Source organism: Bradyrhizobium sp. Kon56, from assembly GCF_055807635.1.
This window is the reverse complement of record NZ_JBVVOU010000006.1, coordinates 169,745-227,415: the sequence shown is the minus strand read 5'-3', so window position 1 is coordinate 227,415 and position 57,671 is coordinate 169,745. Positions and strand designations below refer to the sequence as shown.

General features: G+C 64.2%; 45 protein-coding genes and 1 pseudogene (2 of these 46 running past the window's edge). 23 read left to right on the top strand and 23 right to left on the bottom strand.

The features are described from left to right. Positions 1 to 244, bottom strand: the 5' portion of a protein-coding gene (locus AC0L3B_RS12620) for a LysR family transcriptional regulator (protein WP_473380450.1). The gene continues 641 nt to the left of window position 1, outside the view; only the first 244 of its 885 coding nucleotides appear in the window; it begins with the start codon at positions 242 to 244; the stop codon falls past the left edge of the window. Positions 245 to 364: 120 nt separating this feature from the next. On the opposite strand from AC0L3B_RS12620, the gene AC0L3B_RS12615 reads away from it, so the two are divergent. After that, a complete protein-coding gene (locus tag AC0L3B_RS12615; RefSeq protein WP_473380449.1) occupies positions 365 to 988 on the top strand; it encodes a pyridoxamine 5'-phosphate oxidase family protein in 624 nt (207 codons plus the stop codon). A gap of 181 nt (positions 989 to 1,169) precedes the next feature. On the opposite strand, the gene AC0L3B_RS12610 is transcribed toward AC0L3B_RS12615, so the two are convergent. Genes AC0L3B_RS12610 through AC0L3B_RS12600 form a run of 3 tightly spaced genes read right to left on the bottom strand, consistent with a single transcriptional unit; the run spans position 1,170 to position 4,715 of the window. Then, entirely contained in the window at positions 1,170 to 1,901 is a 732-nt protein-coding gene (locus tag AC0L3B_RS12610; protein ID WP_473380448.1) for an ABC transporter ATP-binding protein, read from the bottom strand. Beyond that, complete coding sequence (locus AC0L3B_RS12605; protein ID WP_473380447.1) at positions 1,898 to 3,667, bottom strand: branched-chain amino acid ABC transporter ATP-binding protein/permease; 1,770 nt, start codon at positions 3,665 to 3,667, stop codon at positions 1,898 to 1,900. The genes AC0L3B_RS12610 and AC0L3B_RS12605 overlap by 4 nt, the downstream gene beginning before the upstream one ends. A 7-nt stretch (positions 3,668 to 3,674) precedes the next feature. Beyond that, positions 3,675 to 4,715, bottom strand: coding sequence for a branched-chain amino acid ABC transporter permease (locus AC0L3B_RS12600; RefSeq protein ID WP_377828378.1), 1,041 nt, complete (start codon positions 4,713 to 4,715; stop codon positions 3,675 to 3,677). Between the two features lie 175 nt (positions 4,716 to 4,890). On the opposite strand from AC0L3B_RS12600, the gene AC0L3B_RS12595 reads away from it, so the two are divergent. Beyond that, positions 4,891 to 5,412, top strand: a complete 522-nt coding sequence (locus AC0L3B_RS12595) for a MarR family winged helix-turn-helix transcriptional regulator (RefSeq protein WP_007605305.1) — start codon at positions 4,891 to 4,893, stop codon at positions 5,410 to 5,412. Positions 5,413 to 5,675: 263 nt separating this feature from the next. On the opposite strand, the pseudogene AC0L3B_RS12590 reads toward AC0L3B_RS12595, so the two are convergent. From AC0L3B_RS12590 to AC0L3B_RS12545, 10 genes and pseudogenes are all read right to left on the bottom strand, one after another. Next, a pseudogene (locus tag AC0L3B_RS12590) lies at positions 5,676 to 7,421 on the bottom strand (putative bifunctional diguanylate cyclase/phosphodiesterase); the annotation flags it as partial. A 186-nt stretch (positions 7,422 to 7,607) separates the two neighbouring features. Further along, the gene (locus AC0L3B_RS12585; protein ID WP_377791468.1) at positions 7,608 to 8,891 is read right to left on the bottom strand and encodes a glycerate kinase type-2 family protein; all 1,284 of its coding nucleotides are present in this window, start codon (positions 8,889 to 8,891) and stop codon (positions 7,608 to 7,610) included. A gap of 193 nt (positions 8,892 to 9,084) precedes the next feature. After that, positions 9,085 to 10,314, bottom strand: a complete 1,230-nt coding sequence (locus AC0L3B_RS12580) for an ABC transporter substrate-binding protein (protein WP_473380446.1) — start codon at positions 10,312 to 10,314, stop codon at positions 9,085 to 9,087. A gap of 238 nt (positions 10,315 to 10,552) precedes the next feature. Then, a complete protein-coding gene (locus AC0L3B_RS12575) occupies positions 10,553 to 11,779 on the bottom strand; it encodes an ABC transporter substrate-binding protein (RefSeq protein ID WP_473380445.1) in 1,227 nt (408 codons plus the stop codon). 121 nt (positions 11,780 to 11,900) lie between these two features. Beyond that, a complete protein-coding gene (locus AC0L3B_RS12570; RefSeq protein WP_026233592.1) occupies positions 11,901 to 13,136 on the bottom strand; it encodes an ABC transporter substrate-binding protein in 1,236 nt (411 codons plus the stop codon). A gap of 31 nt (positions 13,137 to 13,167) precedes the next feature. After that, a complete protein-coding gene (locus AC0L3B_RS12565) occupies positions 13,168 to 14,184 on the bottom strand; it encodes a branched-chain amino acid ABC transporter permease (protein WP_026233593.1) in 1,017 nt (338 codons plus the stop codon). A 2-nt stretch (positions 14,185 to 14,186) separates the two neighbouring features. Then, positions 14,187 to 15,065, bottom strand: a complete 879-nt coding sequence (locus AC0L3B_RS12560; RefSeq protein ID WP_007599708.1) for a branched-chain amino acid ABC transporter permease — start codon at positions 15,063 to 15,065, stop codon at positions 14,187 to 14,189. 12 nt (positions 15,066 to 15,077) lie between these two features. After that, positions 15,078 to 15,791, bottom strand: a complete 714-nt coding sequence (locus AC0L3B_RS12555; RefSeq protein ID WP_007599709.1) for an ABC transporter ATP-binding protein — start codon at positions 15,789 to 15,791, stop codon at positions 15,078 to 15,080. Continuing rightward, positions 15,788 to 16,585: an ABC transporter ATP-binding protein gene (locus tag AC0L3B_RS12550; protein WP_007599710.1), complete on the bottom strand. Its 798-nt coding sequence runs from the start codon at positions 16,583 to 16,585 to the stop codon at positions 15,788 to 15,790. The genes AC0L3B_RS12555 and AC0L3B_RS12550 overlap by 4 nt, the downstream gene beginning before the upstream one ends. Before the next feature lie 66 nt (positions 16,586 to 16,651). Then, positions 16,652 to 17,518, bottom strand: a complete 867-nt coding sequence (locus AC0L3B_RS12545) for an IclR family transcriptional regulator (RefSeq protein ID WP_007599713.1) — start codon at positions 17,516 to 17,518, stop codon at positions 16,652 to 16,654. Positions 17,519 to 17,645: 127 nt separating this feature from the next. On the opposite strand from AC0L3B_RS12545, the gene AC0L3B_RS12540 reads away from it, so the two are divergent. From AC0L3B_RS12540 to AC0L3B_RS12500, 9 genes are all read left to right on the top strand, one after another. Continuing rightward, a complete protein-coding gene (locus AC0L3B_RS12540; protein ID WP_354159505.1) occupies positions 17,646 to 19,742 on the top strand; it encodes a 3-hydroxyacyl-CoA dehydrogenase NAD-binding domain-containing protein in 2,097 nt (698 codons plus the stop codon). Positions 19,743 to 19,959: 217 nt separating this feature from the next. After that, a complete protein-coding gene (gene pimA / locus AC0L3B_RS12535; protein WP_018454714.1) occupies positions 19,960 to 21,654 on the top strand; it encodes a dicarboxylate--CoA ligase PimA in 1,695 nt (564 codons plus the stop codon). Next, positions 21,651 to 22,838 carry an acetyl-CoA C-acyltransferase gene (locus AC0L3B_RS12530; RefSeq protein WP_247294166.1) on the top strand — a complete coding sequence of 396 codons (1,188 nt, stop codon included), beginning with the start codon at positions 21,651 to 21,653 and terminating at the stop codon, positions 22,836 to 22,838. The genes pimA and AC0L3B_RS12530 overlap by 4 nt, the downstream gene beginning before the upstream one ends. A 155-nt stretch (positions 22,839 to 22,993) precedes the next feature. Next, positions 22,994 to 24,184 carry a pimeloyl-CoA dehydrogenase large subunit gene (pimC, locus tag AC0L3B_RS12525; protein ID WP_085351714.1) on the top strand — a complete coding sequence of 397 codons (1,191 nt, stop codon included), beginning with the start codon at positions 22,994 to 22,996 and terminating at the stop codon, positions 24,182 to 24,184. Positions 24,185 to 24,316: 132 nt separating this feature from the next. Continuing rightward, complete coding sequence (gene pimD / locus AC0L3B_RS12520; protein ID WP_085351715.1) at positions 24,317 to 25,459, top strand: pimeloyl-CoA dehydrogenase small subunit; 1,143 nt, start codon at positions 24,317 to 24,319, stop codon at positions 25,457 to 25,459. A 147-nt stretch (positions 25,460 to 25,606) separates the two neighbouring features. Beyond that, positions 25,607 to 26,380 (top strand): SDR family NAD(P)-dependent oxidoreductase, encoded by a 774-nt coding sequence (locus tag AC0L3B_RS12515; RefSeq protein ID WP_085351716.1) that lies wholly within the window; start codon positions 25,607 to 25,609, stop codon positions 26,378 to 26,380. A 357-nt stretch (positions 26,381 to 26,737) separates the two neighbouring features. After that, positions 26,738 to 28,243 carry a glycerol kinase GlpK gene (gene glpK, locus AC0L3B_RS12510; protein ID WP_473380444.1) on the top strand — a complete coding sequence of 502 codons (1,506 nt, stop codon included), beginning with the start codon at positions 26,738 to 26,740 and terminating at the stop codon, positions 28,241 to 28,243. A 118-nt stretch (positions 28,244 to 28,361) separates the two neighbouring features. After that, on the top strand, positions 28,362 to 30,809 hold the full coding sequence (locus tag AC0L3B_RS12505) for a penicillin acylase family protein (protein WP_473380443.1): 2,448 nt from the start codon (positions 28,362 to 28,364) through the stop codon (positions 30,807 to 30,809). A gap of 94 nt (positions 30,810 to 30,903) precedes the next feature. Then, entirely contained in the window at positions 30,904 to 31,509 is a 606-nt protein-coding gene (locus AC0L3B_RS12500) for a GNAT family N-acetyltransferase (RefSeq protein WP_085361676.1), read from the top strand. 166 nt (positions 31,510 to 31,675) lie between these two features. Here AC0L3B_RS12500 and AC0L3B_RS12495 read toward each other — a convergent pair whose 3' ends face one another. Beyond that, entirely contained in the window at positions 31,676 to 32,623 is a 948-nt protein-coding gene (locus tag AC0L3B_RS12495; RefSeq protein WP_085385090.1) for a threonine/serine dehydratase, read from the bottom strand. Positions 32,624 to 32,780: 157 nt separating this feature from the next. Between AC0L3B_RS12495 and AC0L3B_RS12490 the strand changes: the two genes are divergently transcribed. Beyond that, positions 32,781 to 33,410 carry a glutathione S-transferase family protein gene (locus AC0L3B_RS12490; protein WP_473380442.1) on the top strand — a complete coding sequence of 210 codons (630 nt, stop codon included), beginning with the start codon at positions 32,781 to 32,783 and terminating at the stop codon, positions 33,408 to 33,410. A gap of 6 nt (positions 33,411 to 33,416) precedes the next feature. Here the strand turns inward: AC0L3B_RS12490 and AC0L3B_RS12485 are convergent, their stop codons facing one another. From AC0L3B_RS12485 to metF, 3 genes are all read right to left on the bottom strand, one after another. Further along, on the bottom strand, positions 33,417 to 34,424 hold the full coding sequence (locus tag AC0L3B_RS12485) for a DUF3592 domain-containing protein (RefSeq protein WP_368508807.1): 1,008 nt from the start codon (positions 34,422 to 34,424) through the stop codon (positions 33,417 to 33,419). A 448-nt stretch (positions 34,425 to 34,872) separates the two neighbouring features. Continuing rightward, positions 34,873 to 38,736 carry a methionine synthase gene (metH, locus tag AC0L3B_RS12480; RefSeq protein ID WP_473380441.1) on the bottom strand — a complete coding sequence of 1,288 codons (3,864 nt, stop codon included), beginning with the start codon at positions 38,734 to 38,736 and terminating at the stop codon, positions 34,873 to 34,875. Positions 38,737 to 38,742: 6 nt separating this feature from the next. Further along, positions 38,743 to 39,663 carry a methylenetetrahydrofolate reductase [NAD(P)H] gene (metF, locus tag AC0L3B_RS12475; protein WP_473380440.1) on the bottom strand — a complete coding sequence of 307 codons (921 nt, stop codon included), beginning with the start codon at positions 39,661 to 39,663 and terminating at the stop codon, positions 38,743 to 38,745. A gap of 399 nt (positions 39,664 to 40,062) precedes the next feature. Between metF and AC0L3B_RS12470 the strand changes: the two genes are divergently transcribed. Beyond that, positions 40,063 to 41,076 (top strand): LLM class flavin-dependent oxidoreductase, encoded by a 1,014-nt coding sequence (locus AC0L3B_RS12470; protein WP_018454701.1) that lies wholly within the window; start codon positions 40,063 to 40,065, stop codon positions 41,074 to 41,076. A 45-nt stretch (positions 41,077 to 41,121) separates the two neighbouring features. Here the strand turns inward: AC0L3B_RS12470 and AC0L3B_RS12465 are convergent, their stop codons facing one another. Together AC0L3B_RS12465 and AC0L3B_RS12460 are read right to left on the bottom strand one after the other, a co-directional pair. Continuing rightward, a complete protein-coding gene (locus AC0L3B_RS12465) occupies positions 41,122 to 41,967 on the bottom strand; it encodes a prephenate dehydratase (protein ID WP_085351723.1) in 846 nt (281 codons plus the stop codon). 21 nt (positions 41,968 to 41,988) lie between these two features. Further along, entirely contained in the window at positions 41,989 to 42,729 is a 741-nt protein-coding gene (locus AC0L3B_RS12460; protein WP_018454699.1) for a 3-deoxy-manno-octulosonate cytidylyltransferase, read from the bottom strand. A 219-nt stretch (positions 42,730 to 42,948) separates the two neighbouring features. On the opposite strand from AC0L3B_RS12460, the gene AC0L3B_RS12455 reads away from it, so the two are divergent. The 6 genes from AC0L3B_RS12455 (at position 42,949) to AC0L3B_RS12430 (ending at position 51,438) form a co-directional block, all read left to right on the top strand. Continuing rightward, a complete protein-coding gene (locus tag AC0L3B_RS12455; protein WP_018454698.1) occupies positions 42,949 to 43,503 on the top strand; it encodes a c-type cytochrome in 555 nt (184 codons plus the stop codon). Between the two features lie 209 nt (positions 43,504 to 43,712). Beyond that, a complete protein-coding gene (locus AC0L3B_RS12450) occupies positions 43,713 to 45,614 on the top strand; it encodes an extracellular solute-binding protein (RefSeq protein WP_026232797.1) in 1,902 nt (633 codons plus the stop codon). Between the two features lie 14 nt (positions 45,615 to 45,628). Further along, entirely contained in the window at positions 45,629 to 47,509 is a 1,881-nt protein-coding gene (locus tag AC0L3B_RS12445) for an extracellular solute-binding protein (RefSeq protein ID WP_085361625.1), read from the top strand. After that, positions 47,506 to 48,615: a microcin C ABC transporter permease YejB gene (locus AC0L3B_RS12440; protein WP_018454695.1), complete on the top strand. Its 1,110-nt coding sequence runs from the start codon at positions 47,506 to 47,508 to the stop codon at positions 48,613 to 48,615. Before AC0L3B_RS12445 ends, AC0L3B_RS12440 begins: the two co-directional genes overlap by 4 nt. Next, entirely contained in the window at positions 48,615 to 49,796 is a 1,182-nt protein-coding gene (locus AC0L3B_RS12435; RefSeq protein WP_018454694.1) for an ABC transporter permease, read from the top strand. Before AC0L3B_RS12440 ends, AC0L3B_RS12435 begins: the two co-directional genes overlap by 1 nt. Before the next feature lie 4 nt (positions 49,797 to 49,800). Further along, positions 49,801 to 51,438 carry an ABC transporter ATP-binding protein gene (locus tag AC0L3B_RS12430; protein ID WP_473380439.1) on the top strand — a complete coding sequence of 546 codons (1,638 nt, stop codon included), beginning with the start codon at positions 49,801 to 49,803 and terminating at the stop codon, positions 51,436 to 51,438. A gap of 6 nt (positions 51,439 to 51,444) precedes the next feature. On the opposite strand, the gene AC0L3B_RS12425 is transcribed toward AC0L3B_RS12430, so the two are convergent. Beyond that, the gene (locus AC0L3B_RS12425; RefSeq protein WP_473380438.1) at positions 51,445 to 52,335 is read right to left on the bottom strand and encodes a C40 family peptidase; all 891 of its coding nucleotides are present in this window, start codon (positions 52,333 to 52,335) and stop codon (positions 51,445 to 51,447) included. Then, entirely contained in the window at positions 52,328 to 53,701 is a 1,374-nt protein-coding gene (locus tag AC0L3B_RS12420) for a leucyl aminopeptidase family protein (RefSeq protein WP_085351728.1), read from the bottom strand. Before AC0L3B_RS12420 ends, AC0L3B_RS12425 begins: the two co-directional genes overlap by 8 nt. 202 nt (positions 53,702 to 53,903) lie before the next feature. On the opposite strand from AC0L3B_RS12420, the gene AC0L3B_RS12415 reads away from it, so the two are divergent. From AC0L3B_RS12415 to AC0L3B_RS12400, 4 genes are all read left to right on the top strand, one after another. After that, entirely contained in the window at positions 53,904 to 54,107 is a 204-nt protein-coding gene (locus AC0L3B_RS12415) for a hypothetical protein (RefSeq protein ID WP_354209496.1), read from the top strand. 284 nt (positions 54,108 to 54,391) lie between these two features. Continuing rightward, positions 54,392 to 55,594: a metallophosphoesterase family protein gene (locus AC0L3B_RS12410; RefSeq protein WP_473380437.1), complete on the top strand. Its 1,203-nt coding sequence runs from the start codon at positions 54,392 to 54,394 to the stop codon at positions 55,592 to 55,594. Positions 55,595 to 55,607: 13 nt separating this feature from the next. Beyond that, on the top strand, positions 55,608 to 55,874 hold the full coding sequence (locus AC0L3B_RS12405) for a hypothetical protein (protein WP_473380436.1): 267 nt from the start codon (positions 55,608 to 55,610) through the stop codon (positions 55,872 to 55,874). Positions 55,875 to 55,968: 94 nt separating this feature from the next. Continuing rightward, positions 55,969 to 56,796 carry a tetratricopeptide repeat protein gene (locus tag AC0L3B_RS12400; protein WP_026232795.1) on the top strand — a complete coding sequence of 276 codons (828 nt, stop codon included), beginning with the start codon at positions 55,969 to 55,971 and terminating at the stop codon, positions 56,794 to 56,796. A gap of 74 nt (positions 56,797 to 56,870) precedes the next feature. Here the strand turns inward: AC0L3B_RS12400 and AC0L3B_RS12395 are convergent, their stop codons facing one another. Then, positions 56,871 to 57,671, bottom strand: the 3' portion of a protein-coding gene (locus AC0L3B_RS12395) for a type II secretion system F family protein (RefSeq protein WP_473380435.1). 174 nt of this gene lie beyond the right edge of the window; 801 of the gene's 975 nt are visible here — the last part of the coding sequence; its start codon lies off the right edge, out of view; the stop codon is at positions 56,871 to 56,873.

Sequence of the window (57,671 nt, the reverse complement as noted above, 5' to 3'; positions counted from 1 at the left end):
AGCCGTCGGCCTCCTCGACATCGGCCAGGATGCGACGCACGCGCTCCAGATAGCGCGTGCCGACGTCGGTCAGGGTCACTTGACGGGTGGTCCGCTGCAACAGCCGCGCGCCGAGATGCTCCTCCAGCGCCGCGATCAGCCGCGTCACCGCGGAGGGCGACAGCCGCAGTTTTCGCGCCGCCGGCGCGAAGCCGCGCAGGTCGGCGACGGTGACGAAAACATGCATGGCTTCGAGGCGATCCATGGCATTATTGCCTATACCGCAATGATGAAGTGTCAAGCGGGACGATTGTTTTAGCCTGCGAAAAGTCCACTTTAGATCGCGAAGTCGCAGGGATGCGCCGGGATTTCAGGAGACGTTCCGATGACGGCAACTCACACCTACGCCAGCGACGTGGCGTTCACGCCGGCGGTGAAGTCGATCCAGACCCGCAAGGGATCACGCGAAGGCTATGCGCATGCCGAGCAGCGCGGCTGGCGCACCGAGGTCGATGAGAAGCTCGCGGCGTTTCTGGCCGACGCCAACAGCTTTTATCTCGCCACGGCCTCGGCCGACGGCCAGCCCTACATCCAGCATCGTGGCGGCCCGAAGGGCTTCTTGAAGGTGCTGGACAAGCAGACGCTGGCTTTCACGGACTACGCCGGCAATCGGCAATACATCACGCAGGGAAACCTATCCGAAAATCCCAAGGCCTACATCTTCGTGATGGACTACGCCCATCGCCGCCGGGTGAAGATCTGGGGCGAAGCGCGGGTGGTCGAGGACGACGAGGCGCTGACGACATCGCTGATGCCGAAAGGCTATCGGGCTCGGCCCGAGCAGGTGATCCTGTTCAAGATCGAAGCGTGGGACACGAACTGCCCGCAGCACATCCCGCAGAAGTTCGACGCTGGCGATGTGGCAGCGGCGCTGGCGGCAAGGGATGCGAAAATCGCGGAGCTGGAGGCGGAGGTGGCGGCGCTGAAGGGGGAGAAGGGGGCAAGCTAGGCCACGATCTTCGTCTCTCCCTGAATCCTCCGATGTCATGCCCCGCGAAGGCGGGGCATCCAGTACGCCGCGGCGCCTCGGTTCAAGCATAGCGGTCTTTGGAATACTGGATCGTCCGCCCCTGTGCGCAATTGCGCACTAGGCGGACGATGACAGATGAGTTTGAGGAAGCGTCTCGAAACTACAACACACTCGCGCCTTCGTGCTGGAAGCCGAGATAGCTCGCCGCCACGCGCTCGTTCGCCGCGATGTCGCTGGCCTTGCCGCTGAGCACGAACTCGCCGAGCTCCATGACATAGGCCTGATCCGCGATCTTCAATGCCGCCTGCGCGTTCTGCTCGACCAGCAGCACGGAGACGCCGGCGGCGCGCAGTTCGGTGACGATGCGGAAAATGTCGGCGACGATGATCGGGGCGAGGCCGAGGCTCGGCTCGTCCAGCATCAGGAGCTTGGGCTCGCCCATCAGTGCGCGGCCCATCGCGAGCATCTGCTGCTCGCCGCCGGAGAGCGTGCCGGCGAGCTGCTTGCGCCGCTCCTTGAGCCGCGGAAACAGCGTGTAGACCCGCTCCATCGAGGTTTTCGCCTTGCTTCTCTCGATGCGGAAGGCCCCTAACTCGAGATTGTCCTCGACATTCATGGTCACGAACAATTCGCGGTGCTCGGGAACGAGGCCAAGCCCCATGGCGACGCGGTCCTCGATGTCGAGCCGCGACAGATCCTGACCTGCGAATGAAACGCGCCCCTTCAGCGGCAAGATGCCAATGATGGCGGAGAGCAGCGTGGTCTTGCCGGCGCCGTTGGCACCGACGATGGTGACGATCTGGTTCTGGCCGACTTCGAGCGAGACCGAGCGCACGGCCTCGACCTTGCCATAGGCGACATGGGCGTCGGCGACGGACAACAGCGCGCTCATGCCGCCACTCCGAGATAGGCCTTGATCACTTCGGGATTGGTCTTGATCGTGGCCGGCGTTCCTTCCGCGATCTTGGTGCCGAAATCGAGCACCACGATGCGGTCGGCGAGGTTCATGACGAAGCCCATGTCGTGCTCGACCAGCAGCACGCTCATGCCGCCGTCGCGCAGCTCGCGCAGCAGCGCCGCGAGCCGCTCCTTCTCCATGTGGCGCAGGCCGGCGGCCGGCTCGTCGAGCAGCAGCAGCATCGGATCGACGCACAACGCACGGGCGATCTCGACGATCCGTTGCTGTCCCAGTGAGAGCGAGCCTGCGAGCTGATGTATCTGCTCGCCAAGTCCGACGCGCTCGATCTGGCGGGCGGCTTCGGCGAGCAGCTTTGTCTCATCAGTGCGGTCGAGCCGCAGCATCGAGGAGATCGGCCCCGAATGGCCGCGCAGATGGGCACCGATCGCGACGTTTTCCAGCACGGTCATATCAGGCACCAGCTTGACGTGCTGGAAGGTGCGGGAGATGCCGAGCTTGACGATCTCCTGCGGCGGCGCCCTGTCGACCTTGTTGCCGAGCACGGAGATCGAGCCCGAGCTGGCCGACAGCACGCCGGTGATCAGGTTGAAGGTGGTGCTCTTGCCGGCGCCGTTGGGGCCGATCAGCGCGACGATCTCGCGAGCCTGGACGTCGAAGGAGACGTTGTTCACCGCGACCACGCCGCCAAATTGTTTCCGGGCCTTCTCGACCTGGAGCAGGACGCTGGATTGGCCGGGGGAGCGGGTGCGCTGCTCCAATTTCAGCGAGGTGTCCGGCTTTTTGCCACCGGTAGCCTGGGGCAGGAACGACATCAGCCAGGGCCAGACGCCGCCGGGGGCGAGCTGGAGCAACGCCACCAGCATGATGCCGAACACGATGGTTTCAACCTGGCCCGAGCCGGGCAGGATCAACGGCAGGTAGCTCTGCAGCACTTCCTTCAGGACCACGACCAGCGCCGCGCCCAGGACGCCGCCCCAGACATAGCCGGCGCCGCCGACCACGGCGATGAAGAGATACTCGATGCCCGCCTGCGCGCCGAACGGCGTCGGGTTCACCGCGCGCTGAAGATGGGCGTAGAGCCAGCCGGAGAGGCCGGCGAGCACGGCGGCATGGATGAACACCAGCATTTTCGCCCGCGGGGTGTGCACGCCGAACGCCTCGGCCGCGACATGGCCGCGCCGGAGCGCGCGGATGGCGCGGCCGGTGCGGGAGTCCAGCAGGTTCATCGTGAGCAACGCCGAGAGGATCACGGCAACCCAGATCGCGTAGTAGATCGAGCCGGGCGAGAGCATTTTGAACGAGCCGATCGACAGCGGCGGGATCGCCGAGATGCCGTCGTTTCTTCCCAAAAATTCCAGCTTGCTGAAGAGATAGAACAAGCCGAGTCCCCAGGCGAGCGTGCCGAGCGGCAGATAATGGCCGGAGAGACGGACCGTGACGAGGCCGAGCAGCACCGCCAGCAATCCGCTGACCAGCAGCGACAGTGGTAGCGTCAGCCAGGGCGACATGCCGTAGGTTGTCGACAGCACCGCGGTGGTGTAGGCGCCGAAGCCGACGAAGGCCGCTTGTCCAAACGAGGTCAGGCCGCCGACGCCGGTCAGCAGCACGAGGCCCATCGCGACCAGGGCCGCGAGGCCGATATTGTCGAGCAGCACGATCCAGAATGGGGGCATGCCCGGAACAAACGGGATCGCCGCCATGATCAGCGCGAAGATGAGGATGGGGAGCCGGCTCTGCATCTTGGCGTCAGTCCTTCTCTTCCTCGACCGCAGGCGCCGCGAGCGAGCGCAGCAGCAGCACGGGAATCAAGAGCATGAAAACGATCACCTCCTTGTAGTTGGAGGCATAGAAGGACGAGAACGCCTCGACGATGCCGACGACCAGCGCCGCGACGGCGGTGAGGGGGTAGCTGACAAGCCCGCCGATGATCGCGGCGACAAAGCCCTTCAGGCCGATCAGGAAGCCCGAGTCGTAATACAGCGTCGTGATAGGCACGATCATGATGCCCGACAGTGCGCCGATGACGGACGCCAGCAGGAAGGCGATCTGCCCGGACAGCGTGGTGCGGATGCCGACGAGCCGGGCACCGAGCCGGTTCACAGCGGTCGCGCGCAGCGCCTTGCCGTAAAGTGTCAACCCAAAGAACAGCCACAGCCCGACGATGAAGGCGATGGTAATGCCATAGACCGTGATGCTCTGGCCGGTGAAGCGCAGCGCACCGCTGGTGAAGGAGCCGGACAGCACGGCAGGTCCGCGCTGGCCTTCGGCGCCGAAGAACAAAAGGCCCAAACCCTGAAGCGCGAGGTGAACGCCCACCGAGGCGATCAACAGCACCAGCACGGAGGTGTGCGCCAGCGGCTGGAATGCGATGCGGTAGAGAAACAGGCCGATCATCGCCACGATCACCAGCGACAGTGCGATGCAGACCGCAACCGGCGGCTTCTGAGCGGCGTAGTAGACGGTCAGCGCCAGCACGATGGCCGGCAGCACGATATTGGTGATGACGCTGCGCAGGATCAGGCGTCCGTGCAGCGCCTTGCGCGCGGCGAACAGGTCGAACACGAAGGCGCCAATGCCCAGGGCGAGCGCGAGTTTCGCCGTACCCGGCATCTGGCCCGCGGCCAGCGAGGCATAGGTCAGCGCGCCATAGGTGACGAATTCGCCTTGGGGAATGAGGATGACGCGGGTGACGGCGAACACCAGCACCAGCGCCAGGCCGAGCAGCGCATAGATCGCGCCATTGGTGATGCCGTCCTGCAGCAGGAACAGCATGATGGTGGTATTCAAGACCGGACGCTCCCCTCAAAGATTCAGGACCGGTCCCCTGATTGTGGTGGACGGTCCGCTCACAGCCATTGAACAGCGCTGACGATATTTGATATGGTCCATAACAATTATCAAATATAACATCAAGAGTGGCGAACGATCCTCCCGAACTTAACGGGATTGCGAGCATGAGGCGATGACCGTTTCCAAAACCGCTGAAAAGTCCTCTGAAAAACCCGCCGAGACCGCCAAGGGCCGCAAGGACGCGGCCGACGGGCCCGGCGAAGCCCTCCAGCTCGGCGAGCTCTCGGAGCAGCTCGGCTATGTCCTGAAGCGGGCACAGCTCAAGGTGTTCGAGAACTTCCTGCGCTGCATGGCCTCGCTCCAGCTCACGCCGGCGCAGTTCTCCGTGCTGCTGCTGGTCGAGAAAAACCCCGGCCGTAACCAGACCGAGATCGCCTCCACCCTCGGCATCCTGCGCCCGAATTTCGTGGCGATGCTCGACAATCTCGAGAGCCGCGACCTTTGCGCGCGGATCCGCTCCACCAACGACCGCCGCTCGCACATCTTGGTGCTGACCGACAAGGGCAAGGCCGTGCTGGCCCGCGCCAAGAAGCTCGTCGCCACCAAGCACGAGGCCCGGCTGAACGAGCTGCTCGGGCCGTCCAACCGCGAAGCCCTGCTCGGGATGCTCTCGAAGATCGCCAACGAGTTTTGACGGTTGATTGCCCGGCGACCGGGCATCAAACCCGGAAGCGCGGGCGGGCTGGCGGCGGTTATGCCGCAGAGCGAACCGGTCGGGCATGGCAGGTGTTTTCGCGGACAGGAAATGGCGCTCGATTTCCTCGGCGGGCAACGGAGGGCTGAACAAATAGCCCTGCATTTCCGTGCAGCCCTCCGCTGCGATCCGGTCCCGTTGCTCCTGCTCTCCACCCCCTCCGCCGTCGTCGTCATGCCCATCCCGCGCGCCAGTGCCGCCACCGCCCGCACGATGCTGAGGGATGCCGCATTGTTTTCCACGCCGCTGACGAAAGACCGGTCGATCTTGATCTTGTCGAAGGGGAAGCATTGCAGATAGGTCAGTGACGAATAGCCGGTGCCGAAATCGTCCATGGCGACCATGATGCCCAGCGCCCGGAGCTGGTGCAGCGTCGTCAGCGTTCCGTTCCTGTCCTGCAGAAACACGCTTTCCGTGATCTCGATCTCCAGCCGCCGCGGATCGAGGCCGGAGGCCGCCAGCGCGCCGACGATCACCTCCGTCAGGCCCGGCTGGCGGAATTGCACCGCCGAGATGTTGACGGCGACGTGCAGATGGTCCGGCCATCGGCTTGCAGTGGCACAGGCCTGCCGGATCACCCATTCGCCGATCGGCACGATCAGGCCGATCTCTTCCGCAAGCGGGATAAAGCTGTTGGGCGCGACCAGTCCGCGCCGGGGATGTCGCCAGCGGATCAAGGCTTCGAAGCCGCTGATCTCGCCGCCGTCGGTCTTCACGACCGGCTGGTAGTGCAGTTCGAACTGGCCGGCGGCAAGGCCGTTGCGCAGGTCCTGCTCCAGCGCGCGACGGCTTTGCGCCTCTTCGCCCATGGCCGGTTCGAAGAAGCAGTGCATGCCGCGGCCGTCGCTTTTCGCGCGATACAGGGCCAGATCGGCATTGTGCAGGAGTTGCTCGGGCGTCGAGCCGTCGCCAGGCGCAATCGCGATCCCGATGCTCGCGCCCGCAATGGTCTGGTGTCCGTCGAGCCCGAACGGAGCACTCAGCGTCCTGACAACGTCGCGCGCCAGCAGGTCCGCCTCGCTCGAATCGGAAATCGGCGTCTGGAGGATCACGAATTCATCGCCACCCATGCGCGCGACCGTATCGCTGTCGCGCGCGAGCTGCTTGAGGCGGCGGCTGACATCCTGCAGCAGGATGTCGCCGGCCTGGTGGCCCAGGGTGTCGTTGACGGCCTTGAACTTGTCGAGATCGACGTGGTGGATCGCGAACATCCCGCCCTGTTCGAGCGCCTGCTTGAGGCGCTGGCCGAGCAGGGCGCGATTGGCGAGGTCCGTCAGCGCGTCGTGGTGCGCCATATGCGCGATCTGCAATTCCGCTTTGCGCTGCTCGGTGATGTCTTCGTGGGTCGCGACCCACCTGAGATCGGGCATCGGTCGGTGCCTGATCTTGAAGGTTCGCCCGTTCTGCATCTCGACGATGCTGTCCATGGCCTCGGCTGACATGGCGACATCGGTCCGCCATTTGGCGTATTCCTCCCGCGTCATCGCCGGCACGCTGCCGACCTCGTAGCGTAGGTCGAGGATCTCCTGGAGCGGCGTGCCCGGACGAACGCGGTCGGGCGGCAGGCCGTACATCTCGATAAAGTGCGTGTTGCAGACCACCAGCCGATGGTCGGCGCTGAAGAAGCAGAGTCCGTGCGACATGTTGTTGATCGCGATGTCGAACTGGAAGTTGCGCTCCTGCAACCGCCGACTGAGCTCTTCGCGCTCTGTAATGTCCTCGTGCGTCGCCATGCCGCCGCCGTCGGGCAGGGGATGAATGGTGTAGGCGATGATTCGTCCGTCGGCGAATTGCTGGACCGTCTGCTCACTGACGACCGAACCCTCGGTGCGGGCACGGACATAGGCGCCGGCTTCTCCGCCGATGCTCAGGCCCAGTTTGAGCCGATGCTCGATCAGGTCCTTGATCGGCGTGCCCGGGTGCACCTGGTCGGGCGAGAGCGCGTACATCTCGCGGTAGATCAGCCCGACAATTCGCCCAATTTCGGGACATGTTCCTGAAACTGCGGCGAACGCGAGGTTAAGGGCGGCGATGCCGCGCCCTGGAAAAGAGGACACCGACGAGAATTCAGAGATCGTTAACCATGTCGTCCCGCCGAACGCGCGCGGCGCCGGCGGGATGGCGATGCCGCCGTGTCAGTCGACGAGGATTACCCTGATGTCGTTCACATTGGTCAGCGTAGGCCCCGGCAGCAACAGATCGCCCGTCGCCTCGAAGAACGTGGTCGCGTCGTTGTTGTCGAGATAGGCCTGCGGCTGCAGCCCCTGCGCCGCCATCTTCGCGAACGTCGCCGCGTCGATAAGCGCGCCGGCGGGATCAGTGGGATTGCCGGCACCGCCATCGGCGCCGTCGGTGTCGCCGGCGAGCGCGGAGATGTCAGGCGTGTCCTTCAAGAGGCCGGCGAGCGCCAGCGCATATTCCTGGTTCGGCCCGCCGCGGCCATTGCCGCGCACGGTGACCGTGAGCTCGCCGCCGGAGAGGATCGCGACCCGCTTGCCCTGCGCGCGGGCCTGAAGCGCCAGCCTGGCGTGATCGGCGGCAACGTCGCGGGCCTCCCCTTCGAGGTCGGCGCCGAGATCGATCGTCTCGTAACCGGCCTCATGCGCGAGTTTGACCGCAGCGTCGAGCGATTGCTTCGGACGTGCGATCAATTCGAAATGCGCGCGCGCGAAGGCGGCATCACCGGGCTTGCAGCTCTCGTTGGCGGGGTCGTCCAGCGCGCGGCGGACGGCATCGTCGATGTCGAGCTTGTACCTGGCGACAATGGCGCGCGCATCATTGAGCGTCGTCGGATCGGGCACGGTCGGACCCGAGGCGATCGCGGAGGGATCGTCATGCGGCACGTCGGAAATCGCAAGCGTCACGATCTCGGCGGCATTTTTGCCGGCGCGCGCCAGCCGCCCGCCCTTGATCCGCGACAGATGCTTGCGCACGACATTCATCTCGCCGATCGGCGCGCCGGAGCGGAGCAGCGCCTTGTTGACCGCCTGCTTCTGCCCGAAGCTGATGCCGTTGACGGGCGCGATCCAGTTCGCCGAGCCGCCGCCGGTGAGCAGCACCAAGAGCAGATCGTCCGGCCCGGCCTCGGCCGCGAGCGCCAGCGTGTCGGCCGCGCCCTTCAGGCCGGCTTCGTCGGGCACGGGATGACCGGCCTCGACCACGCGGATGCGGCGCGTCGGCACGCCGTAGCCGTGACGCGTGGTGGCGATGCCGACGAGGCGTTCTGGTGCGAGCCCGAGCGTGTCGAGATAATGCCGCTCGGCGGCGGCGGCCATCGCGGCCGCGCCCTTGCCGGCGGCGAGACAGATCACGCGTCCCTTTGGCGCGGGCCGCAGGTGCGGCGCCAGAATTGTGCTCGGATGAGCGGCGGCAACGGCGGCGTCGTAGAGCGCGCGGAGCAGGGGGCGTCGGTCGGTCATGACGAAGGGCCTTGAGCGGACAGGAAAGACTGGCGGCGAACGCGCCGCTCACCTGCCTACCGCATCATGCGCCAAAGCGTAAGCCGGCTTTGCCATCATTCGATTGTGCAATCGCGTGATCATAATCGCCGCGCAAGCAAAAACCCCCTGCGATGGTTCGCAGGGGGTTTCCGTCGTCGCGTCCTTGATGGGGCTAACCGCCGACGTCGGCGCTGATCACGTCTCCGAACAGCTCAAACTTCTCGCCTTTGAACTTCTCGAGTTGAAGCTGGCTGATCGGCGCGAAATCGGTCGGCGAGGTGTTGATCTTTACGCCCGGCAGCAGGGCCTCGGTGCGGAAGTCCTTCAGATTCGCCGCTTGCTTCATGACGTTCTCGCGCGTGAGATCGTCACCGCACTGCTTCAAGACCTGAACCAGGGTCTGGGCCACGGCATAGCCGACGATCGTGCCCTTATCGAGCTTGTCGCCCTCGGGGAAGTATTTGGTCATGAAGGCGAGAAAGTCCTTCATGCCGGCATCATTGGCCCACTGCGGATCCGATACGTCCTTCAGATAATCGGCCGAGATGATGTCCTGGCCGTTCTCGAAGCCGGCAGGCTTCATCACGCTGCCGACGGAGGCAGAGACGTTGTTGAGGAAGTGCAGCGGCTTCCAGCCGATCTCGGCGTTCTTCTTGATCGCCTGGGCTGCGAATTTCGGCGTCGTGATGTTCATGAAGACGTCGGCGCCGGTCGACTTCAGCTTGACGATGTGGTTGTCGATGGTCGGTTCGGAGGTCTCGTAGCTCTCCTCCACGACGATCATCGACGCGGCTTTGGCGCCGAGGCCGTCCTTCAGGCCCTTGAGATAATCCTTGCCGTAATCATCGTTCTGGAACAGCACGGCGATCTTGGCGTCGGGCTTGTTCTTCAGCAGCCACTTCGCGTAGATCTGCGTCTCGCTCTGGTAGTTGGGCTGCCACCCCATGGTCCAGGGGAAGTTCTGCGGATCGTTCCACTTGGTGGCGCCGGTGGCGACGAAGAGCTGCGGCACCTTCTTCGAGTTCATGTATTTGTGGATCGCCGAGTTCGGCGGCGTGCCGAGCGAGTTGAAGATGAACAGCACCTCGTCGCTCTCGACCAGCTTGCGCGCCTGCTCCACCGTTTTCGGCGGCGAGTAGGCGTCGTCGTAGCTGATGAAGTTGATCTTGCGACCGTTGATGCCGCCGTCGTCGTTGATCTTCTTGAAATAGGCGGCTTCGGTCCGTCCGATGATGCCGTAGGCGGAGGCCGGTCCGCTGTAAGGCATGATGTTGCCGACCTTGATCTCGGTATCGGTCGCGCCGGTGTCGTATTTCTTCTGGGCCGATGCAGTGGAGGCCGAGGCCGCAATGAGCGCGAGCGCCAGTGACGCGGCCGCAAGTTTGCCGGTGACAGCGGGCATTCCTATCTCCCTATTTTCTTGGTGTGTGTGCGTCCCTTTTCTTGTGTTGCCTGTTTTTGGTGACGCAGCCGCAATTCAATACGATTTACCTGATGCCTACAACAGAAAGCCCCTGCGGCGGGGTCGCGGGGGCTGCTTCTTTAGTAGTCAGGGGCGGCCGCGGCTCGTGTGCGACTGCGAGAAGCGACATCCGCTTGAGTTGATGAACCGATCAGGAGCGAGTTTGAGTTGCGCGGCTTCAGTGGTCGAGCTCGCTCGAGATCACGTCCCCGAACAGCTCCCACTTCTTGCCCTTGAAGCGCATCATCTGGAGCTGCTCGATCGGGGCGAAATCGTCGGCTGCGGTGTTGATCTTGATGCCTGGCAACAGCGTGTCGGGCTGGAAATCCTTCAAGGAGGCGGCCTGCTTCATGACGTTGTCGCGGGTGAGGTCGTCGCCGCACATTTGCAGCACCTTCACCATGGTCTGCGCGGCGGCATAGCCGAACACCACGCCGGCATCGAGCTTGTTGGCCTTGGGATCGTATTTGGCGAGGAAGTTGTAGAATTTCTTCATGCCGTCATCGGCATTCCATTGCGGGTCGGAGCCGTCCTTGGTGTAGCTCGCCGACAGGATCCCTTGCGAGATCTCGAGCCCCGCCGGCTCGAGCACGCCGCCGACCGAGGCCGAGACGTTGGAGATGATGTGGACCGGATGCCAGCCGATCTCGGCCGCCTTCTTGATCGCCTGCGCTGCAAATTTCGGGGTGGTGATGCTGACGAAAATGTCGGCGCCGGAGGCCTTCAATTTCACAACGTGCTCGTCGATTGCCGGCTCCGACGTGTCGTAACCGTCTTCCAGCACGATCATCGAGGCCTTGGGTCCAAGGCCATCCTTCAGCCCTTTCAGGTAGTCCTTGCCGAAATCGTCGTTCTGATAGAGCACGCCGATCTTGCCGTCCGGCTTCTCCTTCATGATGTATTTGGCGTAGATGCGCGCCTCGCTGGCGTAGCTCGGCTGCCAGCCCATGGTCCAGGGATATTGCTTCGGATCGTTCCACTTCGAAGCGCCGCTCGCCACGAACAATTGCGGCACCTTCTTCTCGTTCATGTATTTGCGGATGGCGCCGTTGGTGGAGGTGCCGAGCGAGCCGAAGATCAGCAGCACCCCGTCGCTCTCGACCAGCTTGCGGGCCTGCTCCACCGTCTTCGGCGGCGAATAGCCGTCGTCGTAGGAGATGAACTTGATCTTGCGGCCGCCGATGCCGCCCTCGGCATTGATCTTGTTGAAATAGGCTTCCTCGGCCTTGCCGATCGCCGCATAGGCGGAGGCCGGGCCGCTATAGGGCATGATGTTGCCGATTTTGATCTCGGTATCGGAAGCGCCGCTGTCGTATTTCTTCTGCGCCAGGACCGGGCCGCTCATCGCAGTGCACAACGCGAATGCGGCCAGAACGCCCGCAACCTGAAATCGAACGGCAGTCATCTTTCTCCACCCGGAACGGATCGCCGCCGCATTGAACAAGATTGATGCGGGACGTCAACAAAAAGCCCCCGCGATTCGTTCGCGGGGGCTTCTCGATGTGTCGGACTATAGCGTCAGAGCGTCACTCCGTGGCGATGTCGCCGCTGATGATCTCGCCGAAGAGTTCCCACTTCTCGCCCTTGAAACGCTGCATCTGGAGCTGGGCGATCGGGGCGAAGTCGGTTGGGCTGGTGTTGATCTTGACGCCGGGCAGCAGGGTATCCGGTGCGAAATCCTTCAACGAGGCCGCCTGCTTCATGATGTTGGCCCGGGTCAGATCGTCGCCGCACATCTCCAGGACCTTGGCCAGCGTCGACGCCGCGCCGTAGCCGTAGACCATGCTGGTGTCGGACTTGTCGGCACCCGGCATGTACTTGTCGACGAACTCGTTCCACTTCTTCATGCCGGGGTCGTTGGCCCACTGCGGGTCCGTGGAGTCCTTGGCATAGGCCGCCGACAGCACGCCCTGCGAGGCCTCGAAGCCGGCCGGCTTCATCACGCTGCCGACCGAGATCGACACGTTGGTGAGGATCTGCAGCGGCTTCCAGCTCAGCTCGGCGGTCTTCTTGATGGTCTGGGCCGCGAACTTCGGCGTCGCGTAGATCAGCAGGACGTCGGGATTGGCCGCCTTGATCTTGACGATGTGACCGTCGATCGAGGGTTCGGACACCTCGTAGCTTTCTTCCATGATGATCATGGACGCGCCCTTGGCGCCCAGGCCGTCCTTGGTGCCCTTGAGGTAGTCTTTGCCGAAATCGTCGTTCTGATAGAGGATCGCGATCTTGGCGTCCGGCTTTTCCTTCAACAGCCATTTCGCGTAGATCTGCGCTTCGCTCTGGTAGGACGGCTGCCAGCCCATGGTCCAGGGGAAGTTCTTCGGGTCATTCCACTTGGTGGCGCCGGTGGCGACGAACAGCTGCGGGATCTTCTTGGCGTTGAGGTATTTCTGGATCGCGCTGTTCGAGGGCGTGCCGAGCGGGTTGAACACGACGATCACCTCGTCGCTCTCGACCAGCTTGCGGACCTGCTCGACGGCCTTCGGCGGCGAATAGCCGTCGTCATAGGTGACGAAGTTGATCTTGCGGCCGTTGATGCCGCCCTTGTCGTTGATCATCTTGAAGTAGGCTTCTTCGGTCTTGCCGATGATGCCATAGGCCGAGGCCGGACCGCTATACGGCATGATGTTGCCGATCTTGATCTCGGTATCGGACGCGCCGGTGTCATATTTTTTCTGGGCGAATGCGGCGCCGGAGGTGAGAGTGATGACCGCCGTTGCCGTCACCAGCGCAGCGGTTCGCAGTGTTCTTTCAAAAAACAATTCGGGTCTCCTTAGCTTAATCAACGGGTTGTCAGTTCTTTCTGAGCCGGCCGACGAGTTGCTGGCCCATGATCGCAATCTGCCTCGCGCCGTGCGGCACGAGGTAGATGACGGCGAACAGGAGTACGCCGAACACCGCGCCGGAGAGGCCCTTGGAGATGCCCTCCGCCATGTTCGGCACGAAGATGATGAAGGCGGCGCCGACGAACGAGCCGGGCAGCCAGCCGACGCCACCGACGACCATGCCGAGGAACAGCGAGATCGCAAGCGTGATCGTGTAGCTGTCGGGCGCGACGAACTGCACGGCGATGGCGCCAAGCGAGCCGGCAACGCCGGTGATGCCGGCGGACACGCCGAAGGCCAGCGTCTTGTACAGTGCGACGTTGACGCCCATCGAGGAGGCCGCGATCTCGTTGTCGCGGATCGCCATGAAGGCGCGGCCCGACCGGGAGCGCAGCAGGTTGACCGAGAAGATGTAGATCGCGAGCACGACGGCGAGCGAGAAGTAGTAGAGCCAGGTGTCCTGCGACATAGGCAGCCCGAACGGCGCGTCGGGCTTGGTGACGACGAGGCCCTGCACGCCGCCGGTCCAGTGCTCGAGGAAGTTCAGCTTCAGCAGCTGCGGCATCGCGGTGGCAAGCGCAAAGGTCGCGAGCGCGAGATAGACGCCCGACAGCCGCAGCGCCGGCTTGCCGAACAGGTAGCCGAATGCGAAGCAGACCGCGGCGGAAATCGGAATTGTCAGCGCATAGTTGACGTTGAAGTACTCCATCAGCACCGCCGACGTATAAGCGCCCACGGCGTAGAAGGCGCTCTGGCCGAGCGAGAACTGGCCGGAGCCGCCCGTCAGGATGTTCAAGGCCAGCACCGCGAGCCCGTAGATCAGGAGCATCGTCATCTGGAAGATGATGAAGTTCTTGACGAACACCGGCACGATCAACAGCACCGCCAGCACCAACAGAGAGGTGCCCGTGCCCAGCGTCATCGCCCGCTTCGGAACCGCCTCGACGGCCGGGGCTTCCGTGACGACGTCTTCTGCAGCGCTCATGATCAAACTCGCTTGACGATTTGCCGGCCGAACAGGCCAGCGGGTTTGACGACCAGGACGGAAATGATCAGCGCGAGCGCGATCGGAAGCTTCAGCTCGTTGCCGACGCCGGGAATGTAGGTGCCGGCGAGGTTCTCGAAGACGCCGACCAGGAAGCCGCCGACCACGGCGCCGAACGGGCTGGTCAGTCCGCCGAGCACCGCCGCGGCGAAGCCGTAGATCAGCACGCCGCCCATCATATTGGGCTCGAGGAACACGACCGGTGCGATCAGCATGCCGGCGATCGCACCGATCGCGGACGCCATGCCCCAGCCGAGCGCGATCATCCAGCTCGTGTTGATGCCGACCAGTCGGGCCGATTCAGGCACGGAGGCGGCCGCGCGCATGGCGAGGCCGATCTTGGTGTACTGGAAGAAGAAGTAGAGGCCGAGCAGCAGCAGCACGGTGACGCCGATCATGCCGGCCTGGTGGGTCGAGATCAGCTGGCTGCCGAGGAAGGGCGAGGAGCCGAACGGGGTCGGATACTGCTTAATGGTGAAGTCCCAGATCAGGCCGGCCGAGGAGTTGATGATCGCGAACAGCGCGATAAAGCCGGCGACGTTGGTCAGCACCGGCGCCTTGGCGAGCGGCTTGAACAGGATGCGCTCGATCGCGATGCCGCCGACAAAGGACAATGCCAGCGTGATCACGAAGGCAGCCCAATATGGGATGCCCCATTGCATCAGCTGCCAGGAGATGAAGGTCGAGAACATCGCCATCTCACCCTGGGCGAAGTTGAGATGGTCGATCGCCTGATAGATCATGACCACGGCGAGCGCCATGCAGGCGTAGATCGCGCCCGTGGCGATGCCGGCCAGCACTTGGTTGGTGAACAGCTCCATCGTGCCGGCTCCTCAGTAACCCAGGTAGGATTTGCGGATTTCTTCGTTGTTCGCGATGTCCTTGGCGTTGCCCGACATCACGATGCGCCCGGTCTCGATCACATAGGCCTGGTCGGCGAGCTCCAGCGCGAGCTGGGCGTTCTGCTCGACCACCAGGATCGACACCTTGTCCTCGCGGTTGATCTTGCCGAGGATGCCGAACAGGTCGCGCACCACCAGCGGCGCCAGGCCGAACGAAGGCTCGTCCAGCAGCATCAGCCGCGGCCGCAGCATCAGGGCGCGGGCGACCGCCAGCATCTGCTGCTCGCCGCCCGAGAGCGTGCCGGCCTGCTGGGTATGCCGCTGCTTGAGCACCGGGAAATGCGCATACATGCGCTCGATGTCGGAGACGATGCCGGCGCTGTCCTTGCGGGTGATCGCGCCGAGCTGGAGGTTTTCCTCCACCGTCATGGTGGTGAAGGTGCCGCGGCCCTGCGGCACATGGGCGATGCCGAACCGCACGATGCTCTCGGTGGAGCGGTTGTTCAGCGGCTTGCCGTCGAACTCGATGCCGCCGGTTGAGCGCACCATGTTGCAGATCGCGCGCAGCGTGGTGGTCTTGCCGGCGCCGTTGGCCCCCAGCAACGTGGTCAGCGATCCCTCGCTGAGCGAGAAGGACAGACCGTGGAGGGCCTGGACCTGGCCGTAATAGGCGCGCAGGTCCTTGACGTTGAGCAGCGTCGTCATTGGTCCTTGCTCCCGAGATAGGCCTTGATGACGTCGGGATCCGCCTGCACCTGGGCGGGTGTGCCTTCCGCGAGCTTCTTGCCGAAATTCAGCGCGACGACGTGGTCGGCGATCGACATCACGAGGCCCATGTGATGCTCGACCAGCAGCACGGTCATGTGGCGTTCGTCGCGGATGCGGCGGATGAGGTCGCCGAGCACGTAGACTTCCTCGTGGTTGAGGCCGCCGGCGGGCTCGTCGAGCAGCAGGATCTTCGGATCGGCAGCGAGCGCGCGCGCCAGCTCGACGCGCTTCTGCGTGCCGAACGGCAGGCCCGACACGACGGTGTGGGCGACGTCCTCGAGGTCGAGATAGGCGAGGATCTCGTGCACCTTCTTGTTGACGTCGCTCTCGCTGCGGCGAACCCAGGCCAGCCGCAGCGAGTCGCTGATGATGTCGCTGGAGGTGCGGGCATGGGTGCCGACGCGGACATTGTCCATCACCGACAAATTCGGAAACAGCGCCACGTTCTGAAAGGTGCGGCCGATGCCGATCTCCGCGATCCGGTGCGGCGGGCGCGTCAGGATGCTCGCGCCCTCCATCAGGATGTCGCCGGACGACGGCTGGTAGAGCCGCGAGAGGCAGTTGAAGAGCGTGGTCTTGCCGGCGCCGTTAGGGCCGATCAAGCCGAGGATCTGGCCCTTGTGCATGTCAAAGGACACACCATTGAGCGCGACGATGCCGCCGAACACGACGCTGACGTCGCGAACCGCGAGCAGGGGCGATGTCCCCTGCGCGAGCTGTGCCTGCGTCATCTCGTCTCGCCCACTGTGTTCAGTGAGCGAAGGGGCGATGTGAACCGCTCCCGATGATGACAAAGGCTATCTGATCCCCTCGGCCACACGCGCAACTTTCCCTCCTGATTTCAGCTTTTTGCTGACGTCTTTTTTGGAATGCGGCATCAGACCCCCGAGTGCCGCTTCGATGTTCCTTACCATCGCAAGCAGACGCGGTCCAATGTCGTTGATCAAACGCTCTTCCGTGAAGCGGAATGCGGGCGCGCCGCAATTGAATGCGTAAGGACCGGTTCCGTCGTTGAGCCTGAGCGCGACGCCGGCGGCGCCGATGTCGTCGTGCCAGTCGCCGACCGAAATCGCAAATCCATATTTCGCGACCGTCTCGCCGGAGCGCTCCAAGCCGTCGCGCATCTTGGGCCAGCGGCTGCCGTAATGTTCGCGCAAGACACGAGACAGTTCCGCCCGATCGTTTTCCTCAAGCGCCCAGAAATAGGCGCGGCCCATCGCGCTGGTTGCAATCGGCACGCGGGAGCCGACGTCAAGTTGAACGCCGACCGTCTCGCTGCCGCGGCTTTGCCCGAAATAGATCATGCTGTGACGGTCGCGGCCGCCGACAGCAACGGCTCCGCCGGTCGCGCGCATCATTTCCTCGCGAAACGGCTCGGACAAATGCCGAACGCCGAGATTGGACAACGCGGCGTAGCCGAGCGCCATCGCGGCCGGCGCAAGCTGATATTTCTCGAAGCGGGGAACCGGCGTCAGATAGCCGAGCTTGGTCAAGGTATAGGTCAGCCGCGAAACGGTCGGCTTGGGCAAATTGGTGCGGGCCGCGATTTCCTGATTGCCAAGAAGTCCGTCGCTGGGCTGGAATGCGCGCAATACGTCAAGTCCGCGGGAAAGCGCGACGACGAAATTCCGATCGGTCGCTGTCTTCTTTCCTGTACGCTTCATCCCTGATCTGCTTCTTGCGCGGAGTCGTTGACAAGCCACGTGCTTCAAAATAACCCTGCCGTCAAGATGCGGAATTAAATTCCGCAATGCGAAATTGAACAAAGTTACCCCACCAAGGAGGGACACCGTGAGCGAAGTGGTCAAGCTTGAGCGTCATGACGAAGTCGGGATCGTCACGGTCGACAGCCCTCCGGTCAACGCGCTGAGCGCCGCCGTTCGTGGCGGAATTCTGGAGTGCATCAAGGCCGCGGTCGCCGATCCCGCCATAAAGGGCATCGTGCTGACCTGTGCCGGCCGCACCTTCATCGCGGGCGCCGACATCACCGAATTCGGCAAGCCGCCGAAGCCGCCCGCCCTTAACGACGTGCTTTCCGAGATCGAGAATTCACCGAAGCCGGTCGTGGCCGCGATCCACGGCACCGCGCTCGGCGGTGGCCTCGAGGTCGCGCTCGCCTGTCATTTCCGCGTCGCGGTGAAGGAAGCCAAGCTCGGCCTCCCCGAGGTGAAGCTCGGCCTGCTGCCGGGCGCCGGCGGCACCCAGCGCCTGCCGCGCGCGGTTGGACCGGAGCTCGCGGTCAAGATGATCGTCGGCGGTGATCCGATCGGAGCGGCGGAAGCGCTGAAGAACGGTCTGATCGAGGAGATCGTCGAGGGTCCGGCCGCCGGTGGCGAAGCCTTCGTACGAAAGCTGCTGGCTGAAAAGCGTCCGCTGCGCCGCCTGCGTGACGACGACTCCAAGATCGCAGCGGCCAAGGCCGACCGCTCGATCTTCACCAATGCGGTCGCCGCCATGACCAAGAAGTCGCGCGGCCTGGAAGCGCCGTTCGCGGCGGCCGACGCCGTCGGCTACGCCATCGACCTGCCGTTCGACGAAGGTCTGAAGAAGGAGCGCGAGGGCTTCCTGAAGCTCGTCGCCAGCGATCAGTCCAAGGCGCAGCGTTATGCCTTCTTCGCGGAGCGCGAGGCCAGCAAGATCGCCGGCGTTCCTGAAGGGACCAAGCCGCGGCCCGTGAACCGCGTCGCCATCCTCGGCGCCGGCACGATGGGCGGTGGCATCGCGATGTCCTTTGCCAATGCCGGCGTTCCCGTCACCCTGATCGAGACAGGCGAGGAGCAGCTCAAGCGCGGCATGGGCATCATGCAGAAGAACTGGGAAGCGACCGCGGCACGGGGCGGCATCCCGGCGGATGCGCCCGCGAAGCGCATGGCGCTGATCAACGGCGTCGTGGGCATCGAGAACGTCGGCGACGCCGACCTCGTCATCGAAGCCGTGTTCGAGACCATGGCAGTGAAAAAGGAAGTGTTCGGCAAGCTCGACCAGTACGTCAAGCCGGGCGCCGTGCTCGCCTCCAACACCTCCTACCTGAACATCGACGAGATCGCGAAGTCGACCAAGCGTCCGCAGGACGTGCTCGGCATGCACTTCTTCTCTCCCGCCAACGTCATGAAATTGTGCGAGATCGTGCGCGCCGACAAGACCGCGCCGGATGCCCTTGTGACGGCGGTCTCGATCGCGCGCAAAATCGCAAAAGTGCCGGCCGTGGTCGGCGTCTGCGACGGCTTTGTCGGCAACCGCATGCTGGCCCAGCGCGGCAAGCAGTCCGAGAAACTGCTGTTCGAAGGCGCGCTTCCGCAGCAGGTCGACGCCGTCGTGACGAAGTTCGGCATGCCGATGGGGCCGTTCGCGATGGGTGACCTCGCCGGCCTCGACATCGGCTGGCGCTCGCGCAAGGACCGCGGCATCAAGTCGGAGATCGCGGATGCGCTCTGCGAAGCCGGACGCTTCGGCCAGAAGACCGGCAAGGGCTATTACAAATACGAAGCCGGCTCCCGTTCGGCGCTGCCCGATCCCGAAGTCGAGAAGCTGATCGACGAGACGCTGCTTCGTTTGGGCCGCAAGAAGCGCGTCGTCAGCGACGATGAGATCCTCGAGCGCATGATGTACCCGATGATCAACGAGGGCGCGAAGATCCTGGAAGAGGGCATTGCCGCGCGCCCGTCCGATATCGACGTGGTCTGGCTCTATGGCTATGGCTGGCCGATCTACCGCGGCGGCCCGATGTTCTGGGCCGACACCGTCGGCCTCAAGCACATCGCCGATCGGCTCTCCTTCTACGCCAAGGAGACCAACGATCCGAGCCTCGAGCCCGCGCCGCTGCTGAAGAAGCTCGCGGCCGAAGGCAAGACCTTCGCCTCGCTCGCGGCGGGCTCGAAAGCGGCGTGATTGGATTGGCGGTGGCTGTGATGTCTCGTCCCGGGCAACGCTCTCTCCGTTCCCTCCCCCCTTGTGGGGGAGGGTCAGGGACGGGGGCAGCCCCGGGCGCCGGCGTTTGTGGCCACCTCCTTCCCCAACCTTTCCCCACAAGGGGGAAGGGAGCCGGTCCGCTTGTGCCCACCTCACACGGCATCGTCGCGGCCGCCTTGCAGAGTAACGACCCCTAATGACCCATCCCGGCGAACAGTTTTATCCCGAGGGCGTGCGCTGGGACGACACCATCGTCCAGGGCACGCTGCCTGATCTGCTGGCAAAAGCCGCCGCCGAGTACGGCCCGCGCACCGCGCTGGAATTCCGCGACCATCCGATTACCTACAGCGAACTCGCCGCGATGGCTGAGCGCGCAGCCGCCGCCTTCCTGCGCGCCGGCTACGGCAAGAACAGTTCGGTCGCGCTGTTCCTCGGCAATACGCCGGACCATCCCGTCAATTTCTTCGGCGCGCTGAAGGCCGGCGCCCGCGTCGCGCATCTCTCACCGCTCGACGGCGAGATCGCGCTGACGCACAAGGTCTCCGATTCCGGTTCGCGCCTGCTCGTCACCTCTAACCTGGCGGCGTTGCTGCCGACCGCGCTGAAATTCCTGGAGAAGGGCCTGATCGACCGCCTGGTGGTCTGCGAGGACGATAATTGGGGTAAGGTCGGCACGCCGCAGGCTGCGATCCCCAGCGATCCCCGCATCGTCACCTTCAAGGCCTTTGTCGAGGGCGCCACCGCGCCGGCAGAGTGGCCGCAAGTGAGCGCCGACGATGTCGCGCTGCTGCAATATACCGGTGGCACCACCGGCTTGCCCAAAGGCGCGATGCTGACCCACGGCAATCTCACCTCGGCCGTGTCGATCTACGACGTCTGGGGCAAGCCGTCGCGCGCGACGCGTGGCGACGTCGTCGAGCGCGTGATCTGCGTGCTGCCGCTGTTCCACATCTATGCGCTCACCGTCGTGCTGCTGTCCTCGCTCAGGCGCGGCAATCTGATCTCGCTGCATCAGCGTTTTGACGTCGAAGCGGTGATGCGCGACATCGAAATCAAGCGCGCAACCTACTTTCCCGGCGTGCCGACGATGTGGATCGCGATCGCAGCCCTTCCCGATCTCGACAAGCGCGATTTCTCCTCGCTGGCGACGATCGGCTCCGGGGGCGCGCCGCTGCCGGTGGAGATCGCGAGTTTCTTCGAGCGCAAAGTCGGCAAGAAGCTCCGCAGCGGCTGGGGCATGACCGAGACCTGCTCGCCCGGCACCGGCCATCCGCCTACAGGTCCCGATAAGCCCGGCTCGATCGGCCTGATGCTGCCCGGCATCGAGCTCGACGTCGTTTCCCTGGACGATCCCTCGAAGGTGCTGCCGCCGGGCGAAGTCGGCGAGATTCGCATCAAGGGCCCGAACGTCACCAAAGGCTACTGGAATAAGCCCGAAGGATCCGCGGAGGCCTTCGTCGACGGCCGCTTCCTCACCGGCGACATCGGCTATGTCGATACCGACGGCTATTTCTTCCTGGTCGACCGCAAGAAGGACATGATCATCTCTGGCGGCTTCAACGTCTATCCGCAGATGATCGAGCAGGCGATCTATACCATACCAGGCGTGCACGAGGTGATCGTGCTCGGTATTCCCGACCAGTACCGCGGCGAGGCCGCCAAAGCCTTCATCAAGCTGAAGACGGATGCAAAGCCGTTCTCGCTCGACGAGCTGCGCGCTCAGCTCGCCGGCAAGCTCGGCAAGCACGAATTGCCGGCGGAGGTCGAATTCGTCCACGATCTGCCGCGCACGCCGGTCGGAAAGCTGTCGCGCCACGAATTGCGCCAGCGGCAGAAACCGTCACAATCCGCCCAACTTGCCACCCGACTTGCATCAGGAGATCGCGCTTGACCGACGCCGTCATCGTTTCCACCGCCCGCACCCCGATCGGGAAGGCCTATCGCGGCGCGCTCAACGCCACCGAGGGCGCAACGCTGCTCGGCCACGCCATCGGCGAGGCCGTCGCGCGCGCCAAGATCGACCCCAAGGAGGTCGAGGACGTCGTGATGGGCGCAGCACTCCAGCAGGGCGCGACCGGCGGCAACATCGCGCGCAAGGCGCTGCTCCGTGCCGGTCTCCCCGTCACCGTCGCCGGCACCACTATCGACCGGCAATGCGCCTCGGGCCTGCAGGCGATCGCGCTCGCCGCGCGTTCGGTGATCTTCGACGGTGTCGAGATCGCGGTCGGCGGTGGCGGCGAGTCCATCTCGCTGGTGCAGAACGACAAGATGAACGGCTTCCACGCGCAGGACCCGGCGCTGCTCGAGATCAAGGGCGAGGTCTACATGCCCATGATCGACACCGCCGAGATCGTCGCCAAGCGCTACGGCATCTCGCGCGAAAAGCAGGACGAATATTCGCTGGAGAGCCAGCGCCGCACCGCCGCGGCGCAGCAGGGCGGAAAGTTCAAGGATGAGCTCGCGCCGATCACCACCAGGATGGCGGTGACCGACAAGGCCACCGGTGCAGTCTCGTTCAAGGACGTCACGCTGTCGCAGGACGAGGGCCCGCGCCCCGAGACCACCGCAGAAGGCCTCGCCGGCCTCAAGGCCGTCCGTGGCGAGGGATTTTCGGTCACCGCCGGCAATGCCAGCCAGCTTTCGGACGGCGCCAGCGCGAGCGTGATCATGAGCGACAAGGAAGCGGCAAAGCGCGGGCTGAACCCGCTCGGCATCTTCCGCGGCTTCGTCTCCGCCGGCTGCGAGCCGGACGAGATGGGCATCGGCCCGGTATTCGCCGTGCCGCGCCTGCTCAAGCGTCATGGCCTGACCGTCGACGACATCGGCCTGTGGGAGCTGAACGAAGCTTTCGCGGTGCAGGTGCTGTATTGCCGCGACAAGCTCGGCATCGACCCCGACAAGATCAATGTCGACGGCGGCGCGATCGCGGTGGGCCATCCCTACGGCATGTCGGGCGCGCGCCTCACCGGCCACGCTCTGATTGAAGGCCGCCGCCGCAAGGCGAAGTACGCGGTCGTCACCATGTGCGTCGGCGGCGGCATGGGCGCGGCGGGGCTTTTCGAGGTGTTGCAGTAGCCGTCGTCCAGTAACCGTCGTCCCGGCGAAAGCCGGGACCCATACTCCGCAGCAGGAGTGTGGCACGCGAACAACAATGGCCTTCGCAAACCAACGAAGGCCGGTGGTTATGGGTCCCGGCCTTCGCCGGGACGACACATTCACAGGAGGATCCGATGGATCTCGCATTCACGAAAGAAGAGCAGGCGTTTCGCGAGGAAGTGCGGTCATTCTTCCGCGACAACGTGCCGCCGGATACGCGGCGCAAGCTGGTCGAGGGCCGCCACCTCTCGAAGGACGAGATGGTGACGTGGTGGCGCATCCTCAACAAGAAGGGCTGGGGCGTCAGCCACTGGCCCAAGCAATATGGCGGCACCGGCTGGACCTCCGTGCAGCACTATATCTTCAACGAGGAGCTGCAGTCCTATCCGGCGCCGCAGCCGCTCGCCTTCGGCGTCAGCATGGTGGGTCCCGTCATCTACACCTTCGGCAATGAAGAGCAGAAGAAGCAGTATCTGCCGCGCATCGCCAATGTCGACGACTGGTGGTGCCAGGGCTTCTCCGAGCCCGGCTCCGGCTCCGACCTCGCCTCGCTGAAGACGAAGGCCGAGCGCAAGGGCGACAAGTGGATCATCAACGGCCAGAAGACCTGGACCACGCTCGCCCAGCACGCCGACATGATCTTCTGCCTCTGCCGCACCGACCCGTCCGCCAAGAAGCAGATGGGCATCTCCTTCATCGTGTTCTCGATGAAGTCCAAGGGCGTCACGGTGCGCCCGATCCAGACCATCGACGGCGGCGCCGAGGTCAACGAGGTATTCTTCGACGACGTCGAAGTGCCCATCGAGAACCTGATCGGCGAGGAGAACAAGGGCTGGGATTACGCGAAATTCCTGCTCGGCAATGAGCGCACCGGCATCGCCCGGGTCGGCGTCTCCAAGGAGCGGCTCCGCCGCATCCGCGATCTCGCCGGTAAGGTCGAATCCGGCGGCAAGCCGATCATTCAGGACGCAGCCTTCCGCGACAAGCTCGCGGCCTGCGAGATCGAGCTCAAGGCGCTCGAACTCACCCAGCTCCGCGTCGTCGCCGACGAAGGCAAGCACGGCAAGGGCAAGCCCAATCCGGCTTCCTCCGTGCTGAAGATCAAGGGCTCCGAGATCCAGCAGACCACCACCGAGCTGCTGATGGAGGTGATCGGCCCGTTCGCAGCACCCTATGACGTGCACGGCGACGACGGCTCGAACGAAGCCATGGACTGGACCGCCCAGATCGCGCCGAGCTATTTCAACAACCGCAAGGTCTCGATCTACGGCGGCTCCAACGAGATCCAGCGCAACATCATCGCCAAGGCGGTGCTGGGGCTTTGATCGTACACCATCAACACGCACTCACCGTCATGGCCGGGCCTGACCCGGCCATCCACGCCTAGCGCCACGAAAGAACGTGGATGCCCGGCATAAGGCCGGGCATGACGAAATCGATACCGGAGAGCAAACAACATGGATTTTGATCTGAACGAGGAGCAGCGGCTTCTCAAGGAAAGCATCGACGGCCTCTTGACCGATTCCTACGATTTCGAGAGCCGCAAGAAGTACATGAAGGAGAAGGGCGGCTGGAGCAAAGCGGTCTGGGGCAAGCTCGCCGAGCAGGGCCTGCTCGGTCTGCCCTTCGCGGAGGCCGATGGCGGCTTCGGCGGCGGCGGCGTCGAGACCATGATCGTGATGGAGGCGCTCGGCAAGGCACTGGTGCTCGAGCCTTACCTCGCAACCGTCGTGATCGGCGGCGGCTTCCTGCGCCATGCGGGCAGCGATGCGCAGAAGGCCGCGCATGTGCCCGGCATCGTAGACGGCAGCAAGACGCTCGCCTTTGCCCAGCTCGAGAAGAACTCGCGCTACGATCTCTTCGACGTCACCACGACGGCGAAGAAGAAGGGCGACGGTTGGGTCATCGACGGCGAGAAGTTCGTCGTGCTCAACGGCGAGAACGCAGATACCCTCATCGTCACCGCGCGCACCAGGGGCGAGCGCCGCGACAAGAGCGGCATCGGCGTGTTCCTGGTGCCGGCCGACGCCAAGGGCGTCGCCAAGAAGTCGTACCCGACCCAGGACGGCCTGCACGCCGCCGACATCACCTTCACCGGCGTCGAAATCGGTGCCGATGCGGCGCTCGGCAATCCCGACGACTCGCTCGCGCTGATCGAGCGTGTGGTCGACGAAGCTCGCATCGCGCTCTGCGCCGAAGCGGTCGGCCTGATGGACGAATCGCTCAAGACCACGGTCGAGTACATCAAGACGCGCAAGCAGTTCGGGGTGCCGATCGGCTCGTTCCAGTCGCTGCAGCACCGCGCCTCCGACATGTTCGTCGCCACCGAGCAGGCGCGATCGATGTCGATGTTCGCGACCATGGCTGCTGATTTCGAGGACGCCAAGGAGCGCAGCAATGCCGTTGCCGCGGCCAAGGTGCAGATCGGCAAGTCGCTGAAGTTCGTGGGACAGCAGGCGATCCAGCTCCACGGCGGCATCGGCATGACCATGGAGGCGAAGATCGGCCATTACTTCAAGCGCCTGACCATGATCGAGAACTCGTTCGGCGACACCGACTACCACCAGCGCCGCGTGGCGGACGGTGGCGGGTTGATCTAAGGACGGTAGCTGTCATCCCCCGCGAAAGCGGGGATCCAGTACGCCGCGGCCCCTTGGTTCGAGTCTCGCCGTCTCTGGAATACTGGATCGCCCGGTCAAGCCGGGCGATGTCGTCTGAACAAGTGGCCTCAACGGAGCCCAACAACAATGAAAAACACCCCGTTCGATCTCACCGGCAAGGTCGCCGTGGTCACCGGCTCCAGCCGTGGCATCGGCCGCTCCTCCGCCGAGCTGCTCGCAAAGCTCGGCGCCAAAGTCGTGGTCTCCTCGCGCAAGGCCGATGCCTGCAAGGCAGTCGCCGACGGCATCAAGGCGGCCGGCGGCGAGGCCACCGTCATCCCCTGCAACATCGCGCGCAAGCAGGAGGTCGAGGCGCTGATCGCGGGCACGATCAAGCATTACGGCAAGATCGACATCCTCGTCTGCAACGCCGCGGTCAACCCGTATTACGGCCCGCTGCTCGACATCACCGACGAGGCCTTCGACAAGATCATGGGCTCGAACGTCAAGAGCAACATCTGGCTCTCCGCGCTTGCGATCCCGCAGATGGCCGACCGCGGCAACGGCTCAGTCGTCATCATCTCCTCGATCGGCGGCTTGCGCGGTTCGACCGTGATCGGCGCCTACGGCATTTCAAAGGCCGCTGACTTCGCGCTATGCCGTTCGCTCGCCGGCGAATGGGGCCCGAAAGGCGTCCGCGTCAACTGCATCGCGCCCGGCCTCGTCAAGACCGACTTCGCTCGCGCGCTGTGGGAAGATGAAGCGAATCTGAAGCGCCGCACCGCCACCACCCCGCTTCGCCGCATCGGCGAACCCGACGAAATCGCAGGCGCAGTGGCCTACCTCGCTTCCGACGCGTCGAGCTTCATGACGGGACAAACGATCGTCATCGACGGCGGCGTGACCACCGCGGCGCCGTAACTCCTGCTCTACTTGCAATGGTACGCCGGGCGCGCTTCACTTATCCTCCGCTAGAGGGGGAGGGTCGCTTCGTGTTGCCCAGAGCGCAACGCGAGGCGGGGTGGGGTGAAGCCGCAAAGGCGGTATCGCTTGCGTCGACGAGACGGCTGCTGCTCACCAAGTTCGCGGATAGTCTGTCACCCCGCTCCGGTTCGCGTTCCGCTTCGCTGCATGCGAGCCCACCCTGCCCTCCAGGGGAGGGTGGGAGGACAGCCGTCTTGACCTTCCCGCCCTAATCCGCTCCCTTTGGCGAAACACAATAGCCCCTCACCGGACAACGCCGGGAAAACGCCAAAGACAACATCAAGGTTTGATTCCATGTCTTTCGTCCTCGCCATCGACCAGGGCACCACCTCCTCGCGCGCGATCGTGTTTCGCGGCGACATTTCCATTGCGGCGAAGGCGCAGGCCGAGTTTCCGCAGCATTTCCCCGCCTCGGGTTGGGTCGAGCACGAGCCCGAGGACATCTGGACCTCGACCGTGACGGTCTGCCGCGACGCGATCGCGCAGTCCGGTATCGGCGCAAAGGACATCGCCGCGATCGGCATCACCAACCAGCGCGAGACCACCGTGGTGTGGGACCGCGCCACCGGGCAGGCCGTGCATCGCGCCATCGTCTGGCAGGACCGCCGCACCGCCGACATCTGCGCGAAACTGAAAGCCGACGGCCGCGAGCCCGTGATCTCGCAGAAGACCGGCCTGATCATCGATCCCTATTTCTCCGGCACCAAGGCCGCCTGGATTCTCGACCACGTCCCCGGCGCACGGGCGCGCGCTGCCCGCGGCGAGCTGATGTTCGGCACCGTCGATTGCTATCTGCTGTGGCGTCTCACCGGCGGCAAGGTCCACGCCACCGACGCCACCAACGCCTCGCGCACGCTGCTGTTCAACATCCACACCGGCCAGTGGGACGACGAACTGCTCGAGATCATCGGCGTGCCGCGCTCGATGCTGCCCGAGGTGAAGGATTCCTCCGCCCGTTTCGGCGAGAGCACGCCGGATTTGTTCGGCGGCGCCATTGCGATCTGCGGCATCGCCGGCGACCAGCAGGCCGCGACCATCGGCCAGGCCTGCTTCCGTCCGGGGATGATGAAATCGACTTACGGCACCGGCTGCTTCGCCCTGCTCAACACCGGCACCACGCCCGTGGCCTCGAAGAACAAGCTGCTCACCACCATCGCCTACCAGCTCGGGGGCAAGCGCACCTATGCGCTCGAAGGCTCGATCTTCGTCGCAGGTTCGGCAGTGCAGTGGCTGCGCGACGGCCTCGGCATCATCAAGCATGCCGCCGAGACCGGACCTCTTGCTGATCAGTCGGACTCCATGCAGAGCGTCTATCTCGTCCCGGCCTTCGTCGGCATGGGCGCGCCGTACTGGAATCCGCGCGTGCGCGGCGCCCTGTTCGGCCTCACCCGCAACACCGGCCCGGCCGAGCTTGCCCACGCCGCCCTGGAAAGCGTCTGCTACCAGACCTTTGATCTCTGGGCCGCAATGCGCGCCGACTGGCCGAGCTCGGAGGTGGCAAGCGTCGTGCTCCGCGTCGATGGCGGCATGACCGCATCCGACTGGACCATGCAGCGCCTCGCCGACCTGCTCGATGCGCCGGTCGATCGCCCCGTGATCCAGGAGACGACGGCACTTGGCGCCGCCTATCTTGCCGGCCTCGAGGCCGGCGTCTATCCCGAGCCGACCAAATTCGCCGACAACTGGCGCCTGGAGCACCGCTTCAAGCCGAACATGAGCCAGGCGACGCGCGAGCGGAAGCTGGCGGGATGGGCGAGGGCGGTCAAGGGCGTGCTCGCGAGCGACGAGGGCGACGGCTAGGAGGATCTCGTAGCCTGGATGGAGCGCAGCGAAATCCGGGGTTCTCCATGGCACGATTCCCGAATTACGCTGCGCTCCATCCAGGCTACAAGAAACAGCAACAAAGGGAGCACCAACAATGAACACGGATTTCAACCGGGTCATCCAGAAGCTTTTTGGCGCCGCGATCTGCGCCGCGCTGCTCACCTCGACCTCCCTCGCGCGTGAGAAGCCGGACCCGCTCGGAAGCGCGCGTCAGGTCAAGACCGACGTCGCCGGTCTCAATGCTCCCGCGCAGATTCTGGTCGATGTCTGGGGCATCCCCCACATCTATGCAGACAATGAGCACGACCTGTTTTTCCTGCAGGGCTTCAACGCCGCGCGCGACCGGCTCTGGCAGATCGATCTCTGGCGCAAGCGCGGACTTGGTCTGCTGGCTAAGGATTTCGGCCCGGCCTATGCCGAACAGGACAAGGCGCTGCGGCTCTTTCTCTATCGCGGCGATATGAATGCGGAATGGGCGGCTTACGGCCCCAAGGGGAGGACCTATGCGGAGGCATTCGTCGCCGGGGTCAACGCCTATGTCGCCCATGTGCGCGCGGGCAAGCGCCCGCTGCCGATCGAATTCAGGATCGCCGGTACCAGGCCGGATCCGTGGACGGCGGACGACATCGTCCGCATCCGCAGCCACGGCCTGACGCGCAATGTCGCCTCCGAGGTCAAGCGCTCGTTGGTCGCCTGTGCGGCCGGCCTCGATGCCGATCGGTTTCGCGTCAAGCTCGAGCCGGCCTGGACGACGAAGATTCCCGATGGTCTCGATCCCTGCAGCGTGCCGAAGGCGGTGCTGGCGCCTTACGATCTGGCAACGCGTCCGGTCGCCTTTGCCGCGCCGAAAGATCGCCAGGCCGCACTCGCGCACGATCCCGACAAGTACCTCACCGAGGCCGACCAGCAACGCGACACCATCGGCTCCAACAATTGGGTGATCGCGGCGTCGCGGACCGCGACGGGACGGCCGATCCTCGCCAACGATCCGCATCGCGAGCACAGCGTGCCGTCGCTGCGCTACATCGTCGGCCTCAATGCGCCCGGCCTCTCCGTGATCGGTGCGGGCGAGCCGGCGCTGCCCGGCATCTCAATCGGCCACAACGGCACCATCGCCTTCGGTCTCACCATCTTCAACGTCGACCAGGAAGACCTCTACGTCTACGAGCTCAATCCGGAGAATCCCAACCAGTACCGCTATGGCACTGGCTGGGAGGACATGCGCATCGTCCACGAGAAAGAGCAGGTGAAAGGCGAGAGCGATCGCGATCTCGAGCTGAAATTCACCCGGCATGGTCCGGTGATCTATGTCGATGACGCCAACAAGCGCGCCTTCGCCGTGCGCTCGATCTGGTTCGAGCCCGGCACCTCGGCCTATTTCGGCTCCTCCGACTACATGACCGCGAAGGACTGGAACGGATTCCTCGGCGCAATGCGGCGCTGGGGCGCGCCGTCGGAGAATCAGGTCTATGCGGACACCAAGGGCAATATCGGCTGGGTCGCCGCCGGCAAGACGCCGCGGCGCGCCAACTATGATGGCCTGATGCCGGTGCCCGGCGACGGCCGCTACGAATGGCAGGGTTTTCTCTCGCTCGACGAACTGCCCAAGGCCTATCAGCCCAAGCAGGGCTTTCTCGCCACCGCCAACCAGATGAACCTGCCGGCGGATTATCCCGTCAGCGAGCGCAAGGTCGGCTTCGAATGGGCGGACAGTGCGCGCTGGCAGCGTATCACCGAGGTCCTGAAGGCCAACAGCAAGGTGACGCTGGCCGATGCCATGGATCTGCAGAACGACGACACCACGATGCTGGGCCGGCGGCTGGTCAAGCTGTTGCAGCCGCTCACTTCGGACGATGCCAACGTGAAGAAGGGCCTCGAACTGCTCAAGCCGTGGAATGCCCGTGATGCCGCCGACAGTGCCGCTGCTGCGGTGTTCGAGGTCTGGATCGCCAATCATCTTGGACCGGTACTGTTGAAGACCACGGCGCCCAAGGCCGCCGACCTGATCGCGCCCGAGGCGTCGAGCATTTCGGCGCTTGTTGCCTTCTTGGAATCTCCAGACGCGTCGTTTGGCTCCGATCCCGCCGCCGCGCGCGACCAGATCCTGCGCGACAGCCTCGGCGCCGCGGTGGCCGATGTGACGGCCAAGCTCGGGGCCGATTCCTCAACCTGGCGCTGGGGCCGCCTGCACGTCGCAAAATTCGACCATGCTCTGATGCCGCTTGCCGACAAGGCGACGGCCGCTCAGCTCTCGGTCGGTCCGCTGGCCTACGGCGGCGCGGCCAATGTGCCGCGCGCGGCCACCTACCGCCGCACCGATTATCAGCTGTTCGCCGGCGCCTCGTTCCGCATGGTGCTCGACGTCGGCAATTGGGATGCGAGCCGCACCATCAACACGCCGGGCCAGTCGGGCGATCCCTTCAGCGGCCACTATCGCGACCTCGCGCCGCTGTGGGCGACCGGCCAGTATGTGCCGCTGCTCTACAGCCGCGCTGCGGTCGAAGCGGCGGCGGCGGAGGCGATCACGCTGACGCCGCGGTGAATGAGGCGTATCCACAAACTCCGCCGTCGTCCTGGCGAAAGCCAGGACGACCCGGAATGTGTGGCCGGCGCTCAGCTTCAAAGGGACGCATCCCATGATCCTCCCCGACGGCTATTCCGACATCCCCGCCGGCAAGATCGCCGCCGTCGTTACCCATCTCGAGATGACCGCGCGCCCCGCGCGCCGCGCCGATCCGCCCGGCGCTCCATCAGGTCTTTGGACCCTGCGCAAGGTCGATACCCCCGCGCTTCATTGGTATCGCGACCTCCATCGCCGCGTCGGCGAGGAGTGGTTGTGGTTTTCGCGGGCGCGCATGAACGATGCCGAGCTCGCTGCCGTCATCCATGCGCCGGGCGTCGAGGTCTATACGCTTGTCGTGGACGGCCGCGATGAAGGCCTGCTGGAGCTGGACTTTCGCGAGGCCGGCCAGTGCGAGCTGGTGTATTTCGGCGTCACCGCAAAACTGATCGGCAGTGGTGCCGCCCGCTTCATGATGAACCATGCACTTGAAATCGCATGGTCACGCGATTTGTCCCGCGTCTGGGTGCACACCTGCACCTTCGATCATCCGTCGGCCGTTGCGTTCTATCAGCGCTTCGGCTTCCGCCCGTTCCGCCGCCAGATTGAGATCGCCGACGATCCGCGGCTCGATGGCACGGTGCCGCGGACGGCGGCGAGGCATATGCCGATCATCGGATAGTGCAGAGCTGCCTCCTACCCGTCATTGCAAGGAGCCCTTGCGACGAAGCAATCCAGTCTGTTTCCGCCGAGAGATACCGGATTGCTTCTCTGCGCTCGCAATGACGGAGCGTGGCACCGTCGTCCCTTTTCATTCGGGCTACGCGCTCCAGATCATGCGAAGCTCGCTAGCTGTTGAAATTCACCGCATTGGTGTTGGCGCCACAAACCAGTACCGCGACCCGCTCGCCGGGTGAGGGGCGATAGCGACCGGAGAGCAAGGCGGCAAATGCGGCGGCGCCGCCGGGCTCGGCCACCAGGCGCAGGCTCGACCACAAGGCCGACTGCGCCTGCTTGATCGCGTCGTCGGCGACCAGGACGACCCGCTCGACATGGGCCCGCGCAATCGGAAACATCAATTGTCCGACACGTCGCGGGGCGAGACTATCGGCGGCGATGCCGCCCGCCGGCGCATCGATCGGCGCGCCTGCCGCGAAGGCGGCGTGAAGCGTTGGCGACTGCTCCGGCTCGACCGCGACGATGCGCGTCCTGCCGGCACTCCAGGCCGCCATGCCACCGATCAGGCCGCCGCCGCCGACTGCAACCAGCACCGTGTCAATGCCCGGTGCATCCTGCTCCAGCTCCATTCCGACACTGCCCTGACCGAGCAAGGTCTCGACCTGGTCGTAGGCATGCACCGCCATGGCGCCGGTCTGCGCGACATGGGTTTCGCTTGCGGCGAGCGCGTCGGCATAGCGGCTGCCCGCAATCACGAGTTTCGCGCCATAGCCTCTGATACGCTCGGCTTTGGCCGGCGAGGTGATCTCGGGCACGAAAATCGTGGCCGGGATGCCGAGCCGCTGCGCCGCATACGCCACCGCCGCGCCGTGATTGCCGCCCGATGCGGCGACGACACCGGCTTCCGGCAGCCGGCGCAACAGCAGGTTGGCGAAGGCACCCCGCGCCTTGAACGATCCGGAATGCTGCAGCATCTCGAGCTTGAACGTGACGGGAGAAGCCGGCAGGCCAAAATCGGCGAGATCGGCCTCAACGAGCGGCGTGCGCCGTATGTGCGGACGGATGACGGCCTCGGTCGCCGCGATCCGCTCCCGATTGATGTCCATTGTTGCTGTCATGATGCCGTCCTTGATAACGCATCCGGCAGCCGCTGTCGCGGCGCCGTTGCATGCAGCGCAATGCTCCACTTCCATGATTTTGCTTGCGCCACTGCGGCCTTGCCGTGGAAACTGATCGGCCCTGCCTCGTCCAAAAGCCAGAGAAGAGCGCAAAACCATGTTCCTGATCGGCCAATATGATTCCCCCTTCGTCCGCCGCGTCGCGATTGCGCTGCGGCTTTACGGCCTCGCCTTCGAGCACAGGCCGTGGTCGACCTTCGGCGACGCCGACAAGATCGCGCCCTATAATCCGCTGCGCCGCGTGCCGACGCTGGTGCTCGACGACGGCGAGGCGCTGATCGAGAGCACGTTCATCCTCGATTATCTCGACGAGCTCGCCGGGCCGGAGAAGGCGATGCTGCCGCGCTCCGGCGCCGAGCGCCGGCATCACTTGCGCATCTGCGCGCTCGCGTCCGGCCTCGGCGACAAGGCCGTGAGCCTGCTCTACGAACGCGTGCTGCGGAAGGAGCAGCTTACGCTATGGGTCGAGCGCTGCCAGGCGCAGATCGCGGACGTGCTGAAAGCGCTGGAGGCCGAGCGCGCCAAGGTGACCACGCCGTACTGTCTGGGTGACCGCATCGGCCACGCCGATATTGTGGTCGCCTGCGTCGTCCGCTTCACCCGCGAGGCCCATCCGCAGTTGTTCGAGCCATCGCGCTATCCGGCGCTGTCGGCGCATGCCGACGCGTGCGAGGCGCTGGCGCCGTTCAAGGAGATCGTGCAGCCACTGTCACCGCCGAAGGGGTGATCGCCGCTACGCGAACCCGACCTTGATCAGGATCGTCAGGAACAGGCCGCCGACGACCGCGCAGACCGCGGCACCGATCAGCGGCCCCAGCGCGCCTCCCCGGCTTGCAGGCTCCAGCACGGCTTGTCCGGGCTGGTCCGGATCGTAATAGACTTGGACGCTCTTCCCAGGCCGATATTTCGCCGCGGCCTCTTCGGCGACCTCGCGCAGGCCGGAGATCATGGTGCCGTTCCAATCGACTTCGGTGCCGATGAAGTCGCGCTTGCCGACTCTGTAGGCGTAGCGCAGGTCGACCTGATAGCGGTGGACGAGCTTTGAAGTCGTCGGTCGATTGTCGTGCTCGGTCTTCTCTTCGATGATTTCCTCGATCACGTCGCAATGGGTGACCCTGCCCGACGCGGTCGGCCAGCGCAGGCTGGCGCTCGCCCGCCGGCGCGTCCGGACATAATCGGCGGCGAGGAACACCCCGCCCACGAGCACGATGATCGGCACCGCGAACGCGAACAGCGGGACGCCCTTGTCGGCGTAGAGCACGTGGCCCGCGAACGAATGCGCGGTCAGGGTGGCGGCGATGACGCCGAACACCATTGTGAACGCCACCAGGGCCGCGACGTTCTGCGCGGCGGCAGGCTCCAGCAGCGCCTCTGTCGGTTGCTTCGGATCGACATGGACCTCGACATGGGCGCCGACCGGATAGCGTCCGGTCAGTTTTGCGGCCAGGACCCTCGTCGTGATGACGGTGCCGCCGACAAAGATCTTGTCGCCTTCCAGCTCCTGGCCGCCGGCCTGATAGCGATAGCGGATGATGGGCTTGGCGTCGTTCCGATCGTCCGAGGAATGCGCCGTCGGCTGGTCGACTTGGGAGACCGTGATGATGCCCTCAACCTTGTCCCAGCTCCGCGCCGCCACCATCCGGCCCCGCATGCGGATCAGATTGAACAGCGTCAATCCAAACAGCAGCACGGCGATGCCGGCGGCAATCTGTGTCCACATCAATTGTTGGGCGTTCAGCATCCGATTCCCCTGCGCTTCGGCGGCGACCGCCATTGGTCGTGGCGAACGCGCTTTGCGTTCGATGCTGTGCGTTGCCCCAGCACATGCCAGGCATAGCTTCACCAATGTCGTCCTGGCGAAAGCCAGGACCCATTGCCCCAGCGGGTCATTTGGCGAAGATTGGTCGTTCGGTATTGCCTGCGATGGCCACCAATGGATCACCCGGTATGGATGGCTTTCGCCAGGACGACAGCGAACGTGTGGCACGCGCCGTGATGGCGACTGGCGAGGGAGTATCAAACGGGCACGGTCGGCGATGATGGAATGTTACAGGTGTTTTGCCCGACGCCGCAAGCAATTTCGGTAATATCGAAAAATTATTCGGTGACACCGCAAAAATTATCGAGCTTTTTCAACCCCATGCCTACTGTGCATGGGGTTGATTTCTCGTTTTCTGTTTGGAGGGCGCCTAACCCGCGCCCGCGCGCTTCTTCTGCCAGACCAGGTGCACCGCGCAGGTGCAGCCCGGCGGATGCGACGCAAGCTCCTTCGACGTCTCGTCGTTCGCCGGCGTTGCCGTGAACGCCGCCTTGTCGCTCGCACCCTCTCGCGTCGGGATGTAGTTCAGAATCGGCGCGAGCCAGCGCTCGGTCTCGGCGACGCTCATGCCCTTGCGCGCAGCATAATCCTCGACCTGATCGCGCTCGATCTTGCCGACTCCGAAATAATAGCTCTCTGGATTGGCGAGATAGAGCCCCGACACGGAGGAGCCCGGCCACATCGCATAGCTCTCGGTCAGCTTCACGCCGGCAGTGTTCTCGGCATCGAGCAGCTCGAACAGCGTGGCCTTCTCGGTGTGATCGGGTTGCGCGGGATAGCCGGGGGCGGGACGGATGCCCTGATACTTTTCGAGGATCAACTCGTCGGTCGAGAGCGCCTCGTCCGGCGCATAGGCCCAGAACTCGCGGCGGACGCGGGCATGCATGCGCTCGGCGAACGCTTCGGCGAGGCGGTCGGCCAGCGCCTTGCACAGGATCGAGGAATAGTCGTCATTGGCCATCTTGAAACGGTCGGCGACCACATCCTCGCCGATGCCGGCGGTGACGACGAAGCCGCCGACGTAGTCGGGCACGCCGGTGGTGGCGGGCGCGACGAAGTCGGACAGCGCGGCGTTGAAACGGCCCTCGCGCTTCTCGAGCTGCTGGCGCAGCGTGTGCAGCGTCGCGATCGTCCTGGTCCGGCTCTCGTCGGCATAGAGCACGATGTCGTCGCCCTGCGCATTGGCCGGCCAGAAGCCGACGGTGGCGCGCGCGCGGAACCATTTCTCCTTGACGATCAGGTCGAGCATCTTGCGCGCGTCGTCGTAGAGCGAGCGCGCAACTTCGCCGACCTTGGCGTCGTCGAGGATGGCAGGGAAGCGCCCGGCGAGCTCCCAGGTCTGGAAGAACGGCGTCCAGTCGATATAGGGCACCAGCTCGGCGAGATCGTAGTCGTCAAAGCTTCGGGTGCCGAGGAAGGTCGGCTTCACCGGCTTGTTCGCGGTGAAGTCGACCGGCACGCGGTTGGCGCGGGCGGTCGCCAGCTTCAGCCGCTTCTTGTCGGCCTGGGCGCGCATATGGGCGTCCGAGATCTTTGCGTATTCGGCGCGGACTTCGGCGGCATAGGCCTCGCGCCTCTCGGGCGACAGCAGCGCCGACGCAACACCGACGGCGCGGCTGGCGTCGTTGACATGCACCACGGGGCCTGCGCGATAGCTCGGGTCGATCTTGACCGCGGTATGCACGCGGCTCGTGGTGGCGCCGCCGATCAAGAGCGGCAGCTTGAGGCCTTCGCGCTGCAATTCTGCGGCGAAGAACGCCATCTCGTCGAGCGAGGGTGTGATCAGGCCGGACAGCCCGACGATGTCGGCCTTCTCCGCCTTCACCGTCTCGACGATCTTGGCCGCGGGCACCATCACGCCGAGGTCGATGACCTCGTAATTGTTGCACTGGAGCACGATGCCGACGATGTTCTTGCCGATGTCGTGGACGTCGCCCTTGACGGTCGCGAGCACGATCTTGCCGGCGGACGAGGAGCCTTCCGTGCCGATGCCGTTGGCGTGATTGCGCGCCTTCTCCTCCTCCATGAACGGCATCAGCCAGGCGACAGCCTGCTTCATCACGCGGGCCGACTTCACCACCTGCGGCAGGAACATCTTGCCGTCGCCGAAGAGATCGCCGACCACGTTCATGCCGGCCATCAGCGGTCCCTCGATCACGTCGAGTGGCCGCGTCGAGGCCTTGCGGGCCTCTTCGGTATCCTGCTCGATGAATTCGGTGATGCCGTGCACCAGCGAATGTGACAGCCGCTTCGCCACCGGCCATTCGCGCCAGGCGAGATCGGCTTCCTTGGTCTGAGTCTTGTTGCCGCGGAATCTTTCCGCAAGCGCCAGCAGACGCTCGGACGCACCGGGGTCGCGGTTGAGGATGACGTCCTCGCACACCTGGCGCAATTCGGGATCGATATCGTCATAGACGATCATCTGCCCGGCATTGACGATGCCCATGTCCATGCCGGCCTTGATGGCGTGATACAGGAACACCGAGTGCATGGCCTCGCGCACCGGCTCGTTGCCGCGGAACGAGAACGACAAATTGGACACACCACCAGAAATGTGCGCGCCCGGCAGATTCTTGCGGATCCAGCGCGTCGCCTCGATGAAGTCGACGCCGTAATTGTTGTGCTCCTCGATGCCGGTTGCGATCGCGAAAATATTGGGATCGAAGATGATGTCTTCCGGCGGGAAGCCGACGCGGTTCACCAGGATGTCGTAGGCGCGCTTGCAGATCTCGGTCTTGCGGGCGAACGTGTCGGCCTGGCCGACCTCGTCGAACGCCATCACCACGACGGCCGCGCCGTGACGGCGGGCGATCTTGGCCTCGTGAATGAATTTGTCCTCGCCTTCCTTCATCGAGATCGAGTTGACGACCGGCTTGCCCTGCACGCATTTCAGGCCGGCCTCGATCACGGAGAATTTCGAGCTGTCGACCATTACGGGGACGCGGGCAATGTCGGGCTCGGCGGCGACAAGGTTGAGGAAGGTCACCATCGCGGCTTCCGAGTCCAGAAGACCCTCGTCCATGTTGACGTCGATGATCTGCGCGCCGTTCTCGACCTGGTCGCGCGCGACCTGCAGCGCGGCGGTGTAGTCGCCGGCGGTGACCAGCTTGCGGAAGCGGGCGGAGCCGGTGACGTTGGTGCGCTCGCCGACGTTCACGAAGGGAATGGCGTCGGTCAGGATGAACGGCTCGAGGCCGGAGAGCCGCAAGCGAGGTTCGATCTCCGGCACGATGCGCGGCTTGTGCGGCGCGACCGCAGCCGCAATCGCCGCGATATGGTCCGGCGTGGTGCCGCAGCAACCGCCGACGATGTTGACGAGGCCATCGCGCGCGAACTCGCCGACCAGGCGGGCCATGTATTCCGGGGTCTCGTCATACTGGCCGAACTCGTTGGGCAGGCCGGCATTGGGATAGGCGCAAACAAGCGTGTCGGCGACGCGGCCGATATCGGCGATATGCGCGCGCAGATCTTCCGCGCCGAGCGCGCAGTTGAAGCCGATGGTGACGGGCTTGGCGTGCTGGACCGAATGCCAGAACGCTTCCGGCAACTGGCCGGACAGCAGGCGGCCGGACTTGTCGGTGATGGTGCCCGACACCATCACGGGCATGTCGATGCCACGTTCTTCCGTGATCTCGGCGATCGCGTACAGCGCCGCCTTGGCGTTCAGCGTGTCGAAGATGGTCTCGACCAGCAGCAGATCGACGCCGCCGTCGAGCATGCCGTTGATCTGCTCGCCATAGGATTTGCGCAGGTCGTCGAACGTGACGGCGCGGTAGCCGGGATTGGACACGTCAGGCGAGATCGAGGCGGTGCGGTTGGTCGGTCCGATGGCCCCGGCGACGAAGCGCGGCTTGCCGTCCTCGGCCTCGACGCGGCGTGCGGCGTTGCCGGCGAGGCGGGCGCCTTCTCGCGCCATCTCGTAGACGATGTCGGCGAGATCGTAATCGGCCTGGGCAATCGAGGTCGTGGAGAAGGTGTTGGTCGCGACGATGTCGGCGCCGGCGCGCAAGTAAGCGGCGTGGATGTCCTCGATCGCCTGCGGTTGGGTCAGGATCAAGAGGTCGTTGTTGCCGCGCAAATCGCGATGGAAGTTCTTGAATCGCTCGCCGCGGAAGGCGGCCTCGTCGAACTGGAGATTCTGGATCATCGTGCCCATGGCGCCGTCGAGCACGAGAATGCGCTCGCGCGCGGCGTTGAGCAGGGTGGTTCGCTTGGGAGAGGTGGATACGGTCATGCTGTCTTAAGCCGCCTTCTGCGCGCTCTTGGCGCGGATGCCGAGCAAATGGCTGATCGCGAACACGAGATCGGCGCGGTTCATGGTGTAGAAATGGAAGGTGTCGACGCCGTGCTTCGCCAGCTTCTGCACCTGGCCGGCCGCGACGGTCGCCGCCACCAGCTTGCGGGTCTCGGCGTCTTCGTCGAGCCCCTCGAATTTCGCGGCGAACCAGTCCGGCACGGAGGTGCCGGCGCGGGTGACGAAATTGCGAGCATGCTTGAAATTATGCATGGGCATGATGCCCGGCACGATCGGGATGTTGATCCCGCGCGCGCGCACGCGGTCGAGATAGCGGAAATAGAGGTCGTTATCGAAGAACACCTGCGTGATCGCGCGGGTCGCACCTGCATCGACCTTGGCCTGCAGCGTGTCGATGTCATCGTCGAAGTCGCGCGCCTCGGGATGCTTCTCAGGGTACGCCGAGACCGACACCTCGATATCGCCGTGCCGCTTCTTGATGCCGGCGACGAGGTCGGCGGAGCTCTGGTAGCCATCGGGATGGCTGGAATAGGCCGTGCCAATGCCGCCCGGGGGATCGCCGCGCAGGCCGACGATGTGGCGGACGCCGACCTCGTGATAGCGGTCGACGATCTCGTCGATCTCCCCGCGGGAGGCGCCGACGCAGGTCAGATGCGCGGCCGGCAGCAGCGCGGTTTCTTTCAGGATGCGCGAGATGGTCGCGTGGGTCCGCTCACGGGTCGAGCCGCCGGCGCCATAGGTCACCGAGACGAATTTCGGGTCGAGCGGGGCCAGCCGGTTGATGGTGTCCCAGAGATTGCGCTCCATATCTTCGGTCTTGGGCGGAAAGAACTCGAAGGAAATCGCAGGCCGCTTCAGGTACCCGTCTTGCCCGCCGGTGTGGGCAGGCATTGTCGCGTCAGTCATGGGCACCACTCACTCTCCAAGGGCGCGCCGGGTCGTTGGCGGCCGGCGGTCAGGTCTAGATTGCGAAAGGCCAAGATAAGCCAAAGCGGCCGCATCCGACAGCCCATCGGTAATGGGAAGTGGCCCACTTTGGCGGTGTTGGCATAAAATATTCGGTGATTTAGAATCGAAGTGGGAAGCTCGGTTTGGTATAAAAAGATAAATATACCAGCCAAGTAGAGAGAACTTGCGGATTAACTGGCGCAATATATTGAGTGGGCAATATGAAAGTCATGTTGCCAGATTGATCATTGTCCCAACGCCGCGGCGCGGGTCCGGAGCGCGCGGGCCCTGGCCTGCACGTCAGATCTGCGCGCCCTCCCATTGCCGCCGCGCTGCCCTCCACTACGTTAGCGCGCCATGATCCCGCTCTCAGTCCTCGACCTCTCCGTCGTCACCACCGGCACAAAGCCCGCCGCGGCGCTGCGCAACAGCATCGACCTGGCGCGCCATGTCGATGGGCTCGGCTATGTCCGCTATTGGCTCGCCGAGCATCACAACCTCGCCTCCGTCGCGAGCCCGGCGCCCGACGTGATGATCGGGCAGATCGCGGCGGTGACCAAGCACATCCGCGTCGGCTCCGGTGGCGTGATGCTGCCCAATCACGCGCCGCTGGTCGTGGCCGAGCGCTTCAAGATGCTGGAGGCGCTGTTTCCGGGCCGCATCGATCTCGGCCTCGGCCGCGCCCCTGGCACCGACGGCGCCACGGCCTATGCGCTGCGCAGCCGGCTCGACCGTCGCGAAGGCGACGATTTCCTCGAGCGGCTGCACGAATTGATCCTGTGGCAGACCCGGGAATTCCCCTCGGGCCATCCCTATCACAACGTCGTTGCGATGCCCGACGATACGCCGTTGCCGCCGATCTGGCTGCTCGGCTCCAGCGATTATTCGTCGGAGCTCGCCGCGCAAATCGGCATGGGGTTCGCATTCGCCCATCATTTTGCGTCCCACGATGCGATCGATGCGATGGTGCATTATCGCAATCGTTTTCAGCCCTCGGCCTGGAGTGCGAGCCCGCGCGCGATCCTCGCGGTCGCCGTCATTGCGGCCGACACGGATGACGAAGCCGAAAAGCTCGCCGCGTCTTTCGACCTCAACCGCCTGCGCCGGGACCGCGGCCAGTATCTTCCGTTGCCGAGCGTCGAAGAGGCGCTGGCCTATCCCTATACCGACTCGGAGCGCGCCTCGATGCGGCGCAACCGTTCCCGTCTGTTCGTCGGCAGCCGGGCAACCGTGCAGAAGACGCTGCAGCCGTTGATCGATGCGAGCAAGCCGGACGAGTTGATGGTGATTACCGCCGTGTACGATCACGAGGCACGAAAGAAATCATATTCGCTGCTGGCTGAGGCGTTCGGGCTTAAGGCGGTCGGATAAGGCTCTGGTGCTCCGGCTCGCGCTTCGCGCGTCCGGGACACGAATCTATTCCATCGTCGCGCGGAACGGGTGCCCCGGATACACGCCAACGATGCGGAATTCGCGTGAGAAGAATTTCAGCTCCTCGATCGCGAAAGCGAGGCCCTTGTCCTCGGGGTGGCCGTCGACGTCGGCATAAAACTGCGTGGCGAAGAAATTGCCGTCGACCATATAGCTCTCGAGCTTGGTCATGTTGACGCCGTTGGTGGCAAAGCCACCGAGCGCCTTGTAGAGCGCGGCGGGCAAATTGCGCACCCGGAACACAAAAGTCGTGACCAACGGACCGGAGCCCTGTGCGGCCCATTTCGGTTCGCGCGCGAGCACCACGAAGCGCGTGGTGTTGTGGGCCTCGTCCTCGATGTCCTCCGCGAGGATGTCGAGGCCGTAGATCTGCGCGGCGAGGCGCGAGGCGATCGCGGCGACGGACTTGTCGTTACGCTCGGAAATGTCGCGGGCGCTGCCGGCGGTGTCGGCGTGCACGATTGGCTTGATGCCAAGCTTGCGAATGATGCGCCGGCATTGGCCGAGCGCGTGCACGTGGCTCTCGACGCTCTTGATGTCCTCGAGCCTGGTCCCCTTCACCGCCATCAGCTGATGCCGGACCGGCAGAAACCATTCGCCGATGATGAAGAGGCCGGAGGCCGGCAGCAAATGATGGATGTCGGCGACGCGGCCTGCGACCGAATTCTCGATCGGAATCATGCCGAGATCGGCTTCGCCCGACGAGATCGCCGACAAGGCGTCCTCGAAGGTGGCGCAGGGCATCGGCTCGGCGTCGGGATAGGCCTCGACGATGGCGATGTGCGAATTGGCCCCAGGCTCGCCCTGGAATGCGATTTTCAGCTTGCTCATGCTCGGCCTTGTAACAGCGGCTCAGGATTTGGAAAGGATGCTGCGGGCGGTTTCCAGGTCCGCCGGCGTGTCGACCCCGCGGGGCACGGTATCGACAATGGTGAAGTCGATGCGCATTCCGGCCTCGAGCGCCCGGAGCTGCTCGAGCTTCTCCTGCAATTCCAGCGGCGACGGCGGAAGCCGGACGTAGCGCTCCAGCGCGGCACGGCGATAGGCATAGAGACCGATATGGTGGTAGCGCGGTCCGTCGCCGGTCGGCGCGGTTGCGCGGGTGAAATAAAGTGCGCGCATGCGTCTGCCGCCGAGCGAGGTTCCGATCGCCTTCACGACGCTCGGCGCGAGGTCCTCCTCCTCGGTGTGGATCTGCGACGCCAGCGTTGCGATATCCACGGCGGGGTCTTGCAGCGGCGGCAACACCTCGCGGATGTTGTCGATCGTGATGGTCGGGAAATCGCCCTGCAGATTGACCACAATCTCGGCTTTGCCGTCCGGATCGAGCTTCTGCATGGCCTCGTGGATGCGGTCGGAGCCGGACGGATGCTCCGGGCGGGTCATCACGGCCTCGCCACCATGGGCGGTCACGACGGATGCGATCTCCGCGGTGTCGGTTGCGACCGCGACCCGGCCTATCCCGGCCGCTTCGGCACGGCGCATCACGTGCACGATCATCGGCTGCCCCGCGATATCGGCTAGCGGCTTGCCGGGCAGGCGGGTGGCGGCCATGCGGGCCGGAATCAGCACCAGGATGCGGGGATCGATCATCGGTTCAAGGGCCTGGAAACGGGGCGTTTTCCGCGCCGGGAAATGGGGTGGGGACGGGGGTGAAGCCCGCTCGCTTATACGGGTTGCCAGACCCCGGGCAAACCGATATCTCAATGGCAAAACTCGGGGAAACAGTAAGGAACGTTGATTCCCCGAGGCTCGTCCTGGCGGCCGCACTGGGCCGCTCGATCCTTCTTGCGGTGTGGGGCCTGGCCGGAAATGGACTCTTTCGAACTGAACAAGATTCTCGGTGCCGTGCTCGGCACCTGTCTCCTTCTGCTGGTGACGAGCTTCACCGCCAGTGCGCTGTTCTCGCCCAAGATGCCGGAGAAGCCGGGCTTCGAGATCGCCGTGAAGGAAGACGCCGGCCATGGCAAGGAAGGCGGCGCTGCCGCCGCGGCTGCCGAGCCGATCGAAAAGCTGCTCCAGACCGCCTCGGTCGAGAAGGGCGCCGCCGCTGCCAAGAAGTGCGGCGCTTGCCACACCTTCGAGAAGGGCGGCCCGAACCGTGTCGGTCCGAACCTCTATGGCGTCGTCGGCGACCATGTTGGCGAGGGCCGCGGCGGCTTCAACTTCTCGGCCGCGATGAAGGCCAAGGGCGGCACCTGGGACTTCGATGCGCTCAACAAGTTCATCGCGAATCCCAAGGCAGCTGTCCCGGGCACCGCGATGGGCTTTGCTGGCATCCCGAAGGATAGCGAGCGTGCCGACGTGATCGCTTACCTGAACAGTCTCTCCGACAGCCCGAAGCCGCTGCCGACCGCGGCGAAGTAAGGCCTATCGACTTCGATCTTAGTACGCGGCCAGGCTGAAAAGCCTGGCCGTTTGCTTATCCGGGCCTCGCGGCGTTGTTATCGGGGCGTTTGGCCGCAACGATCGGCCAGCTGGCCCTCCAAGATGAGGAAAAAGCAACATATTCCGTCGAAACCTCGCCTATATTGGGAACTTAAAGGAGTAGCCTCCTTCAAGACAGGAATGTTGATTTGGCCCTTACCCGACGCGATCTCCTGCTCACCGGCACTGCTGCCGCAACGCTCCCCGCCCTTGGTTCCGTAGGGGGCCTTTCCGGCGTCGGCGTGGCACACGCGCAATCCGCCAACGAGCCCACCTGGCGGCACGCGCTGTCGCTGTTCGGACAGATCAAATACCCGGCGGATTTCAAGCGCTTCGACTACGTCAATCCGGAAGCGCCCAAGGGCGGCGTCGCGCGCCAGATCGCCGTCGGCACATTCGACAATTTCAACATCGTCGTCTCCGGTGTGAAGGGGCAAGTCGCCGGTGCCGTGGCGTTCATCTACGAATCCCTCACGACGGCCTCGCTTGACGAAGTCTCGACCGAGTACGGCGCGCTGGCCGAGGCCGTCAGCCATCCGGATGATTTCTCCTTCGTGACTTACCGCTTGCGGCCGCAAGCCAAATGGCACGACGGCAAGCCGGTAACCGCGGATGACGTGATCTTCTCGCTCGATTCCTTCAAGAAGCACCACCCGCAGTACTCGGCCTATTACAGCCATGTGACGAAAGCCGAGAAGGTCGGCGAGCGCGAGGTAAAATTCGTGTTCGACGCGCCGGGCAACCGCGAACTGCCGCAGATCGTCGGGCAGCTCACGGTCCTGCCGAAGCATTGGTGGGAGGGCACGGATGCGCAGGGCCGCAAGCGCGATGTCTCCGCCACCACGCTTGAAGTGCCTCTAGGTTCCGGCCCCTATCGGGTCAAGGAATTCGTTGCCGGGCGGTCGATCGCGCTGGAGCGCGTCAAGGATTACTGGGGGCGCGACCTCGCCGCCAATGTGGGCCGCAATAATTTCGACGAGCTGCGCTATGAGTATTTCCGCGACGCCACCGTGGCGATTGAGGCATTCAAGGCCGATCAGGTCGATTGGCGCACCGAGAACAGCGCGAAGAACTGGGCGACAGCCTACGATTTCCCGGCCGTCACCGAAAAACGCGTGATCCTCGAGGAGTTCGCCAATCGCAGCTCGGGCGTCATGCAGGCCTTCGTGCCGAACCTGCGCCGCGCCAAGTTTAAGGATCCGCGCGTGCGACGCGCGCTCAATTACGCGTTCGACTTTGAGGAGATGAACAAGCAGATCTTCTACGGCCAGTACAAGCGCATCAGCAGTTATTTCGACGGCATCGATGAGCTGATGGCGACCGGGTTGCCGCAGGGCAAGGAGCTCGAGATCCTCGAGACAGTCCGCGCCGAGGTCCCGCCCGAAGTCTTCACCACGGCCTACACGAACCCGGTCGGCGGCAGTCCGGAAGCCGTTCGCGACAATCTGCGCGAGGCGCTGCGCCTGTTCAAGGAAGCTGGCTACGAGGTGCGCGAGCGCAAGCTGATCGACGTCAAGACCGGCGCCCAGTTCTCCCTTGAATTGCTGAACTCGGATCCAAGCTTCGAGCGGATCACGCTGTTCTACAAGCCGTCGCTGGAACGGCTCGGCATTGCTGTCAGCGTGCGGACGGTGGATCCCACTCAGTACGAGAACAGGACGCGCGAGTGGGATTTCGACATCGTCACTAACTCCTGGGGCGAGTCGCAGTCGCCGGGTAACGAGCAGCGCGAATTCTGGTCCTCGAAGACGGCTGACATCGCCGGTTCACGCAACATCACCGGCATCAAGAATCCGGCGGTCGACAAGCTGATCGAGCGGGTGATCTACGCCAAGGGTCGCGACGATCTCGTCGCGGCAACCAAGGCACTCGACCGCGTGCTGCTGTGGAATCACTACGTCGTACCGCAGTGGACTTATACGAAGGTGCGCACCGCGCGCTGGGATCGGTTCGGCCGGCCGGCGGAATTACCCAAATACGGTCAGTCCGGCTTCCCGTTCATTTGGTGGTACGACGCGGACAAGGCGGCGCGGATCGCAAAGAAGTCGTGAAGGGCATTTCTCGCATGGCGCAGCTTTCACGCCGGCATGTGCTGGCCTTGGGTGCCGGTGGCGCGTTCAGCGCCGCCTGGCTCCGGGGCGCGACAGCGTCCGAGATGCCTGCAGAGGCCCACGGCATGTCGGCCTTCGGCGACCTCAAATATCCCGCCGACTTCCATCACTTCGACTACGTCAATGTCGACGCGCCGAAGGGCGGCACCTTCTCGCTTATCCCGTCGGTGCGCGCGTACAACCAGTCCTACCAGACCTTCAACTCGCTCAATGCCTTCATCCTCAAAGGCGATGGCGCGCAGGGCATGGACATGACTTTTGCGCCGCTGATGGTGCGAGCCAATGACGAACCGGACGGGATGTACGGGCTTGCCGCCAGGTCTGTAAATATATCGGCAGACAGGCTGGTCTATCGCTTCACCATGCGGCCAGAGGCGAAATTCCATGACGGCACCAAGCTTACCGCTCACGACGCGGCGTTTTCGCTGACGTCGCTGAAGGCCAAGGGGCATCCGCTGATCATCGTGCAGATGCGCGACATGGTCAGCGCGGAAGCCGTTGACGATGCGACGCTGGTCGTCACCTTTGCCAAGGGACGCGCGCGTGACGTGCCGCTCTATGTGGCGAGTCTGCCGATCTTCTCGAAAGCATATTATGCCTCTCGCGCTTTCGACGAAACATCGCTCGATATCCCGTTGGGCTCGGGCCCGTACAAGGTCGGCAAGTTCGAGGTCAACCGCTACATCGAATACGAACGCGTCAAGGATTGGTGGGCTGCCGACCTGCCCCCCTGTCGTGGCAGCTACAATTTCGACGTCGTGCGCTACGAATTCTACCGCGACCGCGATGTCGCTTTTGAAGGTTTCACCGGCAAGAACTATCTCTACCGCGAAGAGTTCACCGCTCGTATCTGGGCGACCCGCTATGACTTCCCCGCGGTCAAGGAGGGTCGCGTCAAGATGGAGGTCGTGCCCGACGACACGCCGTCCGGCGCGCAAGGATGGTTCATCAACACGCGGCGCGAAAAATTCAGGGATCCTCGCGTGCGTGAGGCACTGATCGACGCCTTCGACTTCGAGTGGACCAACAAGACCATCATGTACGGTGCTTATGCCCGCACGGTATCGCCATTTCAGAACTCGGACCTCATGGCGAGCGATGGGCCTCCGCCGCCGGAAGAGCTGAAGCTGCTGGAGCCGTTTCGCGGCCAGGTTCCGGACGAGGTGTTCGCCGCACCGTTCACGCCGCCCGTCTCCGACGGCTCCGGGCAGGATCGCAGCCTGTTGCGCAGGGCGCAGCGATTGCTGAGCGAGGCCGGCCTGCCGATCAAGGACGGCAAGAGGATGCTGCCGAACGGCGAGATCTTCAGGATCGAATTTCTGTTGGACGAGCCTTCGTTCCAGCCGCACCATGGGCCCTACATCAAGAATCTCGCGACGCTTGGCATCGAAGCGAGCGTGCGCCTCGTCGACGCCGTGCAATACAAGGTACGCCAGGAAGATTTCGACTTCGATATGACGACCCAGCGCTTCAGCATGTCGGCAACGCCGGGCGACGCCATGCGCTCGTTCTTCTCGTCGCAGGTCGCGGCAACGAAGGGCTCGTACAATCTTGCGGGCGTCGCCAATCCGGCCATCGATGCCATGATCGAGAAGATCATGGCGGCCGACAGCCGCGAGGAATTGACCGTCGCCTGCCGCGCCTTCGATCGCCTGTTCCGCGCCGGCCGTTATTGGGTGCCGCACTGGTTCAACAAGACGCACCGGCTTGCTTATTGGGACCAATTCGGTCATCCGCAGAAGCCGCCGCGTTATGCCAACGGCGTCGGCGCTCCCGACATCTGGTGGTACGATGGCGGCAAGGCCGCCAGGCTCGAGCAGGCGAAGCAGCCATGAGCGCCTACATCGCCCGCCGCATCCTGCTGATGATCCCGACCTTGCTCGGGATCCTCTTCGTCTCCTTCATCGTCGTGCAGTTCGCGCCGGGCGGCCCGGTCGAGCGCGTGATCGCGCAGCTCTCGGGCGCGGACACCGGCGGGACCTCGCGCATTTCGGGCGGCGGCGACTTTGCGCAGCGCGCCCCGGGGCAGTTGGGGGCCGGCGGCGACGCCATCAACTCGAAGTATCGCGGCGCGCAAGGCCTCGATCCCGATTTCATCAAGAAGCTGGAAGTGCAGTTCGGCTTCGACAAGCCGGCGCCGGAGCGCTTCGCGCTGATGGTCTGGAATTTCGCCCGCTTCGATTTCGGCAAGAGCTATTTTCGCGACGTCAGCGTCCTGCAGCTCGTCAAGGAGAAGTTGCCGGTCTCGATCTCGCTCGGCATCTGGCTGACGCTGCTGACCTACCTGATCTCGATTCCGCTCGGCATCCGTAAGGCGGTCAGGGACGGGACGCGCTTCGACACCTGGACGTCGAGCGTGCTCGTACTTGGCTACGCGATTCCCGGCTTTCTATTCGCGATCCTCCTGATCATCCTGTTTGCCGGCGGTTCGTTCTTCAACTGGTTCCCGCTGCGCGGACTGACGTCAGACGGCTGGTCGCAGTTTCCGTGGTATTGGAAGATCATCGATTACTTCTGGCATTTGACGCTGCCGCTGATCGCTATGGGGCTCGGTGCGTTCACCACCATGACGTTCCTGACCAAGAACTCGTTTCTGGACGAGATCCGCAAACAATACGTGATGACCGCGCGCGCGAAGGGCTGCAGCGAGAATCGGGTGCTTTACGGTCACGTCTTTCGCAACGCGATGCTGATCGTCATCGCCGGCTTTCCCTCGACCTTCATTCACGCCTTCTTCTCGGGCTCGCTTCTGATCGAGACCATCTTCTCGCTGGACGGACTGGGACTGCTCAGTTTCGAGAGCGTTCTCAACCGCGATTACCCCGTGGTGTTCGGCACGCTCTTCATCTTTTCGCTCGTCGGCCTCGTGATCAACCTGATCTCTGACCTGACCTATATGTGGATCGATCCGCGAATCGATTTCGAGGCGCGGGAGGTCTGATGACGCTGGCCGCCCCCACCACGCCGATCGAAACCACTGCGAAGTCACCGCTCGGCAGTGCCGTGCCGATCACGCGCAAACCGTTCGTGCCGTCGCCGCTCAACAGGCGCCGCTGGCAGAATTTCAAGGCGAACCGGCGCGGCTATTGGTCGTTCTGGATCTTCCTGATCCTATTTGTGGTGTCGCTGTTCGCCGAGCTGATCGCCAATGATCGGCCGTTCCTGATCAAATATGACGGCCACCTTTATTGGCCGTCCGTCGTCACCTATTCGGAAACCACTTTCGGCGGCGACTTCGAAACCGCGGCCGACTATCGCGATCCCTATTTGCAGAAGCTGATCAGGGACAAGGGCGGCAGCATCGTCTGGCCGCTGATCCGCTATTCCTACGACACCCACAATCTCGATCTGCCGACGCCGGCGCCGTCGCGGCCGACCTGGATGTTGACGGAAGCGCAGTGCAAGCCCGTCGTCGAGAAGAAAGGCCTCAAGAGCTGCCGCGATCTCGAATACAACTGGCTCGGCACCGACGATCAGGGCCGCGACGTGGTGGCGCGGCTGATCTACGGCTTCCGCATCTCAGTGCTGTTCGGCCTCTGCCTGACCATCGTCTCCTCCATCGTCGGCATCGCGGCCGGCGCGGTGCAGGGCTATTTCGGCGGCTGGATCGACCTGTTGTTCCAGCGTTTCATCGAGATATGGACTGCGATCCCTTCGCTCTATCTGCTGCTGATCTTGTCGTCGGTGCTGGTGCCCGGCTTCTTCGTGCTTCTCGGCATCCTGTTGTTATTTTCCTGGGTGTCGCTGGTCGGACTCGTGCGCGCGGAATTCCTGCGCGGGCGCAATTTCGAGTATATCCAGGCGGCGCGGGCGCTCGGCGTGTCGAACAAGGTCATCATGTTCCGGCATCTGTTGCCGAACGCGATGGTCGCGACGATGACGTTCCTGCCGTTCATCGTGTCGAGTTCGGTGATGACGCTGACGGCGCTCGATTTCCTGGGGTTCGGACTGCCGCCCGGCTCGCCGTCGCTCGGCGAGTTGCTGTCGCAGGGCAAGTCCAACGTGCAGGCGCCGTGGCTCGGTTTTTCCGGCTTCTTCTCGGTCGCGATCATGCTGTCGCTTTTGATCTTCATCGGCGAGGCCGTGCGCGACGCATTCGATCCGCGCAAGACGTTCAGGTAAGCCAATGGACGCGATCAACCAGCCTTTGCTCAGCGTGCGCGACCTCTCGGTGGCCTTCCACCAGGGGGGCGCCACCACGCTCGCGGTCGACAAGGTCTCGTTCCAGATCAAGCGCGGCGAGTGCCTGGCGCTGGTCGGCGAGTCCGGCTCCGGCAAGTCGGTCAGCGCGCTCTCGATTCTCAAGCTCTTGCCCTATCCAAATGCCTCGCATCCCTCGGGCAGCATCCACTTCAAGGGCCAGGAACTGATCGACCGGTCGGAGCAGGAGATGCGGGAGATTCGCGGCAGCGACATCTCGATCATCTTCCAGGAGCCGATGACCTCGCTCAACCCGCTGCATACGATCGAGGCGCAGATCGGCGAGATCATTCAGCTGCACAATCCGACCAGCAATGCCGAGGCGCGCAGGCGGACGCTGGAATTGCTCACGCAGGTCGGCATTCCCGAGCCTGAAACGCGGCTGAAGAGCTATCCGCACCAGCTCTCCGGCGGCCAGCGCCAGCGCGTGATGATCGCGATGGCGCTCGCCAACGAGCCGGACCTCCTGATCGCGGACGAGCCGACCACGGCGCTCGACGTTACCGTGCAGGCGCAGATCCTGACGCTGCTCGCAGAGATCCGCGGCCGGCTCGGCATGAGCTTGCTCTTCATCACCCACGATCTCGGCATCGTGCGCCGCATCGCCGACCAGGTCTGCGTCATGAAGGGGGGCGAGATCGTCGAGCAGGGGCCGGTCGAGCAGGTCTTCAAGACCCCGAAGCATCCCTATACGCGCGACCTGCTCGCCGCGGAGCCGAAGCCGGATCCGGCGCCGCCGCAGCCGGATGCCCCGGTGGTGATGTCAGCCGACGACCTGAAGGTCTGGTTCCCGATCAAGCGGGGGCTGATGCGCAAGACGGTCGGCCACATCAAGGCGGTCGACGGCGTCAGCATCGCCGTGCGCAAGGGCGAGACGCTCGGCGTTGTCGGCGAGTCCGGCTCGGGCAAGACCACGCTGGGGCTCGCATTGCTGCGGCTGATCTCCTCGAACGGACGCATTGTGTTCCTGGGAAAAGATATCCAGGGCCTGCGCTTCAAGGAGATGCGGCCGTTCCGGCGCGACATGCAGATCGTGTTCCAGGATCCGTTCGGCTCGCTCAGCCCGCGCATGTCGGTCGCCGACATCGTCGCCGAAGGCCTCACCGTGCATCAGCCGCAGCTCTCGCGAGGCGAGCGGGAGGAGCGTGTCGTCAAGGCGCTCGAGGACGTCGGACTGAAACCGGATACTCGCCACCGTTATCCGCATGAATTCTCCGGCGGCCAGCGCCAGCGCATCAGCATCGCGCGGGCGGTGGTGCTGGAGCCGGATTTCGTCGTCCTGGACGAGCCGACCAGTGCGCTCGACATGCTGATTCAGGCGCAGATGGTCGATCTGCTGCGTGAATTGCAGCGCCGGCGCGATCTCACTTACATGTTCATCTCGCACGATCTGCGCGTCGTCGCCTCGCTCGCCAGCCATCTGATCGTGATGCGTGGCGGCAAGGTGGTCGAGGAAGGCCAGGCCGCCGAGCTCTTCAAGAACCCGAAGACGGATTACACGCGCGCGCTGTTTGCGGCGGCGTTCCGGCTGGAGACGGCGGAGAACGGGTCCGCGGCGACGTAGCCTCCGTCAGAGCCGCTTGATCGCGGCGACCTCGCTGCCGGCTTGCTTGATCCTTGCGATTGCCGGCTCGATCGGCTCGATCACCGTTGCCATGTGATGCGCATTGGCGTGAACCATGGTGCTGCCATCGCGGACGATGGCGACATGACCTTTCCAGAAAATGAGATCGCCGCGCAGCAAGCTGCTTTGCTCATGGGGCTCCAGCGCGCGGCCGAGGCCGGCCTGCTGCATGTCGCTGTCGCGCGGGCAGCCGATGCCCGCCGATGTCAGCGACATCTGGACCAGGCCGGAGCAATCGACGCCAAGGCTGCTCTTGCCACCCCAGAGATAGGGCGTGCCGACGAAACCCTCGGCGATTGCGACGAAATCCGGCTCGCAATGACCAAGCGGGGCGAGATGGGCCTTCGGCAGATAGTGTCCGTCGCGTGTCACGGCGAAGCTGCCGTCCTCGCGTGCAACCGCGATCTTCGATCCCATCACCAGCGTGTCTGCTGGCGGCAGCTTGATCGAGGGACCGGGGAAGGCAAAGGTTCGTAAAGCACTGACCATATGGGTCGGCGCGGCCGCGGGCTTCATGAGCGCTGCGTCCGGCAGCCAGCCCACATAGCCGTCACCTGAAAGTTGACCCCATGCCCAGCCTTCGCCGTTGCGGTCGTAAACCGTGACGCCCTCGCCGCGCAACGCTTGTGTCATTAGCATCGCGTTCGACGACGGCTGCTCGCGCACGGGCGCGATCGCCTCGATGATCTCGAATTCCTCGCCCGTGACGAAACGATCCGCCTGCACCTTGCTTTCGAGGTATTTCGCGGCGATGTCGCCGCGCGACGGTGTCAGCCTTGGATCGTATCTTGGATCGTGACTTGGATCGTGGCTTAGATCGTGTTCTGGATCACGCATAGCGCTCGCTCAGCAATGTGTAGATCGCGCGCGCGGCCTGGCACTCGCCGCCCTCGGGGCGTGCGGGCTTCGCCGACGGCGTCCAGCCGTAAATGTCGACATGCAGCCAGCTCCTGGCATGCTCGACGAAGCGTTGCAGGAACAGCGCGCAAATGATCGAGCCGGCAAAGCCGCCTGATGGTGCGTTGGTGATAGTGGCGGTCTTGGAGTCCAGCCACGCATCGTAAGGCGGCCACAGTGGCATGCGCCACAACGGATCGTTCTCCCTCGCCGCGCATCGCGCGACGTCAGCGGCAAGCGTCTCATCATTGGTGTAAAAGGGCGGTAAATCCGGCCCCAGCGCGACGCGTGCCGCTCCCGTCAACGTGCCGAGATCGATCAGCAGGTCCGGCTTTTCCTCGTCCGCAAGCGCCAGCGCGTCGGCGAGCACCAGCCGCCCCTCTGCGTCCGTATTGCCGATCTCGACCGTGATGCCCTTGCGCGAGGTGAAGATGTCGAGCGGGCGGAAGGCATTGCCCGCAACCGCGTTCTCCACGGCCGGAATCAGCACGCGCAGTCGCACCTTCAGCTTCGCATCCATCACCATGCGCGCCAGCGCCAGCACGTTGGCGGCGCCGCCCATGTCCTTCTTCATGATCAGCATGCCGCTCGAAGGCTTCAAGTCGAGCCCGCCGGTGTCGAAGCAGACGCCCTTGCCGACCAGCGTCACCTTGGGATGAGCCGGGTCGCCCCAGCCGATGTCGATCAGCCGCGGCGCGCGGCTAGATGCCATGCCGACGGCGTGGATCAGCGGAAAATTCGTCTTCAAGTCGTCACCGATGGTGCAGGCAAAGCTCGCGCCGAATTCGGCGGCGAGATCCTGCGCGGCTGCGGCCAGCTCCTCCGGCCCCATGTCGTTGGCCGGCGTGTTGATGAGGTCGCGCGCCAGCATTGCGGCGTCCGCCATGCGGTTGATGTCGGTCGCGTCGACGCCGTAGGGGGGAACGAGGCTGACCTCGGGGCGATCGGCCTTGCGGTACCGGGCGAAGCGGTAGCTGCCGAGCGCGAAGGCGAGTGCGGCGAGCCGTGCATCGTGCGGTGCATTGGCGAAGCGATAAATGCCCGGCGGCAGCAGGCCGGGCAGGGCGCCCGGTCGGAACAGGTCGCGCGATCTTGCACTTTCGTCCTCGATCCCGAACAGCACTTGCGCGATCGCGCCATCGGGCGCGGGCAGCGCGAGATAGCCGCCCGGCTTTGCGGTAAAGGCGCTCGCGGTGGCGAACTGGCGTTGCGCCGCCGGTAGCCGCTCGGCGACCTGATCCCAGCTCGACTTGGTGACGAAGGTGATCGGGATGGCGGTAGGCGACGTCTCGAAGACAGAAGGCATTGGCGGGTCCGGATCGTCAGATCGAGCGGGTCATACGAACGGACGAGATTTCGCAGAGTTTTGCCGCCGCCGCAATCAGCTTTGCTGCCACCGTTCGGCGATCCGCTACTCGCAGCAAAGGGGCCATGCTAGGTTCCGGCAACGGCCGTCAGGTGTGCAGATCTCCGGCGGCCGACGACAAAGCCGGCCGGGAGGAAATGCAATGGAATTTGTGTGGAGCGCGGTCACATTCATCGGCCAGGCGGTCGAGGCGATTTTTGGCTATGTCGAGCATCATCATTGGATATTCGCGTTCCTTGCCGGCGGTTACGTCTTCTATCTCCACGACCGCTCCGTTCACGCGCGGTTCGATGCCTTGGACAAGCGCATTGATGAAATTCGCAAGAGGCTCGCCATCGAATATTGATCGGGTGAGCGAAACCATCATCGGGCGAGCCCCGTATCTCATGCCGAGGACCGCGATTCACGCGAGCGGCCGCAGGGCTTTACTAGCGCTGCGGTTGTGGCATTATTGGCAGATATTTTAGATTGTGTCGTACGGTTCTGCACGGAGTGCAACAACGGGGCTGCGGTCAATTCTTACCCCGGCTCATCATGGCCCGGGCTGATTGATACCGGACTGAACCGGATCGTCGAAGGCATTTCTCTCATCGTTTGCGCGGCGCGGCATTCGCAAATAAGCGACGCAAAATGGATAGATCGTTCGTCATCGTACAGATTTCCGACCTGCATCTGGACGGGTCTGGTCGACTGCTTGCGACCATCGAGACGCTCAATGCCGCAATTCGCGAGAGGATGGCGGACTTCGCGGATGTTCCCGATCGCATCCTGCTGATCACCGGCGATATCGTGGACGACCCGGCGCCGCCTGCGCTCGACGAAGCGCTCGCCGTCATTGCGTCCTTCCGGCAGACCGGGCTGTTCACCGACATCCAGGCAATTGCCGGCAATCACGACGTTAAGCGCCCGAGCCAGCGTGCGGGCCGCCACGACGTCTATGATTACCTGCATTTGCCGCGGACCTCGAAGAGCGTCTACTACCGTCAGGCCGGCCTTGATCTGGTGCTGCTGGATTCCAACCGCGCGAGCCTCACGACGCTCGTGAGCGGCAACGTCGACCAGAGCGCCTATAGCGCCATGGTTTCGGATTCCGCGCGGCTGAGCGTCAAGCTCGCGGGCAGCCTCGGGTCGGGCGGCCGCGCCGATTATGCCGAGCCGGTGGAAAACCTCGTGCGCGTGCTGGCGCTGCACCATCATCCACTGCCGCAGGCGACCGGAGAAGGAAAGCGGTTTCTCGGCGTGCCCGACGAGCCGCTGATGTATCTCGCCGCGCCCGCGACCTTCCTCGAAGCGGCGACATCGCTCAATGTCGATCTGGTTCTTCACGGACACCGGCATGTCGACGGGCTGACGCGTTATTCGCTTCCCGATCCGCGCGCCACGTCGAGCGAGAGCGCTGAAGCATTCTGGCGCACGATCTACGTCCTGTCCTGTCCGTCATCGACCGGGCAGGCCGGTGACGATGCCGGCTTCAACGTCATCCATTTCGGCCCGATGTCCCATAGCGGCCGCACCGAGTATCGCTTCGCGATCGCCCGCTACTCACGTCCGCGCAAGGATGGTGTCTTCAGGCCGCTCGATTCCAACCTGCCGCACGGCGTCGTCAGACTGCCGGCCGGACGGGATTTTTCCCGAGATCCGGCCGTCCAATCGGGCATCGAGATCGCTGAAACGGGATCAGGTCGCAGCATTCGCGCGCCGGCTCCTGCTGCGCCGCGCCTTCTATGCCGACGACGAGGTGGATTGGGCCAATTTGCTCCACGTCTATCTCGTGACCTCTCATGTCTGGGCCGATCTGGAAAGCAAGTTCTCGAGATCCGCACGCAAGCATGATGTCGAGGCCGCGGTGACGTCACTACTGCGCCGACTGATCGAGCAATCTGCAAATGTGCTCGGCATCGACGACGTTCAGCTCGACGAGCTCCGCGCGAGGCGTCTGGTCAATCGTGACGATCTTCGACGCGAATTGCCGAGGGTCGTGCGTCCGGGCATCGATGTCGAGATCGAGACGCGGCAACGACTGCAATTGCTGCGGGACCTGAACGAGCAGGCGAAGGCGCTCGGCCTCGATGCGGGTCTCGGCGGCGAGGTGCCGCCGCAGGCGCCGCAGTGACGGGCCCGGGCCGGGAGCATTAACCGGCCGTTAGGGTTAACACTCTATTGCTGGCGCGTTCGGCTCGATCAATCGGCTCGAGAGTCAAAGCGTCATGCGTCAACGGTTCAGTCGTGAACGGTTAAGTCTTGCCCGGCTTCTTGCGTCCACCTCGCTGGTCGCAGCGGTGGCCATGGGCCTCGGCGGCTGCACGGCGATGTCGAAACTCTCCGACGTCACGGGCTCGGTCGGGCCGCGGGCAGAAGCCGCTCCCACCGATCCCGCGCGCGCTGCTGAAGTCTATGGCGAGCGCTATCGTGCCAATCCCAAGGACGCCGACGCGGCGCTCGCCTACGGCCAGGCCCTGCGCGCCAACGGCCAGCGCGCCCAGGCTGCCGCCGTGCTCGAGCAGGCGACCATCGCCAATCCCGGCAACAAGGCGCTGATGGCGCAATACGGCCGCGCGCTCTCCGACAACGGCAATTTCCAGCAAGCCTTCGACGTGCTGTCGAAGGCGCATTCGCCCGATAACCCGGATTGGCGCCTGCTCTCGGTGCAGGGTACCGCGCTCGATCAGATGGGGCGTCACGAGGAAGCGCGCTCCTACTATGCGAGTGCGCTCAAGATCGCGCCTGGCGATCCCGGCGTGCTCTCCAATCTCGGCCTGTCCTACATGTTGTCGAGAGACCTGCCGAAGGCCGAAGACGCGCTGCGCCAAGCCTATGCCTCGCCGCACGCAAGCGCGCGGGTGCGGCAGAATCTCGGTCTTGTCGTCGGTCTCCAGGGCCGCTTCGCCGAAGCCGAGACTATTGTGAAGGCGGACCTGCCGCCGGACCAGGCTACGGCTAATGTCGCCTATCTCAAGGAAATGTTGACCCGCAGCGACGTCCGGCGTGGTGCGCCGAAGCGGACGCCGGTCGCCTCGCTCGGCCTGCCCGACTGATCAGACGTGATCTTCCGATCTTGATCTTCCAATCTTGAACGCATCCTCGGACCGTACGCGGTCCACGTCTAAGGTCATTGCATCTCGGTGACCTTGATGCCAGTCGGTCCAAGGATGACGACGAACAGCACCGGCAGGAAGAACAGGATCATCGGTACCGTCAGCTTCGGCGGCAGTGCCGCGGCCTTTTTCTCGGCTTCGTTCATGCGCATGTCGCGGTTTTCCTGCGCCATCACCCGTAAGGATTGGCCGAGCGGGGTGCCGTAACGCTCCGCCTGCTGGAGCGCGAGACATACCGACTTGACGCCCTCGAGCCCGGTGCGCCGCGCGAGGTTCTCGTAGGCGACCTTGCGATCCTGCAAATACGACAGCTCGGCCGTGGTCAGGGTGAACTCCTCCGATAGCGCGATCGACTGGCCCACGATTTCGACTGCGACCTTCCGGAACGCCATCTCAACCGACATGCCGGATTCGATGCAGATCAGGAGCAGGTCGAGCGCATCGGGAAAGGCGCGCTTGATCGAGAGTTGGCGCTTGGAGATCGCGTTCCTGAGAAACAGCATCGGCGCCTGAAGTCCGAGATAGGCCGCACCGACGCAGATGCCGATCTTGATCGGCATGGACTGCTGCATATGCGCGATCAGGAACACGTAGACGACCGAACCGACGAACAGCACGATCGGGGCAACCAGGCGGGCAAACAGGAAGGTGATGTAGGGCGCCTGGCCTCGATAGCCGGCCATGATGAGCTTGTCCCGCGCAGCTTCCTGCGCGAGCCATTTGGTCAGGTTGAAGTCATCGACGACCTTCGAGACGAGCTGCTTCGGCGTCTGGCGCAGCGAGACTTTTTCACTCCTGTGGAGGCGCTCGCGCTC

Excerpts from the sequence above, each read along its gene's own strand:
- AC0L3B_RS12545 (WP_007599713.1), bottom strand. The coding sequence starts at position 17,518 with ATGAAGCGTACAGGAAAGAAGACAGCGACCGATCGGAATTTCGTCGTC.
- pimA (WP_018454714.1), top strand. The coding sequence starts at position 19,960 with ATGACCCATCCCGGCGAACAGTTTTATCCCGAGGGCGTGCGCTGGGAC.
- glpK (WP_473380444.1), top strand. The coding sequence starts at position 26,738 with ATGTCTTTCGTCCTCGCCATCGACCAGGGCACCACCTCCTCGCGCGCG.
- AC0L3B_RS12615 (WP_473380449.1), top strand. The coding sequence starts at position 365 with ATGACGGCAACTCACACCTACGCCAGCGACGTGGCGTTCACGCCGGCG.
- pimD (WP_085351715.1), top strand. The coding sequence starts at position 24,317 with ATGGATTTTGATCTGAACGAGGAGCAGCGGCTTCTCAAGGAAAGCATC.
- AC0L3B_RS12580 (WP_473380446.1), bottom strand. The coding sequence starts at position 10,314 with ATGCCCGCTGTCACCGGCAAACTTGCGGCCGCGTCACTGGCGCTCGCG.
- metH (WP_473380441.1), bottom strand. The coding sequence starts at position 38,736 with ATGACCGTATCCACCTCTCCCAAGCGAACCACCCTGCTCAACGCCGCG.
- AC0L3B_RS12495 (WP_085385090.1), bottom strand. The coding sequence starts at position 32,623 with ATGACAGCAACAATGGACATCAATCGGGAGCGGATCGCGGCGACCGAG.
- AC0L3B_RS12425 (WP_473380438.1), bottom strand. The coding sequence starts at position 52,335 with ATGCGTGATCCAGAACACGATCTAAGCCACGATCCAAGTCACGATCCA.
- AC0L3B_RS12605 (WP_473380447.1), bottom strand. The coding sequence starts at position 3,667 with ATGCAGAGCCGGCTCCCCATCCTCATCTTCGCGCTGATCATGGCGGCG.
- AC0L3B_RS12585 (WP_377791468.1), bottom strand. The coding sequence starts at position 8,891 with ATGACCGACCGACGCCCCCTGCTCCGCGCGCTCTACGACGCCGCCGTT.
- AC0L3B_RS12575 (WP_473380445.1), bottom strand. The coding sequence starts at position 11,779 with ATGACTGCCGTTCGATTTCAGGTTGCGGGCGTTCTGGCCGCATTCGCG.
- AC0L3B_RS12505 (WP_473380443.1), top strand. The coding sequence starts at position 28,362 with ATGAACACGGATTTCAACCGGGTCATCCAGAAGCTTTTTGGCGCCGCG.
- AC0L3B_RS12440 (WP_018454695.1), top strand. The coding sequence starts at position 47,506 with ATGAGCGCCTACATCGCCCGCCGCATCCTGCTGATGATCCCGACCTTG.
- metF (WP_473380440.1), bottom strand. The coding sequence starts at position 39,663 with ATGACTGACGCGACAATGCCTGCCCACACCGGCGGGCAAGACGGGTAC.
- AC0L3B_RS12470 (WP_018454701.1), top strand. The coding sequence starts at position 40,063 with ATGATCCCGCTCTCAGTCCTCGACCTCTCCGTCGTCACCACCGGCACA.
- pimC (WP_085351714.1), top strand. The coding sequence starts at position 22,994 with ATGGATCTCGCATTCACGAAAGAAGAGCAGGCGTTTCGCGAGGAAGTG.
- AC0L3B_RS12515 (WP_085351716.1), top strand. The coding sequence starts at position 25,607 with ATGAAAAACACCCCGTTCGATCTCACCGGCAAGGTCGCCGTGGTCACC.
- AC0L3B_RS12565 (WP_026233593.1), bottom strand. The coding sequence starts at position 14,184 with ATGAGCGCTGCAGAAGACGTCGTCACGGAAGCCCCGGCCGTCGAGGCG.
- AC0L3B_RS12485 (WP_368508807.1), bottom strand. The coding sequence starts at position 34,424 with ATGCTGAACGCCCAACAATTGATGTGGACACAGATTGCCGCCGGCATC.
- AC0L3B_RS12455 (WP_018454698.1), top strand. The coding sequence starts at position 42,949 with ATGGACTCTTTCGAACTGAACAAGATTCTCGGTGCCGTGCTCGGCACC.
- AC0L3B_RS12435 (WP_018454694.1), top strand. The coding sequence starts at position 48,615 with ATGACGCTGGCCGCCCCCACCACGCCGATCGAAACCACTGCGAAGTCA.
- AC0L3B_RS12430 (WP_473380439.1), top strand. The coding sequence starts at position 49,801 with ATGGACGCGATCAACCAGCCTTTGCTCAGCGTGCGCGACCTCTCGGTG.
- AC0L3B_RS12420 (WP_085351728.1), bottom strand. The coding sequence starts at position 53,701 with ATGCCTTCTGTCTTCGAGACGTCGCCTACCGCCATCCCGATCACCTTC.
- AC0L3B_RS12400 (WP_026232795.1), top strand. The coding sequence starts at position 55,969 with ATGCGTCAACGGTTCAGTCGTGAACGGTTAAGTCTTGCCCGGCTTCTT.
- AC0L3B_RS12490 (WP_473380442.1), top strand. The coding sequence starts at position 32,781 with ATGTTCCTGATCGGCCAATATGATTCCCCCTTCGTCCGCCGCGTCGCG.
- AC0L3B_RS12550 (WP_007599710.1), bottom strand. The coding sequence starts at position 16,585 with ATGACGCAGGCACAGCTCGCGCAGGGGACATCGCCCCTGCTCGCGGTT.
- AC0L3B_RS12445 (WP_085361625.1), top strand. The coding sequence starts at position 45,629 with ATGGCGCAGCTTTCACGCCGGCATGTGCTGGCCTTGGGTGCCGGTGGC.
- AC0L3B_RS12465 (WP_085351723.1), bottom strand. The coding sequence starts at position 41,967 with ATGAGCAAGCTGAAAATCGCATTCCAGGGCGAGCCTGGGGCCAATTCG.
- AC0L3B_RS12595 (WP_007605305.1), top strand. The coding sequence starts at position 4,891 with ATGACCGTTTCCAAAACCGCTGAAAAGTCCTCTGAAAAACCCGCCGAG.
- AC0L3B_RS12500 (WP_085361676.1), top strand. The coding sequence starts at position 30,904 with ATGATCCTCCCCGACGGCTATTCCGACATCCCCGCCGGCAAGATCGCC.
- AC0L3B_RS12560 (WP_007599708.1), bottom strand. The coding sequence starts at position 15,065 with ATGGAGCTGTTCACCAACCAAGTGCTGGCCGGCATCGCCACGGGCGCG.
- AC0L3B_RS12610 (WP_473380448.1), bottom strand. The coding sequence starts at position 1,901 with ATGAGCGCGCTGTTGTCCGTCGCCGACGCCCATGTCGCCTATGGCAAG.
- AC0L3B_RS12460 (WP_018454699.1), bottom strand. The coding sequence starts at position 42,729 with ATGATCGATCCCCGCATCCTGGTGCTGATTCCGGCCCGCATGGCCGCC.
- AC0L3B_RS12410 (WP_473380437.1), top strand. The coding sequence starts at position 54,392 with ATGGATAGATCGTTCGTCATCGTACAGATTTCCGACCTGCATCTGGAC.
- AC0L3B_RS12415 (WP_354209496.1), top strand. The coding sequence starts at position 53,904 with ATGGAATTTGTGTGGAGCGCGGTCACATTCATCGGCCAGGCGGTCGAG.
- AC0L3B_RS12555 (WP_007599709.1), bottom strand. The coding sequence starts at position 15,791 with ATGACGACGCTGCTCAACGTCAAGGACCTGCGCGCCTATTACGGCCAG.